The following is a 49,364-nucleotide window of genomic DNA, read 5'->3' on the forward strand; positions in this document are numbered from 1 at the left end:
AGAGTCGGCTCCTGTAGAAGCGCCAGCTGATAGTTCAACAGCAAGTTCAGCACCAAGCACTAAAGAAGTTAATGTGCCTGATATTGGTGGCGATGAAGTTGAAGTAACTGAAATTATGGTTGCCGTTGGCGACGAGGTTTCAGAAGATCAATCAATCTTAAACGTTGAAGGCGACAAAGCTGCAATGGAAGTGCCAGCTCCATTTGCAGGTACAGTTAAAGAAATTAAAGTAGCCGCTGGCGATAAAGTATCGACTGGTTCATTAATTTTTGTATTTGAAGTTGCAGGCAGTGCGCCAGCGGCATCTGCACCAGCTGAAAAATCAGCACCTGCAGCAGCGGCTAAAACTGAGTCAGCACCGGCTCAAGCGGCACCTGCAAAAGCAAGTAATGAAAGCTTCACAGAAAACAGCGCGTATGCTCATGCATCACCCGTTGTTCGCCGTTTAGCGCGTGAGTTTGGTATTAACCTAGCTAACGTTAAGGGCACTGGTCGCAAAGCCCGTATAGTTAAAGAAGACGTGCAAAACTACGTTAAAAACCTAGTTAAGCAAGTTGAATCTGGTCAATTATCTGCAGGCAGTAGCGCAGGTGGTAGTGAGCTTGGTCTTATTCCATGGCCTAAAGTAGATTTTGCTAAATTTGGCGAAATTGAAGAGAAAAAACTGTCTCGCATTCAAAAGCTATCAGGTAAAAACTTACACCGTAACTGGGTACAAATCCCACATGTTACACAGTTTGATGAAGCTGATATCACAAGTCTTGAAGTATTCCGTAAAGAGCAAAATGCACTTAGCGAGAAGAAAAAGCTTGGCGTTAAAATCACACCACTTGTGTTTGTGATGAAAGCAGCGGCTAAAGCACTTGCAGACTTCCCAACATTTAACTCTTCATTGTCTAGCGACGGTGAAAGTTTAATTCTTAAGAAGTACATTAACATCGGTGTTGCTGTTGATACGCCAAATGGTTTAGTAGTGCCAGTGTTTAAAGATGTTGATAAAAAAGGCATTATTGAATTATCACGTGAACTAATGGAAGTATCTGTTAAAGCACGTGACGGTAAGCTTACATCGTCTGATATGCAAGGTGGCTGTTTTACTATCTCTAGCCTTGGCGGTATCGGCGGTACGGCATTTACGCCGATTGTTAATGCGCCAGAAGTTGCTATTTTAGGTGTATCTAAATCTGAAATGAAACCTAAATGGAATGGCAAAGAGTTTGAACCAAAACTAATGGTTCCGCTGTCTATGTCATACGACCATAGGGTTATTGACGGAGCATTAGCTGCACGCTTTACTGTGACTCTTGCAAGTTACATGAGCGATATTCGCCAGTTGGTGATGTAACCAGTTTAGTAAAATTGGTATACGCAATAAAATAAATAGAATCAAATCCCAGCCAGTTGTTTTTAGCTGGGATTTTTACCATTTGCAATGATACAATCTTTGTACGAATTGCATCACTTTGTGCGCTGCTCACTCTTTCTGCCTTGCAGAAACATGGCAGTTAAATTTTAGGGCAGTGTCCCGTTCAAACAATTAAGGTAAAAGCATGAGCAACGAATTAAAAACTCAAGTTGTTGTACTAGGCGGTGGTCCTGGTGGTTATTCTGCGGCTTTCCGTGCTGCTGACTTGGGCTTAGAAGTTACATTAGTAGAATCTCGCGAAACATTAGGTGGCGTATGTCTTAATGTTGGTTGTATTCCTTCTAAAGCACTTTTACACGTAGCTAAAGTGATTGATGACGCAGCAGAAATGTCATCTCACGGTGTTACTTTTGGCGCCCCAAAAATCGATCTTGACCAAGTTCGTACTTGGAAAGATTCTGTAGTTGGCCAGTTAACTGGTGGACTAGAAGGCATGGCCAAAATGCGTAAAGTGAAAGTTGTATCTGGATACGGCAAATTCACTGGCAGCAATACTTTAGTAGTTGAAGGCGCAGACGGCGCTACAACTATCACGTTTGATAACGCGATTATTGCAGCAGGTTCTAAACCAGTTAACTTACCTTTCATCCCAGAAGATGACCGTGTAATTGATTCAACTGGCGCACTAGAACTTAAAGACGTACCAGAAAAGCTACTTGTACTTGGTGGTGGTATTATCGGTCTTGAAATGGGTACGGTTTACCGTGCGCTAGGTTCTGCAATTGATGTTGTAGAATTTGCTGATCAATTGGTACCAGCAGCTGATAAAGACATTATCAAAATTTACCAAAAATACGTAAGCAAAAAATTCAACGTAATGCTTTCAACTAAAGTTGTTGGTGTTGAAGCTAAAAAAGACGGCTTATACGTAACGTTTGAAGGTAAAAACGCACCAGCAGAGCCAGTACGTTACGACAAAGTACTTGTTGCAGTTGGCCGTACTCCAAACGGTAACTTACTTGATGCTGAAAAAGCGGGCGTAAACGTTGATGAGCGTGGCTTTATTAATGTTGATAAGCAATTACGTACTAACGTAAGCCATATTTTTGCAATTGGTGACTTAGTTGGACAGCCTATGCTTGCGCATAAAGCGGTTCATGAAGGTCATGTTGCTGCAGAAGTTATTTCTGGTCAGAAGCATTTCTTCGACCCTAAATGTATTCCTTCAATAGCGTACACAGACCCAGAAATCGCTTGGGTAGGTGTTACTGAGAAAGAAGCAAAAGAGCAAGGCTTAAAAGTTGAAACTGCGGTATTCCCGTGGGCAGCATCTGGTCGTGCAATTGCATCTGCTCGTACTGAAGGTTCTACTAAACTTATCTTTGATAAAGAAAGTGGCCGTATAATCGGTGGTGCTATGATCGGTATTAACGCGGGCGAAATGCTTGGCGAAATCGGTTTAGGTATTGAAATGGGTGCTGATGGTGAAGACTTAGCGCTTACAATTCATGCTCACCCAACATTGAACGAATCAATCGGCCTTGCAGCTGAAATTTTTGAAGGTTCAATCACTGATTTACCAAACAAAAAAGCAGCTAAAAAGAAGTAATTTAACTTTTTAGTATTTGCTTGAAAAACCCAACTTCGGTTGGGTTTTTTTATGTCTATTTTTAACTTAGATAAATATAAGATTAAATAACAAGAAGTCGTTACAATGCGCGCTTAATTAATTGAAGGTAAATACAGTGAAAAACTCAGTTCTAGCATTACGCGCTCAACAAATAAGTGAATCTCGTCGTGAGTTTAATGCTCGAGGCGGTAAATTAGATCGCTGTGAACAATGCCTGATTGCTAAGCACTACTGTATTTGTAAAGGTGTTGAGCATGCAGATTGTAAGGCCGCTGTATGCTTACTGATGTATCATAATGAAAGCTTTAAACCTTCTAATACAGGGCGTTTAATTGCTGAAATAGTGCCAGATAACCACGCCTTTAGATGGGATAGAACAGATCCTAACCCCGCTCTTTTAGCTTTAATAAATGATTCGCAGTATCAGCCTATGGTCGTCTTTCCCGCAGAAGATGTAGAAGAGGGCAGAGCCATTACAGAAGTGAGTATTGAATCAGATAAAAAGCCGCTATTTATATTCTTAGATGGTACGTGGCGCGAAGCTAAGAAAATGATTCGTAAAAGCCCTTATTTAGATAACTTGCCTGTACTTTCTGTTACTGCTGATAAACTATCTGATTACCGATTACGTGTAGCCCCTCATGCGCATCAACTAGGCACTGCTGAAGTGGCTATTATGGTATTAGCACTTGCGGGCGAAATGGATGCATCGACAAAATTAGAGCAGCATTTTATTAAGTTTCGTGATGCGTATTTATTGGGTAAGCGCAATAAAGGCCGACCGCTAGAAGGTTAATTTTACGAAGTTAAGCAAATGCTTGTTGATTTTTTAAGTGAGCAAGTGCTTTATTTTGAATTGCTCTGAAGCCTTCTTCAGATGTTAATTGTAAAACAGTATTATACAATTGACTTATACTATTATGCACTTGAATAAACGAGATACAGTCTTCACCAATCATTTCTTTTGCTTCTTCAACTCGTTTTAAAAAGTAGCAGTTAATGTCTATTTTGCCATTAAATTGAGTCGTTGCAATTGCGTCTGCTATTCTATTAAGTTGATAACTAAACTCATCAGGTCGAGCACCTTCACCCCACTTGCTAATACGAATGTCGCGTTCTAACTGAATAATTTCGTTAAGTATATTTTTAAACTCACTCATTGGCATATTTAAAAAGTTATAACCTTTGGGGTTAAATAAAGCTTTATAGGGATTTTCGCTGGGGGTTTGGGCACTAAATACACCAATTGGTTTTGCTGTACTTGCGTCTGATACTTTACATAAAAAGGTATTACTTTGAGATGTTTTAAAATTCATATCCATTGAGTATTTATGATCCTTGCGTTATTTAGTTATCGGCGCAATTAATAAAAAACTTAGCGAAATTTAAAATATTAATAAAGTATTTTAAGGTCTTAGCATTGATTTGCTGTGACGCGATATTACTCAGTAAAGATTAGTGATAGTTGCTCAGTGCTTTACTCACCCAAATTTTAGGCAAAGAAAAGCGCGCTCTATCTCTAGGCGCGCTTGCGGAATCTTCTAATTTTCTGCATCCTGCAATTGAACTTAATCAACTCCAATTTTCACTAATCCATGTTTATTACTATATTACTTTTTAGTTCTATGTAATGTAGACCGTCCGGGCCTGTATCCTTTAATTCCTAAACATCCTGTAGGGTAAATACTATTACCAAATCCTTAATTACACTTCCTAGTGTATCCTTGTTTTAACCAATCCCTTGTGTTGCCTTAAAGGCCTGTCCATTTATTCCTTCAACATCCTGTTGAACAACTTAGCCTTGTTGTTATCCTTTTCGCATCTTCCTGACGCTGTCCTTTTTACAACATTGCGTTGTGATACTCATCCTGAGCCTGTCCTAAAATCCGTGTTGTCCTGATAACCTAATCATTGGTTGGTTGAGTAAGCAGTCCATTTCCTTTTACTCAATAAGCGTCATTGCTTGGTTGATGCGTAAATTATAGTGCAATAGAGCAACTAAAATAGAGATAAAACTACATTCAATTAGTGTTTTTGCAATAGTAATAAAAATAAATCTCATATAATTCATGTGTTTAACTGTTTTTAGGTTGTTTTTTATCTTGTTTTTTACTCATTAGCTGTCACATCCGTAAGACATCTCTTACACCGTATTTCCTTTTTGGGCGTTATTTACATATTTACATTTATTTAAAGTGTGCACTTTTAGAATGAGCACGGTAGAATTCGTTGATAATAACAGTTATTTAGGTGGAATAATGAAGAAAGTATTTGCACTTGTTTTAGGGGTAGTTGCATCGGCACCAGTCTTTGCAAACGATGTTGTTAACATCTACTCTTTTCGTCAACCGTTTTTAATTCAGCCAATTTTAGAAGACTTTACAAAGCAAACAGGCATAAAAACCAATGTTGTTTTTGCTAAAAAAGGGCTAATTGAGCGTGTTAAACGCGAAGGCAAGCACAGTAAAGCTGATTTAGTATTAACCTCTAACTTTAGCGCGCTTATTCAATTAGAAGATTTAAAATTAACACAAACTATAAAAAGTGACAGTGTAAATAATAATGTTCCAGCCGCCTTTCGTGACGGTGATGGCCAATGGGTTGCGCTTACTAAGCGAGTGCGTAATGTGTATTCATCAAAAGAGCGAGTTGGTGAGTTACCTAAGCTCACTTATGAAGATTTAGCAGACTCTAAATACAAAGGACAAATTTGTACGCGCTCAGGCAAACATCCATATAATTTAGGTTTAGTAGCTTCTATGATTGCACACCATGGTGAAGCGCAAACTAAAGAGTGGCTTGAAGGTGTGAAGGCTAATTTAGCACGTAAACCTCAAGGTAACGATCGTGCTCAAGTTAAAGCTGTTAAAGAAGGTTTATGTAACTTGGCATTAGGTAATAGTTACTACCTTGGCAAAATGCTAGAAGATAAAGAACAAAAAGGTTGGGCAGAGGCCGTAAATATTAACTTTCCGAATCAAGTTAATCGTGGCTCACATATAAATGTATCGGGTGCGGTTATTACCAAATACGCTAAAAACCCTGAAAATGCATTAAAGCTCATAGAGTATATGACCGACAGCAAAGCACAAAACATGTATGCCTCATTAAATATGGAGTATCCAGTTAAGTCGGGTGTTGAATTATCAACTTTGGTTGCCTCTTGGGGTAGCTTTAAAGAAGACGGCTTGCCACTTGATGAGATTAGTAAATATCGTCCGTTAGCACTTAAGCTAATTGATGAGGTGAAGTTCGATCTTTAATGACTAATAAATTTAAGCTGTCTAAATGGCAGCTCTTTGCGTGGTCGACTGGCTTAATACTATCGGCCCCGTTGTTTTTTCTTCTTTTTGAATCTCTACAAGGTAGCTCTGAGGTGTTTTCTCACCTGTGGGATACCGTGCTTTGGGATTACATAACCAATACCGTATTGTTAGTTTTAGGTGTTTGCGTCCTTAGCTGCGCCATAGCTTTGCCACTTGGGTGGCTAACGGCTTACTGTAGTTTCCCGGGTAAAAAACAGTTTGAATGGGCACTTATGCTACCCCTTGCTATGCCCACCTATATTATTGCCTATGTATACACTGATTTATTAGATTATGCGGGCCCGGTGCAAATAGCGCTGAGAGAATGGTTTGGCTGGCAATCGCCTAATGACTATTGGTTTTTTGATATACGTACATTACCCGGCGCCATCGTTATGATTGCCTTGGTGCTTTACCCGTATTTATTTTTAATTTTTAAAACGGCCCTTCGCGAGCAGTCATTCAAATTAGTACAAGCTAGCCAGTTAATGGGGCTATCTCCTTGGCAAAGCTTTTTTAAAGTTAGTTTAGTGCTCTCTCGTGGGGCAATTGTGGCGGCTCTTGCACTTATTAGTATGGAAACCATGGCCGACTTTGCAACAGTGAGTTATTTTGCCGTAAGTACATTAACAACCGCCGTATACGATACGTGGTTTGGTTATTACTCACTTACAGCGGCCGCTAAAATATCGGGTGTGATGTTACTGCTGTTATTTTTAGCATTAATGGCAGAGCGTTTTAGTCGTCGTAATCAAGCGGTATTTGAGCGCCAATCAAGTGTAAATAGCGAATCGCTCTATGTATTAAAAGGAAAGTCTGCTTGGCTCGCAACGGCATTTTGTAGCTTTATTTTACTTATCGCTTTTGTAATTCCTATTGCAGTACTTATAAATTACGCCATTACCTACTTTGATAAAGCATGGGATGTAGAGTTTTTTAGTTACGCTTGGCAAAGTTTAAAAGTGGCAGGGGTTGTAAGTGTTATAACCATTACATTGAGTGTTTTTGTGGTTTTTTATCAGCGTGTGGCAAAGCAAACGTATCCGCTTATTCCTGGGCGTTTAGCAAGCACAGGTTATGCGTTGCCAGGAACTGTACTCGCTATTGCGGTTTTGTTACCTCTTACATTGTTAGAGAACACCATTAACACAGCGCTCGAGCCGTATAATTTAGATATTGGCTTACTGCTTACAGGTAGCATTCTTACTATTATTATTGCTTATATTGTTAGGTTTTACGCCATTGCACACGGAGCAATTGAGTCGAGTTTTTTACGTATTAGTCCATCACTTGATATGGCAAGCCAATCAATGGGTAAAAGCCAAGGGCAAACGCTGCGTTTAGTGCATCTACCTTTACTGCGAAGAGGATTGCTCACTGCTGCCTTATTGGTATTTATTGAGTGTATGAAAGAGTTGCCGGCTGCGCTATTGCTCAGACCGTTTAATTTTGAAAGCTTAGCTACTCATGTATTTCAGTATGTAAGTGACGAGCAATTAGAGCTTGCTTCAATATCGGCTTTATTTATTGTTATTGTTGGGTTTATTCCTTTGTATTTTATTAATCGTTCTATGGAGCAGCGTAGTTAAATGAGTAGTTTAATTTTACAAGGCGTGAGCTATCACTATAACGGCACAAAGGTTATTCACGATTTAGATTTAACGGTGGGTAAAGATGAAATTGTTTGTCTACTCGGGGCGAGTGGATGCGGAAAAACAACCACATTAAAAGCGATTGCAGGTTTAATTGAAGCCAAGCAAGGGTCTATTTTTATAGACGGTAAATTAGTGAGTGATGAGCAATCGTTTGTCTCACCTGAGCATCGTAACATCGGCATGATGTTTCAAGACTATGCGTTGTTTCCGCATTTAACGGTGGCAAATAATATCGCATTTGGGCTTAGTAATATGAGCAAAGCTCAAAAGCAGCAACGCGTTGATGAAATGCTTAAGCTTGTACATTTAATTGGCTGTGCTGACAGGTTTCCACACCAGTTATCGGGTGGCCAACAGCAACGCGTCGCTATCGCTCGTGCATTAGCTTATAAACCTAGTTTATTACTCCTTGATGAGCCCTTTTCAAACATCGACACACAAGTACGCTTTGAATTAATTGCCGATATACGTCGAATTATTAAGGCAACTCAAGTATCTGCTGTATTTGTTACACACTCAAAAGAAGAGGCGTTTGCGTTTTCAGATACACTTGCCATTATGCATCGCGGTAAAATTGAGCAACAAGGCACGCCTGAGCAGCTTTTTGCAGCTCCATGTTCAAAGGAGGTTGCAGAGTTTCTGGGTCAGGGCATATACTTAAGCGCAGAAGTGTTAACCGCAACTGAATATAAAACACCATTTGGTTTAGTCGAATCTTATGTTGAGAGTAAGCATAATGTAAGTGCAGGGCTTATATATGTGCGCCCTCATCAAATAGAATTAGTGGCAGATAACCAAAGTGACAAATTCAGCAAGCGAGCTACAATCATAAGTCGTCGCTTTATTGGTTCGGCGTATGTTTATTCGCTTGTTATTGATGAACAAGAAATTGAAGTTGCTGCACAATATGGCCAGTCATTTGAAAATAATGATCAGGTTATAATAAAAATAAAACCTCACACGGTGAATTTTTTCGAATCGTAATTAATTTGTTATTCGCTGTGTTTTTATCTGTAAAACTAAGGAATAACAATGGCGCAAGCGCAATCAGGGATTTGTGCTGAAGCAAACTTACACGGTTTGCACTTATTTTTTAATGTGTTTGATGGTCAAGACGAATCACTTCGCGCAAAGTTAAAACAAGTAAGCGCTATAGAAGAAGAGTTTAGCGATCAATTTTCAGAATCAATGCTCTCTTGTATGGTTGCTATTGGTGCGCAATACTGGCCGCATATCCTCCCTGAATACATTCCAAGCGAATTACAGAGCTTTCCCAATATAACCCATAGCGATCACCAAATGAGCGTACAACCGTGTGATTTATTTGTACAAATTCGCTCTGACCGTGAAGATGTTAACCATTTATTTGCGCTGCAAATTTTAAAATTATTTGCCCCCGATGTAGAGCTGGTGGAGCAAATTCGGAATTTTCGCTTTTTAGATGGTCGTGATTTTAACGGTTTTATTTATGGTGGCGACACCGCACATGGAAGAAAAAAGCGCGCTACGGCTTTAATCAGCAACCCTGGTAGCTTTGAAGATCAGGGGAGTTATATTCATGTTCAGCGTTATAAACATGATTTAACTATGTGGCAGCATTTATCATTGAGTGAGCAAGAGCAAATAATGGGACGTACGCGTCTTGATAACACGCTAATTACCCCAGCGATCGAAACCAGCCATGCTTCGCGAAGTGAGCTAAAAGACGAAGAGGGACAACCGCTACTATTAAATCAAAGCATGCCTTATGGCGACGTGTATGAGCAGGGAATGTTATCAATTACATGCGCTTGTACGGGCACCGCATTTGAAAAAGTACTTAATAGTCGTTTAGGGGAAGGGGATTGCTACGACCACTGGCTTGATTTTACTCAAGCCGATATGGGCTCTGCTTTCTTTGCACCTTCAATAGGGTTTTTAAAACAAATTTAATTTGCTATTAAACCGTATCAAATAAAATGCGAACACGTTCAAGTGTTACATCTATTTCAGATATTTTAGCAGGAGCGATAAAAATAGTGTCATCGCCGGCAATAGTTCCTAGTACGCCATCTGCTTTACCTAATGAATCTAATAAACGTGCAATAAGCTGAGCAGCACCTGGGCTGGTACGAATGATGATCATCATTTCGTTGTGCATAATGTCGATTACTAATTGGCGTAATGGGCTTTTAGCCGTAGGTACACCCATTTCAGCAGGTAAGCAGTAAACCATTTCTTGTTTGGCATTGCGTGTGCGTACAGCGCCAAATTTACTTAACATGCGTGAAACTTTACTCTGACTTATATTGTCAAAACCTTGATCTTTCAACGCATCAACTATTTCGCCTTGAGAGCCAAAATTTTCTTCTTTTAATAGTGATTTAAATGCTTTTACCAGTGCTTCTTGTTTATCTTGTGGTTGCATAGTCTTTATTCGTTTTTGTTATTTATGCCGCAAATTCTACACAAAAATGAATAATTATGCAGCAGTTGTTTAGTTAACTTGCCAGTTTGATGCGTTAAATCACATAAGTTTACGACTATGGTCGAAAATATACTTGAAATAGACAGGATAAATTTGTTTTTAGTCGCTAATTTCATTATCTTAAGAGCCACAAATGTTTCCTACCTCAAATTACGGAGAATTCCAATGAAAGTTGCTGTATTAGGTGCTGCAGGCGGTATCGGCCAAGCGTTGTCTTTATTATTAAAAACAGGCTTACCAGCTGGCTCTGAATTATCACTTTATGATGTTGCACCAGTGGTACCAGGTGTTGCGGTTGACCTTTCTCACATCCCAACAGATGTTAAAGTTGCAGGCTTTGGCGCAGACGATTTAAATAAAGCGCTTGAAGGTTCTGACATCGTTCTTATCCCAGCGGGTATGCCACGTAAACCAGGTATGGATCGTGCTGATTTATTCAATGTAAATGCTGGCATCATTAAAACTTTAGCAGAAGGCATTGTTGCCAGCTGCCCTAAAGCGTTAGTAGGTATTATTACTAACCCAGTAAACGGCACAGTACCAATTGTTGCTGAAGTATTCAAAAAAGCAGGTACTTACGACGCTAAGCGCGTATTCGGTATTACTACGCTTGACGTTATTCGTTCAGAAGCATTTGTTGCTGAACTTAAAGGCGTAGACGTAGCAACTGTAAAAGTACCAGTAATTGGTGGTCACTCAGGCACAACTATTCTGCCTCTACTTTCTCAAGTTGAAGGTGTTTCTTTCACAGATGAAGAAGTTGCTGCACTTACTCCACGTATCCAAAATGCGGGTACTGAAGTTGTAAATGCTAAAGCAGGCGGTGGTTCAGCTACGCTATCTATGGGTGCTGCTGCAGCTCGTTTTTGTATGTCTTTAGTTAAAGGCCTACAAGGTGAAGAAGTTGTAGATTACGCTTACGTTGCTGTTGAAAATGGCGATGCAGAGTACTTTGCACATCCAGTACGTTTAGGTAAAAACGGCGTAGAAGAAATTCTTTCTTACGGCGAACTAAGCGCATTTGAAACAAAAGCAAAAAATGACATGCTTGAAACTCTGAAAAAAGACATCAAAGAAGGTGTTGATTTCATGGCGTAATAGCCAGTTTGAGCGATACCAATTGCATTAAATAAATGAGCAGTTATTACGATGGATAAATAGCTCGTTAGCAAGGCAAATATTACGATGTATAGTTGTTCTATATAAATAATATTTAACGCAGCTAATGAGTTATTTAGCCCGAAAGAATGCTTAATGTTTTGATAAAATTGGTATATAAAAAAGCCTGCATTTGCAGGCTTTTTTATTGCTCAGAATTAATGTCACACTGTGTAACTAGTTAAAACTAGTGGTCGCGGTCAACCGCAATACGGGCAAGGCTTATAAGTGCTTGCTTATAGTCAGACTCAGCTAAAAAGTCTAAACAGGCAATGGCTTTTTCGGCCTCAAGCTCTGCTTTTTGCATTGTAAACTCAAGCGCATTAGTTTGTTTTAGTGCAGTTAAAATTTCTTCTAAATGCTCCATACCATTACTGTGCTCTATTGCATCACGAATGAGCTGCGTTTGCTGCTCGCTACCATGTTGCATAGCATAAATAAGCGGAAGGGTTGGTTTGCCTTCAGCTAAATCATCGCCAATGTTTTTACCTAGCTGCTCAGCATCTGCATTGTAATCGAGTACGTCATCTACTAGTTGAAACGCAGTACCTAAATGCATACCGTATAGGTTTAGTGCATCAAGTGTCGCTTGGTCTTGCTCTGTGATAATGGCAGCAAGGCCTGTAGCTGCTTCAAATAATTTAGCTGTTTTAGAGTAAATAACCTGCATATAGCTGGCTTCAGTCGTATCTGGGTCATTGCAGTTCATCAGCTGCAATACTTCACCTTCAGCAATAATGTTTGTTGCATCGGCAAGTACTTGCATAATCTGCATTTTTCCAAGGCCAACCATAAGCTGAAATGAGCGAGTGTAAATAAAGTCACCAACCAATACGCTAGCAGCATTACCAAATTCAGCATTTGCTGTAGGCGTGCCACGTCGTAAGTTTGATTCATCTACAACATCATCATGCAATAGCGTTGCTGTATGGATAAACTCAACAATTGTTGCAAGTGTTATGTGATCTTTACCCTGATAACCGAGCGCTTTGGCTGCTAAAATAGCCAGCATTGGACGAACGCGTTTGCCGCCACTGCTAACTATATATAAACCAAGCTGATTAACTAACGCCACATCTGAGCGCATTTGCGCATGTATAAGTTGATTGACGTCATTCATATCGCTTTCGATTAACGCCTGGATAGCTTTTATATCCATTGATCTCCGAGCCAATTTTTATGTGTGAACGGCGCAGATTGTACAACAAAAAATGCACTAGCTCGATATTTTGTGACGATTGATTGAAAAAACACTATTAAAGTACTTAATTTAGACTGAATTAGCCAAGATAACTGATTAATTGATAATCAATATACAGTTTATGGTGTGCTTAGATATTGAGCTGTGAGGGTCATATTTGAGTACATTAATTTATTTCGGCTAAGAGTTAAAAAGCGCTTGGCAAAAGGGCCAATTAATATAAAATGGGGTAAATATTGAATTGCTCTCAAAACAGCTACTTTTTATTCATTTTAATTACAAAATAGGCTTGCTAGTTATTTCGCGTTAGCGTAAACTTCGCGCCCTATCGAAGAATATTTTAGTTGCGCCGATTTGAGGGTGCACAGACGGAGTTAATTATGTACGCGGTTTTCCAAAGTGGTGGTAAACAGCATCGTGTGACTGAAGGTCAAACGATTCGTCTTGAAAAATTAGACGTTGAAACTGGTGCGGCAGTAGAATTTGATTCAGTACTTTTAGTTGCTGATGGTGAGAAAATCGAGATCGGTGTACCGTTCGTAAACGGTGGCAAGATAACAGCTGAGGTTGTTTCACATGGTCGCGGTGAGAAGATTAAGGTTGTTAAATTTAGACGCCGTAAGCATTCTCGTAAGCAAATGGGCCATCGTCAATGGTTCACTGAAGTTAAAATCACTAGCATTAGCGCTTAATTAGAGGTACTTAGAAATGGCACATAAAAAAGCAGCTGGTAGTACTCGTAACGGTCGCGATTCAGAAAGCAAACGCCTAGGTGTTAAGCGTTTTGGTGGCGAATCAGTTCTAGCGGGTAGCATCATTGTTCGTCAGCGTGGAACTCGTTTCCACCCTGGTACTAACGTAGGTATCGGTAAAGACCACACTATCTTCGCAAAAGCAGATGGTAAAGTTCAGTTTGAACAAAAAGGTCCTTTAAACCGTAAATACGTAACTATCGTAACTGAGTAATCAGTAAGGTAGTTAAAAACCCCGCCTTTGCGGGGTTTTTTGTTTTGTAGTCAGCCAATATATACCCAAGCCTGCATTTGTGCTGGCTTGGGTATATAATAGAGTTATTAAACAAGCCAATCCCTAAAGTGAGTAATCATGAAGTTTGTAGATGAAGTAGAAATTCGCGCAGAAGCTGGAGACGGTGGCAGCGGCATCGTGTCTTTCCGTCGTGAAAAATATGTTCCAGATGGTGGACCAGACGGCGGTGACGGTGGAGACGGTGGTAGTGTTTATCTACAAGCTGATGAAAACTTAAATACCTTAATTGATTATCAGTTTGAGCGCTTCCATAGAGCTGAACGTGGTACTAACGGTCGTAGCCGTAACTGTACAGGCCGAAAAGCTGATGACTTGTTTGTTATGGTGCCTGTAGGCACGCGCATCATGGATGTTGATACCCAAGAGGGACTTGGCGATTTAACGCAACATGGTCAACGAATTTTGGTTGCAAAAGGTGGTTTCCACGGCTTGGGGAATGCGCGTTTTAAATCAAGTACTAACCGAGCACCTCGTCAAAAAACATTAGGCACACCAGGTGAAGTACGTAACTTAAAATTAGAGTTACTATTATTAGCTGATGTTGGTTTACTTGGATTACCAAATGCCGGTAAATCTACGTTTATCCGCAGTGTATCTGCAGCAAGACCAAAAGTAGCTGATTACCCATTCACGACGCTTATTCCTAATTTAGGTGTAGTACGTCCTGAAGCAAATAAATCATTTGTTATAGCCGATATTCCGGGTCTAATTGAAGGTGCATCTGATGGCGCAGGCCTAGGTATTCGCTTTTTGAAACATTTAGAGCGTTGTCGTGTGTTATTACACATCATTGATGTAATGCCGGTAGATGGTTCAAACCCTGTTGATAATGCGTTTTCGATTATTAACGAACTGCACCAATACAGCCCTAAATTAGCTGAGAAGCCACGCTGGTTAGTATTTAATAAAATAGATTTATTACCAGAGGATGAAGCAAAAGCGTTATGCGAATCGATTGCAGAAGAGCTGGGCGAAACTGAAAATATCTATCACATTTCAGCAATTAATAAACTTAACACTCAACCATTAATCCACAACATAATGACACTACTTGATAGCATGCCTAAAGAGAAGTTTGTACAAGTGGAAGATGAAGAAGTTGAATTTAAGTGGGATACCTATCATGAAAAAGCCACTAAAGGTAAGGGCAATGATGATGATTGGGATGACTGGGATGAAGATGATTACGACGTAGAAGTTGTCTACGAGCGTTAATTAAATAGAATTTACTAAAAAGGAGCTTATGCTCCTTTTTCTTTGTTTAAGAATAAAGTACTAGGTGTTTATTATGATAATTTCAATGATAGCAGCAATGGCAAATAACCGTGTAATTGGTCTAGATAATAAAATGCCATGGCATTTACCTGCAGATCTTCAGCATTTTAAAAAGGTCACTACGGGTAAGCCTGTGATCATGGGTCGTAAAACTTTTGAGTCTATAGGCCGTCCATTACCTGGGCGCCGTAATATTATTATTACTCGAAACAGCGAATATACTGCACAGGGTATTGAAGTAGTAACTACGCCAGATGCCGCATTAGAACTCGTTGCTACTGCTGAAGAAGTAATGATTATTGGTGGTGGTAATATCTATGAGCAATTTTTACCAAAAGCAGAGCGCCTGTATCTAACTTTTATTGATTTAGATGTTAAAGGCGATACACAGTTTCCTGATTACAATAAAGTTGCTAATTGGTACGTGAAAGAAGAGCAAGAAAACCATCCGGATGACAAGAGTTTATCTAGTTATAAATTCGTAACTTTATATAAAGAACGTTAACATTATTGCGTAAATTTTGATAGATTGATATAATATTCGATAGTCTATATAAGAACAAAGTATTATAAAGGGTTTGTCATGTTTAAATTACCAAAGCTAGTTGCACTTACTGCCGTTGTAGCTGTTAGTTCGTTTTCGTATACAGCACCTGTAAATGCTGAAGATCAATTAGAGGTATCTATTTGTGAATATATTGCGGCAGACGATAAAAACCGATTACGCAGCAAGCTTAAAAGCTCTCGTGTAAAAATTCGTAATATTTATGATGCAGTACAATGTAATGGTAATAACTTATTACGTCATGCTGTTGCTAGTAATGCAGTAGATACTGGTGAGTATATAGTTAAAAACTTATCAAAAAGTGCGTTAACAGATGGTGCTGATATTGCTTGGGCTGAAGGGAATTTTGCCAGCTCACCACTTATTGCAGTAATTAAAGAGCGTGCAGGTCTTTAATTATAAAAAGGTTTTGCAACGCTACCTTTAGTTAGAAATTTATTGGTCTGGGTTTGTTATTTATAGCAAACCCAAGCTTTTTTCATTTAGCTAATGTAATCTCACCCCACAACAAAATCATTAATAAACTTCATAACTTACCTGCTCATTTTAAATAACCAAAAATGTAGAGTCTTTATTTAATAAACAGCTTCAAATTTACTTCTTCAAAAGAGGTAACTTTATTCAGCTGGTATCTATTTTGTATCTGCTAGTTTGTACCAATACGCAATAATACTTAATTATTTTGCGGGGCTAAACGTGTCGCACCTGTGTTAAAAATTCTGATTTAGAACAACTAAGTAGCGAATTTTTTGCCTAGCTATCAACACGTTTTTCCATCCTAAAAATAGATCACTTAATTAAGCGAATTGATATTATTTACAAACTTAATCACTAAGGACAGATATGAAAGCTGTAATTCCAGTAGCTGGCTTAGGGACGAGAATGCTCCCTATGACAAAAGCTATCCCAAAAGAAATGCTCCCAATAGTCGATAAGCCTCTAATTCAATATATTGTCAGCGAATGTGTGTCCGCTGGTATTAAAGATATTGTGTTAGTTACGCATAGCTCTAAAAATGCAATCGAAAACCACTTTGATACAAGTTATGAACTAGAAGCGACTCTTGAGAAGCGTGTTAAACGAGCTTTATTAGATGAAATTCGCTCTATTTGTCCAAATGATGTAACTATTATGAGTGTACGCCAAGGTGAAGCTAAAGGGCTTGGACATGCTATTTTATGCGCTAAACCAATAGTTGGTGATAACAACTTTGTTGTGCTCCTGCCTGATGTGATACTTGATGCCTATACTGCGGATCAAGAAACTGAAAACTTAGCGGCCATGATTAAACGCTTTAAAGAAACTCAAGCAAGCCAAATAATGCTTGAGCCAGTAGCTAAAGAAGACGTTAGTAAATATGGTATTGCGGATATTAATGGGGTTGAGTTAATGCCAGGTAAAAGTGCTGCAATAAAAGCAATGGTTGAAAAACCTGATGCAGATTTAGCGCCTTCTAATCTAGCTGTTGTAGGGCGATATGTACTGAGTAAGAATATTTGGCCTCTACTTGCAAAAACGTCTGTAGGTGCTGGCGGTGAAATACAACTTACAGATTCTATTGACGCATTAATGGCACAAGAAACCGTTGAAGCATTTCATATGAGTGGTCGCTCTCACGATTGTGGAGACAAGTTAGGCTACTTAAAAGCAATTGTTGAGTACAGTCTGCGAGATGAAAAACTAGGTAATGATTTTTCAAGTTTTATAAATGATTTGAATTTACCTTAATACAGAGCGTATTCTTCGTTCTATGGTAGGCTATTTTGAGCTACTAAGTTAGCCGTACTTTTTATACCTAGTAGTGTAGGCTACGTAGTACGATTGTTACTTATTCTGTATTAATCTTTTCAAGGAATTACCATGATTGAGCAAGGCCAAGAATTACCAGCAGTGACGTTAACGCAATTAACTGACGACGGTATGCAATCTCTTACAAATAAAGAATTGTTTGAAGGTAAAAAAGTCGTGTTATTTGCAGTACCTGGTGCGTTTACACCAACGTGTTCAAATGCCCATTTACCTGAATTTATTACCCTTGCTGATAAAATTAAAGCAAAAGGTGTTGATGCTATTTACTGTGTATCTGTTAATGATGCATTTGTTATGAAAGCATGGGGTGACTCACAAAACGCGCAAGAAATTACAATGCTTGGGGATGGCGATGGAAGTTTCACTAAATCTTTAGGGCTTGATAAAGATACTGCTAGTTTTGGTGGTATACGTTCAACGCGTTACGCTATGATTATTGAAAATGCGCTAGTAACAGGTTTATTTGTAGAACAAGACAAAGAGTTTGTTGTAAGCCGCGCAGAATCAGTACTAGAGAAGCTATAACAGTAATAAAGTGTAGATTTTAGTTTTAACTAATCTGCTAGTTATTATTGAAAAACCGATGTTGGCAGCAACATCGGTTTTTTTATTAAAGGCCCAAACTTTAAATTACGGTTGGTATTGCCCGCTAAGCGTTAAACCAGAGAAAGTGCTATAAGCGTTAACGCTTAAGTGCCAAGTACCTGCTTGTGGATTAGTAAATGTACATGTTTCTGCATTGCCATTTTTATAAGGGCGGCAATCGTATGAGCTTGCTGTTGGTTGGCTACCGTATTTTACAAATAAATCAGCATCGCCACTGCCACCCGATGTTGTTACTGTAAACGTACTCATTCCAGCTGGTACATCTAACGTGTAATGTTTCCACTGCCCAGTATTGGCTGACACATCGCTTATAGTGCCGCCACCTGCTTGTGGAGTACCTGAACCGCCACCCGATGATGAACCACCAGTAATATTACCTACCAAGGTAACAGCTGAATACGCAGAGTAGCCGTTAAGCATTACGTGGTAAGTTCCCGCAGTAGGGTTATCAATAGAACACTCTTCGCTATTACCGCCTTTATATGGACGACAATCATAGGTAGTAGTTGTAGGTTTACTGCCTGCACGTACGTATAAATCAGCATCACCAGTACCACCACTCATAGTGAATGTTACGTTAGTTGCACCGCTTGGTACTGTCATCGTGTAAAATGCTTGTGCATTTGCAGCCCCACTTAAACCTGTTTTAGCTTCACCATTAATAAGCTCGCTATCGCCACCGGTAGGTGGAGTAGTGCCGCCACTTGCTGCTGCAACAGCTGCGGCAGCATCAACAATACCCGTACCACAGCTAGTACATGTTGCAGGGAACGAACGGGTAGTTGATTTTAAAATACTTTCTATTTCGTCAGGCGTTGCATCTGGCTTTGCTTGCTTAATAAGTGCCGCAACACCTGCTACGTGGGGCGCAGCCATTGATGTACCTTGTGAAAAGCCATAGCTGTCGCTTGAAGGTGTAGACGAACCTGAATTGTAAGTTGATAGAACGCCTTCAGAGTCGTTTGCAAAGCTTTGTGCGCCACCTGGTGCTGCAACATCAATATTGCTACCGTAGTTTGAGTAATAAGCTCTGCCGCCATTACGGCCCACTGAGGCTACGTTTACTACACCGTTACAGTTACCTGGGTTGTAGTTTGCTGAGTTATCGTTATCGTTACCTGCAGCAATAACTACCACAGTGCCGTTACTACGTGCTGTGTTAATTGCATTTTGAGTTGTAGAGCTACATGAACCGCTCCCACCTAAACTCATATTAATTACATCAGCAGGGTTTGAGTTAGCAGGAATACCTGAAACACTTCCACCAGATGCCCAAATAATACCGTCTGCAATATCAGAGGTTAAACCACCACACTTACCTAGTACACGAACAGGCACTACTTTTGCGTTATAAGCTACGCCTGCAACACCTTCACCGTTATTGGTTACCGCAGCAACTGTGCCGGCTACGTGCGTGCCATGCCAGCTAGAGTTTTGTGCACCGTTAGTACCACATTCATTCGCAGCAACTGCATCACCAGGATCACGTGCATCGCTATCGCGACCACCACCGTCATTAGCTACCGAAAGGTTAGAGATCATATCGTAACCCGGTAAAATATTAGCGTTTAAATCAGCATGAGGGCGGTAGCCCGTATCTAGTACAGCTACAACTACACCGCTACCCGTTGCGGTATCCCATGCGGTCGGTAAGTTTAAACCACCGGCTTGCTCGTAGTAGTGCCATTGGTCATCAAAACGTGGATCGTTAGGAGTTGAAAACGGCTTTAGCATTTGATCCACTTCAATGTATTCAACATTGCCAGAATCAACCATTTCTTGCATAAACTCTTGGGCCTCAGCCGCACTTAATTTTTTATCAGCACGCATTACGTGATGATTATTAAGTGCCATTGCACGAACGTATTTTGCTTTTACTTTGCCTTTTTTAGAAGCGAAGTTTTTAACAAAGCTTTGTGCGCGCTTTTTCATGCTAGCTGGGCTTGCGTCTGCAGTTGAGAGGCTCGCCATTTCGTTATTATTTTTATATTTAATAATGAACTGAGTTTCGAAACCGCCTTGGCTTTGTAGTTTAGCCGATGTTTCAGCCATTGAACTTGAAACTGATTGAGCCATGCCAGATGTTGCAGCAAAAAGCGTACTAACTGTAATTGCAATTGCGCATCTTTTAAAAGTTTTACTTGTTGTCATAATTATCCCTAGATTTTTATTTATTATTTCGTGATGTAGGATCACGATGCGGGAACAAAAGTAAACGATCTGTTAATTAGGTTAAAATATCAATTTATTATGTACCTCTTTCATTTAGTTATAACTCAGGTTTTTAGCGGTTTACTCGTTGTTTAGTATTTGTCATATAAATTAAAAATAAGTATAAAGGGTTGGTTTGTTGTGCGGGTAATTATTCCCGACTTATTACTGATGCGTTTTTGTTGTGTTATTGCTAATAATTTAAATGCTACGTTGTTAGCTATCAAACTTTGCTATAATCGGAAAAATTTTTTAGTAGGGTAAAATAATGAGTCAAGTAGATGTAATTGTAATAGGTGCGGGAGCTGCAGGATTAATGTGTGCAGCGCAAGCTGGATACCGTGGCCGAAGCGTTACAGTACTTGATATGGGGAAAAAACCAGGTCGTAAAATTTTAATAAGTGGTGGTGGGCGTTGTAATTTTACAAATGAAAACGCAACCCCTGATAACTACTTATGCGCAAATGCTCATTTTGTTAAATCATGTTTAAGTCGCTATACACAGCATGACTTTATTGAGCTGGTAGACAGACATGGCTTGGCGTATCACCATAAAACACTAGGTCAGCTTTTTTGCGATAACAATGCACAAGACATTGTTGATATTTTACTGACCGAATGTGAGTGGGCCGGGGTAAATATAAAACTACGCAGTGAAGTGATCAGCGTATCAAAAACCGAAACCGGCTATAGCGTTACCACAGAGCAAGAAACCTTAAGCTGTGAGTCGTTAGTTATAGCATCAGGTGGCTTAACTATGCCAAAACTAGGGGCTACACCAATAGGTTATAAAATTGCAGAGCAGTTTGGCTTAAGCGTGTTACCAACTATGGCTGCACTTGTACCATTTACTTTGCATCAGCATGATAAAGAGCGTTTTGAAGGGCTCTCGGGAATTAGCATTCCCTGTGAAGTTTCAAGCGAAGACGGCACCGTATTTAAAGAAAACATCCTCTTTACTCACCGAGGGTTATCGGGCCCAGCAATATTGCAAATAAGCTCATTTTGGCGAGCAGGGCAGGCTGTAATTATAAACCTATTACCTGAAATTGATTTAAGGCAGCAACTTGCTGATTGGCGAGAAACGCAAGCCCAAAAGTCTTTAAAAAATAGCCTTGCGACTATTTTACCTAAACGCTTTATAGAAATACTGCACGAAAGCAAAGCGATACCAGATTGTAATATTAATCAGCTTACCCATGCTCAAATAGATGAGCTGGTAAATTACATTCACGCTTGGCAAATTAAACCCAATGGCACAGAAGGTTATAGAACAGCAGAAGTAACATTGGGCGGTGTAGATACCGACGAGTTGAGCTCAAAAACCTTTGAAGCTAAAAAAGCTAAAGGCCTATACTTTATAGGCGAAGTAACTGACGTAACAGGGTGGCTTGGAGGCTACAACTTCCAATATGCGTGGAGCTGTGGATTTGCTTGTGGGCAGCACGCTTAAGTTTAGGCTATAAACCCATCTAAGTAAGTTGATTGAGCGATAACGGTTGAATCGTTATCGCTAACACATACTTTATTGCGTCCATTATTTTTAGCCTTATATAGCGCTGTATCAGCCCGCTCCAGTAGTTTTAGCACTGTATCGTCTTTTTGTATCGTTGCTAATCCAATACTTATAGTAAATGCTACATTTGTAACTGTGTTTTCGGCAATATACTTTATCAGGTCATCGGCTTTTTTAGCGCTATCATTTAAAGAGGTGTTGGATAAAATAATAGTGAATTCTTCTCCACCCCATCGCGCAATAAGTGCGTCATTTCCCATACGGCTTTTTAATATTTTTGCAAATTCAGTTAGCACGTTATCACCAACCAAATGCCCGTAGGTATCGTTTATATTTTTGAAGTGATCTATATCGCAAATAAGTAAGCAATGTGGGGTTTTAAAAACGTCATTTTTAGCAATTAACTGTGATAATTCAAAATCAAATTTTTGCCTGTTATAAAGCCCCGTTAACTTATCGGTTTCTGCTAAGTGTTGAATTTCTAAGTTACGGATAGATAATCGAGTGTATGCCAAAAACCGTGTTTTTTCGTAAAACCTAAAAATTAAAATATGAGCAAGGCTTACCTCTATAAGATTAAATAAAGAGCCTAAGCCAATTGTTACAGTTTGCTGTTGTTGTAAATACACAAGATACGCACAAATAGCAAAAGCGACTATACTAAATAGGCTTCCCCAGTTCCTTCCAACTAAAAAAAAGCTAAAAGGCGGGATCAACGTTGCCCAAAATAAAGAATGCGCATGTCCGCCTACAGAAATCACAAACAGCATTATTAAGCTAACAACCATAAGGGCAACGGCCCATGCTGCTGCATTTACGTTGGCTGTTTTATTAAACCAAGTATAGATACCTAGTGATATAGTCAGCCCTAGGGCATCAATTAAAGCAATGTCATAGCTTTTAAAATAAAAAAGATTGAGGAGTGTTAAAACTAAAAAGTAACATGTAGTTATTAGTAAAGAGTGGGCTATTAAACGAGTACGCCAAAAGTCTTTATGATCTTTAGGGTATTGCGGAAACTCCTTATACCAAAAACCTAGCATACCAAATAATCCTTGAGTCCATTAATTTAAAGATTATTACCTATATAAGATTTTTATTATAGCTTTTTAACTTTGATTAAAAGAGTATTACAGGTTGGAAGTGAGTTATTTATATAAAAGCTTAACGGGTTAAACGCTAACCACGCTAAGCTTTATAATAATTCAGGTTAGAGCTGAATAGTTAACTATTTATAGCAGGGCGATAATCACTCTTAACGCCTGCGTAATTAGGGCCAAATATAGAAAGTCCTTTTGGTGTTGTAAACTCAACAGGTGCTGGCAAAATAATAACGGATACAGGCATACCTATTTCATAATTTGGGTTGGTGATTGGCGTACCCGCTTGTGTGTTTAGGCAACAAATTAAATCAGGGATGGTAACGTGTACTTCTTTATTTAAAAACGCAGCCATATTTTCGTTTTTAACCGTAATTTTATAACTGTTACCAGCAAACTCGCCAGTGCCAGCAAGCATAACTTCGCCTATGGTAAAGCCTTCAAGTGTTTTAAATTCAAACTCACTAACAATTCCTTCAAACGCGACAAATCCATTACCTTGCTCGGCAACTACATTAATAGTGTTTTCATTTGAGTTGTTGGCTTCACGCATGGCTCTTCCAAGCTTTAATGCTTTACTTATCGTGCCGTGAATAACCGCATCTTTCATCTGGTCAATAGGAAGAATATGATCAATGGCCGCGATGTCGTTACGGCTTATTTTGGCAAGGGCACGGACTACAGTTTCAGCGCGTAAGTCATCCATAACGTTTTCACAAATAAAGCATTCGCCAAATTCGTTTGCGGTAATAATTGGTGCTGCGGGTAAATTATTTAAATAATAGGTTGAGTGGGTAATTTCAGGAACTGCTCGTCCAGCAGGGTCGGCATCAATGATGTAGCCGTCAAACATAGCCGCTAAATAAAACGATACCGCAGTGTTAGCGCCACCTAGTTCGCAACAAATCGTTCCGTAAATAGATTCTTTACCCATGTACTCAAGGGCGCGATCGTAGGCCGCTAAAATAGAATGCTTACCTGTACGTGGGAGATTAGCGTAAGCGCGCTCTTCCGTATCTGTTAGTGGCGAGATTGCCCCTAAAATATAAGGTGTGCATACAAGCTCGCCTGCGGGTACTTCATCTGCGCTAATAAGTTTAAACGTTTTACCTAGTGCAAGGGCTTCGTCAATGTAATTTATGCCTTCACTTAGCTCACCGCCACCACCGGTACCTAAAATGGCGCAGCCGTATAAAATATCAATTAGTTGTTCACGATTAAGAATTTGCATGTGTGTATCGCTATTGGTTATCTAAAAAAAGAGGCTGCCTTAAGATTGTTTAAAGCAGCTATTTGAGAGTTGAAATTAAAAGTCGTAGCTTAGCTCTACGCCGTAACTACGTGGTTTATTAGGTTGGCGCGCAAGTTCAGTAATCCCGTCGCCATATAAAAAAATATCTTCAATGGCACGCTCATCAGTGAGGTTGTCTACGTAAACTTGCACTGTCCATTGCTCAGATTTAATGCCAATCCCGGCATTGAGGTAGGTGTAGCGTGATGACTCTACATCTGGAATATCAATGCTGAAGGTTTTAGGCCCTTCTATTAATACCTCAGCGCGGGAAAACAGTGACCACTGACCATTTAATTGCGTATTATGATTGGCCGATATGCTGTAGTTGTATTCAGGAACCCAAAACTGTGGTCTGCCAGTAAGCTCAGGGCGCAGTGCAAAGCTTTTTATTTCTGAATCAATAATACCGGCGCTTAGGTTTATGCTTAAATTGCTGGTGGCTGCATAGGCGGCTTCTAGCTCTAAGCCTTTGGTTTGTACTTCATCAATTGATAGATTTTCGAGGGTGAAGGTATCTACATTAAACTGCGTAAACTGAGCATCGTCTTGGTCAATAATAAACGCAGCTCCATTAAGGGTTACTTTGCTATCAAACAAAGATGTTTTAAAACCCATTTCGTAGCTATCAGACACTTCTTGATCAAAGGTACGGCTAATTCCTTCTGCAGGCTCATTAAAGCCGCCACTTCTAAATCCGTGCGAATAACCCGTATAAAGTAAAAAGTCATCCGTAACTTGGTATCCTAAAGTTACTTTTGGCTGTAGTTGGCTAAACGACTTTTTAGCGTAAGTATCTGTTTTATTAGTTGGGTCGAACGATTCACGGGTATCGTGATCGTAACGTAGTGCGCCGGTTAGCTCTAACTGCGAGGTAATATCGTAGTTAAATTGCCCCGCAAGAGCCCACGCATCACTGCTGTTATTATCGATAATAGATAAGTAAGGTTCATCGTTTGCAAAGTCTTTACGGGTGAGTATTTGTGCATCCGTAAAGTCATTATAAAAAAGTACCGCAGTGTCGCGGTCGCGCTGTTGATAAAATGCCGACACAGACCATCTAAACTCCTGATCTGACTGGGATATAAATCGAGATTCAACAGTTAACGATTCAATGTCGTATAACCCTTCAGTTCCAAATGGGGCTCTAAACAAGCCATCTTCATCTATAAAAGTTGCATCAGCTGAGTAGTCCCCATCGTAAAAATGTTCATTTTCAGAATTGCTGTAAGCGGTAACAAATTCAAATTTACCTAAATCGTAATGTTGCGTCAGCTTAGCGCTTAGCTCATATACATCACGCTCATCTTCGTTAATAATATTTTGTGAGGTATTAATAGAGAAGTCTTCAATGGTGTCATCGTTTACGCTTTGATAGTAAGCAAAACCTGCTTCGCTTGACGTGTATTTACCTCTAAGGTTTATTGATGTGTCTTCAGTCAATTCAAATTCTAATTGCGAAAATACAGATTGTTCTTTTAATGGATCGGCTTTATCACCCGTGTAAGTATTTTTAATAAGGCCATCGGTATCTTTTATATAACCACCGGCTCTAAAATAAGCCGTGTTTTCATCATTTAACGACCCTGACACAACTGCATTTAGGTTATAAGTATTACCATTACCAATTGAGCCTTTAACTTTACCTTCAAAGTCTTCAATAGGTTTTTTTGTCGTAACAATAACCGCGCCACCAATAGCGCCTCTGCCGTATAACGCGCCCTGCGCGCCACGCATAACTTCAATGCGCTCAATATCTACTAAGTCTTGGTTAATAAACTCTAAATCGGGGGCGGTTACACCATCAACAACAAACGCCAGTGGCGGATCGCCTACTTGCGGTGTAATTAACCCTCGAATAGTTATGCGCGCAAGGCCGGGTCTAAAGTTATCAAGTTGCGATAGATTAGGCGTTAAATTAGCAACATCACGAAAGCTGGTAATACGAGATTTTTCAATCGTATCGGCGCTAAAGGCGGTAACAGAGTCTGGCACGTTTTGAATTGACTCAACACGTCCTCGAGAGATAACAGAAATTTTTTCGATAGTGTTGGCTGTATTATTTTGTTCTTGTGCATTAACGTGTGACAAGCACGATAAACTCACCGCCGATGCTAAAAGCGTTTTATGGAATTTTGTTCTATTGTATCTGCTCATGTTATATGTCCTAATGTCACGACTAAGGTAATGTTTTTAACGTACAAACATTGTCGCTTTTTCAGACAAAATAATATTTTGTAAAACCTCAAATGAGGACAAACATATTGTGAAAATATCTAGCAGGCGCTAAGTTTTATGTACATTTTGACAATAGGTTTACAAAATTAATTATTTTTCAATGTGAAACCAGTTATGAAAAAAACGATAAAAATAGACAGATATAACCAAAAAATATTAGCAATAGTGCATCTTACTGCCGATCTCACTAATGTAGAGTTAGCAGAGCGAGTAAACCTTTCTCCCAGCGCTTGTTTTCAACGCGTTAAAGCATTAAAAGAAGCTGGGTATTTTCGTACATTTCATGCCGATATTAATCTTGAACAAATATGTGAGCATGTGTTTGCTTATATGGAATTTACGCTTGAGGACAATAATTTAGCTGCTAGGCGTAAGTTTTTAGCTGAAATACACGATATCCCTGAAATAATGGATTGCATGCAGTTAAGTGGTGATATTGATTATATTTCGTTTTGTTGTTTTGCAGATATTCAGGCGCTTAACGCAATGTGCGATAAGTTAACGGGCAGTAGTAATTATACGATTAAAAAATTAACCACACGTATCGTGCTTGAGCGAGCCAAGTTCTTTTTAGGCTACCCGCTTGAAAAGCTAAGATGGCGAGACGAAATGAAAATAGAAGAAGACGAACAAGGCGCTGATTAGCGCCTTGATTAGTTATAAGTGCTTATTAACTGGTTTTGGTTTAATTACCTTTACAAAAAAAGTATAAATAATTGCGGTTAAAATAATGGCATCAATAACGGTAATGCCACTCAATGACACGTTAAATATCGCCCCATTACACACTGCAAATGCCGCACCTACAAACCAAGCCGTAAATGCAGGTACAGAAAAGCGCGCGTTATTGGTAAGCGTACTGGCGTTGTACGCATCAGGCTTTATAAATAATGCATCAACAATAATAACGCCTGCAACGGGCACAAAAATATCTGACAAAAATGCTAAAAAGCTAATAAACATATCTAAAATATTTATAAATGCCGCGCCAATTCCTACTAGCCCTAATAAAACAATAACCCACTTTTTATGCCAATGCGGAAAAGTTGCCTCTACACTGAGTGCGGTACTGTATAAGTTTAGTGAATTTAAAATCCAACTTCCTGCAATCACAATAAAAAAAGCCGAAAATCCTAGGTTGAGCGCAAGCATTAAACTGAGTATTTCGGTTTCTTGCATGGCGGCTGCTGCAAATACAGCTACAAAAATAACGAGCAGTTCAATAATCATATAAGCAATAAAAGAGGTGTATATGCCGCCACGTTTTTGTTTAGAAAAACGGGTTATATCGGGCAAGATAATTGCGCCAATAATAACGCCACCAACAATGGCGGCTACACCATCTTCAAGTGATAAGTCTGCTGACTTTTCTAAATTAATAAAATCAATAAATGGCATGTTATCTAATGCGCCAAATAGCATCATTGCGGTCACAACAGCTAAAATGGGGATCATAATAGAGGCCAGTACATTAATAGCTTTAAATCCGTATAATGTGGTTATGAGCATGGCGCAGCCAGCAGCTATATCAATTGGCCACTCAGGCATAATAATATTAAATTCAGCGCTCAGTAGGCGTACTACTGCATTCGAAAACAAGTCAATATTTACTCCAAACCAGCCAATTAATGACAAAGCAAAAGCTATATTTACAATGCCAGCACCTGCATTACCAAAGGCTATTTTTACTAACAGATAAGAGCTTAAGCGACTTTTTACACCTATTGTGCCCATGGCACCGCCAATTACGGTTAAAATGATAGATCCAATAACTAATGCCCAAAGTGTATTACTCACACTTGAACTTTGATGAATTTCTAAGCCGGTTATAAATGTGGGTAATGAAAAGCTTAGCATTGCAGCAATTGCGGCAATACGTGGCCAAGCAACTTGTTCGCTTGTGCATATGGCGTGGGGATCTTTCTCGTTGGGCATTACCTGTTCTCTTATTTTTATATCTTTAATATTACTATACGCTGCTGGCGTGCAAAATTTTCTATTATTGGTGTGGTATTCAAAAGATTAGGTTTAAAAAAATGGCTGTAAAAAAATATTATTTTGTTAAGTTGATAACCCTTTTTGAGGTGAATTAAATCCAGCGCAAAAAAAACCGCCAAGCTGGCGGTTAAAAGGTCTACACAACACTGTAAAAGTTATAACTACATAGTTACTTTAATAGTTCGAGCACATCAAAACAGGCACCCATTGTATGGTAATCAGTTTTACCTATTGGGCTTTTCATCGTGTCTATTTTTTTATTGTCAGCGGTTAAAATTCTAAACCAGGCTCCGTATTTATGATCAACTAAATGCTGCCACGAATACTGCCAAATTTTGTCATACCATTGCTGATATTTTTCATCCCCTGTTGCTTGATAAAGATACGCTGCACAACACAGAGTTTCGGCTTGAACCCAAAAGTATTTATCGTCATCGCAAATAGTTTTATCAGGGGCAAAGCCGTAGCAAATACCGCCGTGCTTTTTATCCCATGCTACATTTATTGAGTTATCAAATAAGGCTTGAGCGCGTTCAATAAGCCATTTTTGTGGCTTATGCTTATTTAAAAACATAAGCAGTTTTGACCACTCTGTTTGATGGCCAGGTTGAAAGCCCCACGGACGAAATAAATTTTTAGGATCGTCTTTGTTGTACTCTAAATCGACCTGCCAATTTATATCGTAATGCTCCCAAATAAGCCCACCCATTAAACTAGCTTGGCGGTTAACCATGTTGTCGGCAAGTGTGAGCGCACGGTTTAAAAATATTTCGTCTCTTGTGGCTTCATAAGCTGCAATAAGTGCTTCACAAGTATGCATATTGGCATTTTGGCCGCGGTATGAATCACATTTTGTGAAGTCGCTGTTATGCTGATCTTTATATAAACCGGCTTTTGCATCCCAAAAATGTGTTTCCATTGTTTGAAATGTATCGTTGAGGTATTCGCGCGCCTCTGTAACACCTGCGCGATATGCCCAGCTGTACGCTAAAATAACAAATGCAAAGCCATAACAATGATTGGTGTTATCAAGCACGGTAGCTTGAGCGTTTTCAACTTTTAATAACCAGTTATAGCCGCCTGTTTGCTCAACAAGGTGATGCTTACGAATAAACTCAATTCCCGATTTAACACGGTTTAGGTACTTTTCGTCATTAAAGGTTTGGTACGCACGCGCATAGTTAAATACAAAACGAGTAGAGCTTACTAAATGGCGCGTGTGTTTATCAAATACCTCACCGTTATCAGAAAAGTTTTGGTAAAAACCACCGTGTTCATCGTCAATATTTGGCTCATAAAACGCTAACGTGTCGCTAATGTGCTGCGTTAAAAATTCACGGCTTTTAAAGTTATCAGGTGTGCTTTTCATAGTTCGCTCCTAAAATCGTGTAGAGACTTTTGGTTAGGTAGGGAGTTAAATGCCCCTTTGTAAGATGCGGCATGGGCACCACATAACGAAGCAAATTCAAAAATAGTTGTTAGTGTTTCGGGCGTGTTGCAAAGCTCGCTAAAAGAGCTGGGTGTTAGGTTTTGTAAGCCTAGTTGATACAGCAGTCCACCTACAAACGCATCTCCTGCAGCGGTGGCATCAACCATAGTAACCTTTTTAGGGTGAAGCGTTTGCTTGGCATTTTTTGTATACCAATGCATAGGGTTGCCTGCATCGGTAACTACAAATAGCTCACAACCGTTATTAAGTGTTTGGGCAATAAACTCATCGCTCGATTGCTCACCCGCTAAGTATTCAAGCTCTTCTTTTGAGGCTTTAATAATTGAGCAGTCTTTTAATAACGGTAAAATATGCTCGCGAGGGTTGGCATCGCTTGGCCATAAATTGAGGCGCAAGTTAATATCAAAGCTCACAATTGAGTTATTTTGTTTTGCAAATTTAACACCGTAAGCGGTGGTGTTTCTGATGTTTTTGTCGGTTAATGTGTTTGAGCAAATATGAAAAATATCGCATTGCTCAAACCATTCGCGACTAAAGTCATCGTTACTAAAGTGCAAATCGGCGGTGTTATCACGGTAAAACTCAAACGTGCGATCGCCATCGTTATCGAGTGATACAAACGCGAGAGCTGTTTTTGCTTGGTTGGTAAAACGCATAAAGTCGGTTTTTACACCTTGCTCTTTTAATGCATTATGTAAAAAGTCGCCAAAGCTATCAGTGCTTAGCATTCCTGCAAAGTAGGCATTACCGCCTAGCTTTGCAATAGCAACGCTTACGTTTGCAGGCGCACCGCCTGCAAACTTTGTAAACGCTTCGTGTTCGTTGCTGTTTTGGCTCAATTTATTTGAAAGTAAATCAACCAGTACTTCACCAAAGCATATTGTGTGTTTCATGATCTTGCCTTAGTTATTAGTCAAGTAGCCAATGTAATGCAATTGCAGCTGTCCACGAGAAATCTTTACCACCACATCCTGCACCTGTTTCTGGGTTAAAATATTCGTAGTAGCCTGACTTAACAACTAGGTTGCGAGTGTCATCTTGAATTTTGTCAGCCGTTGTTGCAAAGCCTGCTTCTTTAAGGCCTATGGCTATCATCCAGTTGATGTGTAACCAAATCGGGCCACGCCAGTAGCGTTGTGGCTCGTATTTTTCCTCTTTAGGGTGAGTAGAAGCCACACTAAACTGGCTTGACTCAATAAAATCTTCGGTGGCTGTATTAATTATTTTAGTTTGCTCATCGCTTGTTAAACCTGCATATACAGTTAATAGCGCGGCTGATGTTTTAACTTTAGCCAAGCTGTTAGTTAATACATCTCTGCAGTAAAAGTACTGGCTTTGTTCACACCATAAAGTATTTATGGCTTGCTCTGTTATTTGTAAACGCTGTGCTAAGTAATCAGTGCGAGCATCGTTTAAGCCAAGCTGTTCACCCATTTTGAGTAAATCTTTGGTTGCACGGTGCAAAATAGCAATAATACCTAGGTCATTCATTTTGTACGGACAGGTTTCGTAGATTACTTTGCTGTCAAAGTTGTTACGTTTGAAAAAGTCTACAAGGTATAAAAATCGGTCGTATTCACTTTTATGTGGACGCTGAGAAGAATCTACATGACTTGTATCACGGCGCGTATATTCCCAATCTACACATGGCACAGCATGAAGAGCGTCATCCCACGATGGGCTGTTATCCATGCCCGATTCCCACGGGTGATAAGTGACCACTAAGCCTGTGTTTTCAGGATCGCGGTCGTTGTACCACCATAAATGGTAATCAACAACTTGAGAAAATAATGCTTTAACTTTTTGCTTTGCAAGTGCTTTATCTTTCGCGCTGGCAAGCATTTCTTTCATTACTGTTGCCACAACGGGTGGCTGTGAAATAGATGTACTTTTAATTTTTTTATCCGAACCCCATACGTCAGGACCAGGAAAATAAGTATTAGAATCTTTATGAAACAAGATGTGCGGCACCATGCCATCATCCCATTGGCCTGAAAATAACACATCAATTTCTTGCCATGCGCGGCTTTCGTCTGATTTCATCCAGCCTAGCGCTGTAATGGCTGAATCCCAGTTCCACTGAAACGGGTATAGGCCATGTGTTGGTACTGTATAGCCACCTAAGTCGTTTGCTATAAGTGTTTTAGTAGCAAGGTCTGCAAGCGATGAAGCCGTTGCTGAGTCAATTTTACCGCTTTTTATAGTAGTCATATTGGGTGCTCTTTGTGTGTTATTTCCGATTTGGATAATATTAAAGCACTCATTATGGGTTGTAAATGTTTTTTTTCTGTGCTTAAATCCTGTTCGAAGTAACAAAAAACTAACATATTTACTTGATTATTTCGGCTTTGCTTAGCCACACTCTAAGTAAATACACACAGACAACTAGCACAATTGGAGAATACCCGTGAATAAAACAACGATCGCCTCTATTGTATCTTTATGCCTCGCACAGGGCGCTTATGCAGCAGAAGAAGCTGCACCAGATACAGCAAAAAAAGCTAACAACGTTGAGCGTATTATCGTCTCTGGTACCAGTAAAGGGCGTGTTATTTCAGACACTCCACAATCAGTAACATCTATTAGTGAAGACGAGCTGGTAAAGCTGTCTTCAAGTAGCCAAGCGGATGTGCTTCGCTATATTCCGGGTATTAAAGTAGAAGGCGGTGGCGGTGAAGTCGCTACTAACCTACAAGTAAGAGGCTTACCTTCATCGGGTCAGTTTCAGTTTACGCCACTGTCGTACGACGGTTCACCTAGTTTGAGTGTTTTTGGTTTAAACTCATCGGCGTTTGATGTGTATTACCGTAATGATTTGGGTATTGAGCGCGTAGAGTTTGTGCGTGGTGGTGTATCTAATTTATTTGGCCAAGGTTCTGTGGCCGGCATTATTAACTATATTTCTAAAACGGGCAGTGATGATCCGCAAAGTACCGTACAAATGGAGCTTTCTGACCAAGGGCGTACTCGCTTAGATTTTGCAACGAGCGGTCCACTTAACGAAGACGGCTTATATTATGCGCTTTCTGGTTTTTACCGTTACGACGAGGGCCCTTTAGATACAGGCCTTGAGACTAAAGGTACACAGTTGCGTGGTAATATTCGTAAAGAATTTAATGATGGCTCTGGCTCATTTACTGTTTACGGACAGTACATTGACGACCAAGCTCAGTTTTACTTACCTATTCCACTTGATGGCGACAGCCGCGAGCGCTTAATTGGTAACGATGGTCGTGAAGTCGAATCACTGCAAACGGCGCAAGTATCTAACTTAACGTACGATACAGCAAATGGTCGTTATGAATCGCCAATCAGCGATGGTGTAGTTACTAAAGGTGGCTCTATTTCAGTAGTGTTTGAAAAAGAACTCGCTAACGATTTTGCCATTAATATGCGCAGTAAATACGCTAAATACCAACACGAATTTAATTTATTTTTAGACGGCGACGGTATTATTAATGTACCTGAAAGCCAAGACGACTTCTTAGCTAACAGAGGGCTAGGTGATGCAAGCGGTGCTGAGTTTTCTTATGTTAATTCAGGTGTCGCACTTGCAAGTGATGACTTACTATTTGCTAACCGTATTTTAGACCGCGACCGCCCAGCTGAAGATTTTTCTGCAGAATTTAATATCATCAAAAGTATTTTTGTAGGTGATTTTAGCCATGATATTACAGTCGGTACATTTTTCTCGCACAGTGAAGCCGACGACGATAACGTTATTACAACTTACTTAGGTGAGTTTAATAACAACCCTCGCTTAATCGACTTAACGTATACCGATGTTAATGGCGATGAGGTTCAGTACACTCAAAATGGTATTAGTGGCCCAGGCATTTCTTATACTAACCAAACCATTAGCGCTACCCGCAGAGCATTGTACGTAGCGGATCAAATGGAAAGTGACGATTGGATTTTTGACTTTGGTGTTCGCTACGAAGAAATTGAAGGAAAAATTAGTCGTGAAGGCAGCCAAGTAGTTCAGATTTCAGATGATCCAACGCTTGCACCTAACTTACAAGTTAACACTACGGGCAGTGGTGTAATGACTTACGGCGAAGTCGACACGTCTGAATTTGCTGTATCAGGGGCGGCGTTATATCGCTTAACTGATAATTTAAATGTATATGCCAATGCATCTCGCGGGTTTTTCTTCCCAGAAATTAGAGGTATTCAGTTTAATGATTTAGGCGAGCCTGCCAGCTACGAAGCCGAAATTGTTGAGCAAGGCGAGCTAGGTGTTAAGTTTTTTGATAACGATTTTAGCGGTAGCATTGCGTTATTTAGAACTGACTTAAAAGACAGACGCAGCGTAGACTTTGTAAATGATGGTAATGGGGGCGTATTAGAGCTGCCAGTTATGCAATCAACTAAAGCAACGGGTGTTGAGCTTACCGGTCGTTACGATATTACCGATGAGTGGGCTGTTGATGCCAACATGACCTATACCGATCACGAATTTACTGAATTTGACTCAGACCCTTCTATTATTGGTAACGAATTACGTCGTAAACCAAAAATATTATTTAACTCATCTATTAGCTACACCGCAGATAACTGGGATGCATCGATTTACCATAACTTTACCGGTAAAAACTTTGCAAATGACTCAAACTCGGTAGAACTTGATTCATTCCACTTATTTAGATTTGATGCAGGCTATAACTGGCAAGTTGCACCAGAGCAAACAGTACGCTTAAGCGTTGGGGTATTTAACCTGTTTGATTCTGACGGTGTTACTGAAGGTTCGCCTCGTCTAGGTAACAGCCAAACGGCAGATAACCCATACTTTGTAGGTCGCCCAATTCTCCCACGACGCGTTACTTTAAGAGTTAAATACGACTTTTAAATAAATGCTTTATGCCTATTAACTCACTTTGGGGTTAATAGGCTTTTTGCATTGTGATGCATTTTTCAGCTAAGTTAGCTACAGGTTTATCTTTTTGACTAGGCTCGTTTATTCAAAAAGGTAAGGGCAGGTAGCCGTTTGGTATTTTAATTTTGAAAAGGCGCAGTGTTTTCATATTGTGAATACGCGAATAAATTATGAATATATTAGATTTTTCAATAGTTGCTCTTTATCTTGGTGCCTTATTGGTAATGGGATTTATGCTACGCGAACAAACCAATAAAAGTGATTACTTTTTAGGGGGTAAAAGCTTAGGTTGGAAACCTTTGGCTTTGTCGGTAATGGCCACTCAGCTTTCGGCTATTAGCTTTATTTCGGCTCCTGCATTTGTTGGTTTGCGTGAAGGCGGTGGTATGCAATGGCTCTCGTATGAGTTGGGTGTTCCGCTGGCGATGATTTTAATTTTAGCGACTATTTTACCCAAGCTTTATAAAAGCGGCATTGTTAGTATTTACGACTATCTAGAGATGCGCTTTGGCCGCTCAACCCGTGTGCTTATTAGTGTGGTGTTTCAATTTAGCCGTGCGTTTGCCACCGGCATTATGATCTACGCGGTATCGCTTATTTTACAAGGCACCATGGGAATAGAAGCATGGCAAGCTATTGTATTAACGGGTGTTATAACCGTTTTGTATTCACTGCAAGGTGGGATGAAAGCTGTAGTGTACGGTGATGCAATTCAAATGATCATCATTGTACTGGGTACTATTGCTTGTATTGGATTTGGACTATATCACTTAGGTGGGGTTGATACCTTTATTGCCAATGTTGATTCGAGCCGATTAGAAGCGATTAAGTTTGATTCATTTGGTTTTAGTGGTGATGGCTTTGGCTTTTTACCGATGATTTTTGGTGGTGTGGTACTTTACGCTTCTTACTATGGGTGTGACCAAACACAAGCGCAACGTGCGCTCAGTGCAAAAGATCCTAAAAACCTACGCTACATGATTTTAGCAAATGGTGTAGTGCGCTTCCCTATTACTATTTTATATTGCGTGTCGGGTTTAATTGTTGGCACTCTGGCAATGAGTAACCCTGAATTTTTAGCAAAAATTCCAGCAGATAACCCTGATTGGATGATGCCTATATTTATTTTAGATTACCTACCACATGGCTTAATTGGTTTATTGGTTGTCGCTATTTTGTCGGCAGCGATGTCGTCACTTAGCTCTGCAATTAATTCACTTTCGGCGGTAAGTATTGAAGATTACAGCCGTATATCTAATAAAGAGCTAGACCAACCATCTTACTTAAAGTTAGCTAAATACTTAGGTTTAGCATGGGGCGCAATTACCTTAGTACTATCACTTTTTGCCGGTGACATTGCGCCGACCATTATTGAAGCTATTAACAAAGTCGGCTCGTTATTTTATGGCCCAATACTGGCGGTATTTTTAGTTGCTGTATTAAGTAAACGCAGTGCTGCATTGCATGCCAATATTGGCTTAATTAGTGGTGTATTAATTAATTTGTTGGTGTCGGTATTTGCGCCAGATGTTTTTTGGTTTTGGTGGAACTTTATTGGTTTTGTAAGCGCTGCGGTGATTATTTATGTTACGAGTCGTTTAATTCCAAGAGAGGTAAACGAAGTCACAAAAGTACAAAATGCCGAGACCGTATCAAACTCAATTTTAACTGGCAAAGATATCGTTATGCTACTTAGCATGTTTGTTGTGATGATATTAATTTGTTTAGCTATTCCTTCAATATTTTCGTGAGCTGTGACTAATGGATTCTAAAAAGTCGTTTTTAATTGATTTATTTACCACTGCGGTAAATGCCTGTAAACCAAGTGCTTGCATGAGTAAGTATTTAGAAAATATAGATGCAAGCAAAGGTTTGTGTGTAGTAGGGGCGGGTAAAGCCGCCGCTGAAATGGCCGCCGAAGTTAATCGCTTTTATGGTGATAAATGTTTTGGCGCAGTGGTAACGCGTTATGGCTACGAAAGTAGCGGTGATACTGGGCGAATTAAAGTACTTAGTGCAAACCACCCAACACCAGACGATAACAGCTTAGCTGCTGGCAAAGAGTTATTGGAGCTTGTAAAAAATAATCCGGCTGATATTCCTATTTTGTTTATTATTTCGGGGGGCGGTTCGTCGTTGATGTGCCTACCTGTTGATGATGTGCCTTTTTCACAAAAGCAAAAGCTTAATCAGTTTTTACTTAGAAGTGGTGCAAGCGTTGATGAAATAAATGTAGTGCGTAAGCAGTTGTCACTTGTTAAAGGCGGTAAGTTAGCGCAGGCCGCTAAGTCGGATTATGTTACGCTCATTATTTCAGATGTAGTAGGGGACAAACCAAGTGATATAGCATCAGGCCCTACTATTAGCGATGGCAGTACTAAAGCCGATGCACTGGCTATTTTACAAAAGTACAATTGGCCGGTAATAGCAGAGGTTGAAGCGCATTTATTAAAACCAGAGCAAGAACGAGTTGCTGACACAGTGGGGGAGTACTTTATTGTTGCAAATGCGCAGCATGCTATTGATAGCGCAATAGGTGTTGCACAGCATCAAGGCTGGGAAACCCAGGTACTAGGGTATGATATTCAAGGCGAGGCTAAAGAGGTTGCAAAGCAACATGCGGCTATCGCTCTTGATCAAAAAGCCCAAGGCAAGCGCGTTATGTTGTTCTCTGGTGGCGAGCTTACCGTAACCGTTGCTGATGTTTATGGCGATGGCGGGCCGAATCAAGAATACTTAATGGCGTTGGCTGAGGCACTTAATGGCGAAGCGGGTATTTACGCACTTGCTTGTGATACCGATGGTGTAGATGGTAGTAAAGATGTAGCGGGTGCGTATATAAATAGCAGTACGATTGCTCGCGCACAAGATGCTGGCGAAAACTTACACGCACAGTTAGAGGGTCATAATAGCCATCAGTTTTTTAAAGCCATTGATGATTTAATTATTACTGGGCCAACTAACACAAATGTGAATGATTTTAGAGTGATAGTGATTGAGTAGACGCAGTTTGCCCACTTGTTCTTTATAATGGTTTCACGTAATCTTGTGCTCCAATTTTGTTAGGGTTAATACCTATGTTTTCGTTAAACAACAGTAACTTATTACGCTCTGGTTTTGAGCTTGGAAAAGGCGAAAAGCTATTTCAAGATATTGAGCGCGATATTATAAAAGTGGTGTTTTGGGAAAAGTGCGTAACCCAAAGTCATATTGTGAGCGCAACTCGTATTCCACAGCAAACTGTGTCGCGTTTACTTAAGTCGTTAACCCAACACGGTGTAATTGTACAAACTGATACGCTAATTCCTAATAAAAAAGGTAAGCCTGGGTTTGGCATTGCCCTTAATCCCGATTACGGATTTACCTTTGGCTTAGCTATTTTGCTTGATGCTATTTCGCTTGCTGTAATGGATTTTACGGGAAAGGTGGTTTACACCCATATGCAGCTAATGTCGGATATGAGCATTAATAATGTGCTTAAATGTGCACAAAAGCTGGTAGAAGATATAAGCGCTGAGCGTGAAATTCCAAGTGAAAAAGTACTGGGAATGGGCGTGGGTATCTCTGGCTTTTTTAGCTCAATGGATGGGAAAATGAATACCCACCATATGCTAGAAGAGTGGTCGCAGGTTGATATTATCGATATTGTGTCGCAGCATTTTCAACTCCCTACTTGGGTTGTTAACGATGCTACAGGCGCAGCCGCAGGTGAAGGTGTTGCTGGTATTGGACGCGAGTATAAAAACTTTGTTTATATGTTTGTGTCGGCCGCATTTGGTGGTGGTATTGTAAATAATGGCGACGTACTGCGCGGTACATACGGAAACGCAGGTGAGCTTGGCGACATGCTACCGCCAAAATTATATGCCCACCCCAATCTTGAATTACTAAAACGTATTTTGAAAAAAAATGGCGTAGCGGTTACTTCTATTTACGACCTGCATGACAACTTTGACCCCGATTGGCCAGGTGTTGAAGAGTGGCTGTTTAAAGTTCAAGACTCATTTGATTTAGTGGCAACCTGTTGCTCTGCATTATTAGATGCTGAAGCGATTATTATTGGTGGCCATATTCCAAAAGAGTTGGCTGAAAAAGTTATTGCACGAACTGAGGTTTATGCACAATTTAGACGTGGCGCTAAACGCCCTATGCCAAAGCTGGTGGTATCTAATATTGATAATTTTCCGGTATCAATTGGCGCAGCCACATTGCCATTTAGAGAGTTGTGTTTGTAGCTTAATACCAATCCGCAATAATACTTAATCATTTTGCGGGGCTAAACGTGTCGCTACTTGCGTTAAAAAATTCTCATTTACGACTGCATGGATGCAGAAGGTAGAGCAATGCAGGAGCAATTGCCGAGAACAACTAAATAGCGAATTTTTTGCCTAGCTATCAACACGTTTTTCCAGCCTCAGAATAGCTTATTTAATTAAGCGAATTGGTATAAGAAATACACATTTTAAAAACGAAAAAGCCGATATTGTTTTATGTAATATCGGCTTTTTTGTGTGGGTTATTTACTCTTCAACGAATGCTTCGCCTTGTGTCATCCACTTAGCAGCAGGTTTGCCTTTTAAGTAATGATCAAAGTACTGCATCATACGTACTGAAAAATCGACCTGATTAGGAAACTTTTTCAAGTGGTGTGGTTCACCTTCGTATTGTAAAAAGGTTGCATCTTTACCTGCGCGACGAAGCGCTAAGTAGTACTGCACGCCTTCGTGCCAAGGCACTGCATCGTCTTTATCGCCAAACATAATTAAAATAGGGGTATTTACTTTATCTGCAAAAAACACCGGTGAGTTTTCTATGTACAGCTCTGGTGCTTCAAATAAGTTTTTACCTATACGGCTTTGCCCTGTTTCGTATTGAAACTGACGAGCAAGACCTGATTTTAAACGTATGCCACTGTAAGCACTGGTCATGTTTGATACTGGCGCGCCAGATACAACCGCTTTAAACATATCTGTTTGGGTTATCATAAACGCACTTTGATAGCCTGCCCAAGAGTGACCTTGTAAGCCTATTTTATCTGGGTCGGCTATGCCTAAATCTATTAATTTTTGGGTGGCGTTGATCATGGTTTGCGTTGACGATTTACCCGGGTGACCTATTTCAAAACGAATGTCAGGTAAAAATACCGCATAACCGTTTGAGGTAAACATAGGGAAATTAGGGCGATGGTTTAATTCCATTTTAGGAAAATCAAACATACGCTGGCTCATGTAACGATAAAAATACACAACCACCGGTACTTTATCGCCTTTTTTATATCCCGCTGGCTTTATTAGTACGCCTTGTAAATCTTCGCCATCAAAGCCTTTATAGCTTATCAGCTCTGGCTTTTCGCCCCAGGCAAAATTACTAATTTGTGGATTTAGCGTGGTCACTTGTTTTGGTGCGCTAAAGCTAAAATCTGTTTGGTAGTAATCAGGAAATTGGCTATAAGTTTGCGAGGTAAATAAGTACTTGTCAGCCTTTTTGGCTTTTTTAACCATATCAAAGCGTTTATTACCGCTAAGCACCTTAGTTAGTGTGTTAGTGGTTAAGTCGAGCTTTGCAACTTCGCTTTGTTTAGTTTGTAAATTAATAGCAGAGACAAGTAATGTATCGTCTTTTTTAAAGCCTACTTGGGTTTTATCAAGCTTAATAACACGGTACTGCGTATTACTTTGTTTGCCATTAGTTAAGCGTTTAGCTTGCTTAGTTTTTACGTCAAATGCCCAAATATCGTATTTACTATAAGCAAGCACTTGGCTGCTATCGGTCATCCAACCAGCAAAACCATAACCAGGTTGAGTAGATGGGTAGTCGTGTTTATCATCAGCAAAGGTTGCCTGAATCGCTTTTGTAAGCGGTGTTACTTTATTATTTTTTAAATCTTTTAACTGTATTTGGCTATCGCTAAAATAAGCTGCAAACTCACCATTAGGGGCAAGGCTCGGTCTAAACGGGTAATTACTTATAATTGGAGTTTGTTTACCGGTATTTATATTCACTGCAAAGTAATCAGCAAAAAAACCGCCGTACATTATTTTTTCTAGGTAGGGGATGTTAGATGAGCCAAGTAAAGACACTTCTCGCTGAGGGTTTAGTGCAACCTCAGGCATGTTTGGTGTACTAAGTTGCGCAACTTTTTGCGAGTTAACGTGATACACCGCACTGTAATGGCGATTTTTATTAACTTCGTTCCATTGCTGCTCTTCACGTGGTTTTATTTGCGCATCGTTGTTGTGCCATACATTAAGACCTTTATGCTCACGTATGGTATCAAAGTCGTACAATGAAGCTTCGTCGGTATACTCTTTAGCTTTTACTTTAGCTGCTAATTTAGGATGGTTTTCAAAATATAAGCGCTCGCCATTTTCTGACCATTCAAGGGTGGCTGTTTTCCCTAACGTCCATGCTTTATTAGGTGAATCTATAGTTGAGAGCTTCTCGTTTTTATATAGCTGTAAAGTGTAGCTTCGGCGGCGCGTGTCATCATTTACATAGTTACCCAATGTAAACGCTGCAATATTGTCAGTGGGGTGCCACGCTATTTTATTTGCGATTACGCCCGGTTCATCAATTAATACGCTGCTATTAAAGTCACTGAGCTCAATTAACGCTATTTGGTTGTTATTACCATCGCTGTAACTTTGACTCACTAATAGCTGGCTGTTAGCTGAGTTAATAGCGTAGCTAAATACGTTTTCTATTGTATGAGTGCGTTTATCAGATAAATTTACGATAACAAGCGCATAGCTCTTATCTTTTTTATCGGGCGTGATAGCGTTGTCTTCTTCGTTTTTAGTGCTATCGGTTTTATCTTCTACTTTTGCGTCATCGTCTTTTTTATTTAAACGATAAGCAAGCCACATACCGTCATTAGATAACGTGTAATCTTTTACATCAGCAAAGCTTTGTTGGGCACCTGATTGTGTGTTTACGAGTACCAGATTGTTTTTAAGTGTGTCTTTTTTTTTGGTTGTTTCTTTTTCAAGTAAGGTAGGTACTTGTGTAAAGGCGACCCAGTTAGCGGCTTTATTAATATGAGGCTTAGTGCCGCGTTCTACTTCTGCGATGAGTGTATTGCTTTGTAGTGAGTAAACTTGACCAGTTGCATTTCCACGATACGGCGTTGCACTAAAAGTGAGTACTTGACCATTGTCAGATAGTTGTGTGCTTTTAGCTGATTTAAAACTAAATACGTCTTTAAATTGTAGCGATTCTTTGGCGTGTATGCCGGTGCTAGTTAAGCTGGCAACGAGTGCCGTGCTTAATAAGGTGAGTTTTGTTTTCATTATTGATTCTCGTATTATGACATTGTTTCATTGTAACGAGTTTGGTTCATAATTCGAGCGGATCAGATAAATGGCAGCTACATACGACAAAACGACCCGCAGGTCGTTTTTTAGTATTCAATTTATTAATTTAGCAAACATTACAGCCAAATTTTTTGTAGCTCAAGCCATTGTTTTTCAAATTGAACACTAGGTTTTGCTTTAAAGTCGCTACGTACAAACTGATTCATTTTGCCTTCAACGTAGGCAAGTAAAAAGTTTGCAAGTGTAAGCTCATCACTTTGAAAGTTTTTACCTTCACGTAATTTGCGCTCACGAAGCACTTGTTTAAACTGAGTTTCTAGTTTTTCAAACAAGGTTTGTACACGTTCGCGTAAACGTTCTTGCTCACCTTGCAGAGCATCGCCCGTTAAAATACGAGTAATACCTGGGTTTTTTTCAGCAAAGGTTAGAAGTAATAATAGAATGTTATAAATGCGCGTTTGGCTTTCTTTTTCGTTTTCAATAATAATATTTATACGAGATAAAAGGGTATCTTCAATAAACTCAATTAAGCCCTCAAACATACGCGCCTTGCTCGGAAAATGACGGTATAGCGCGGCTTCAGACACACCCACCTCAGCAGCTAGTTTTGCTGTGGTGATGCGTTGTCCTAAATTAGTTTCTAACATTTGTGCGAGTGCTTGCAGTATTTGCTCTTTGCGATTACTTCTTTTTGTCGCAGGCATGAACATTCCTTTTTATTAGTTATTCTTAGTGGCGCAGTTAAGAACCCTAGTCATTTTTTGTTCAAATGATTGGCGTATGTTAATGTTTTATTCAGTTTGTTTCCAGCCTTTTTATAGATGTTTAGCCAGCTGTTCGATCACCTTGCGAGCTATTTCTACTTTACTTGTTGTTGGTAATTCTAGTTGTTCATTGTGCCAGTACAGTGTTAAAGCATTATGATCGGAATTAAACCCTAAGCCACTTTTTGATACGTCATTAGCGCAAATCATATCTAGATTTTTATTTTGTAGTTTACCTTTAGCATAGCTTTCTACATTTTGAGTTTCGGCGGCAAATCCAACCGTATAGGGGCGGTTTTGTGTAAGGTTTGCAATAGCTGCAATTACGTCAGGGTTTTTAGTTAAAGTAAGGGTGAGTTCGTCGCCTTGCTTTTTCATTTTTTGAGTCGCAATGTTTGCAGCTCGATAATCCGCAACAGCAGCGCAACCTATAAAAGCATCAGATTGTGATGCATAGGTAAGTGACTCAGTTAATAGCTCCTCAGCGCTTTCTATATTAATAAGGTTTACGCCAGTAGGGGCTTGTATAGTGACAGGGCCCGAAATTAAATTAACTTTAGCACCGAATTGCAAAGCGGCTTCTGCCAGTGCATAACCCATTTTTCCAGAACTGTGATTTGATATAAAACGTACCGGATCGAGAGGCTCACGCGTTGGGCCTGCCGTTATTGTAATTGTTTTTCCTGCAAGTAATTGCGGTTGCTCTTTTGCTGTACATAGTGCAACTAGCTCATGTGGCTCTAACATGCGCCCAGCGCCGATATCGCCACAGGCTTGTTCACCTTTACCTGGGCCCCAAATAAGTACGTTACGTGCTTTTAATGTGGCTAAATTTGCTTGTGTAGCTGCGTGTCCATACATTTGCTGGTTCATGGCTGGTGCTACAGCTACTTTTGCAGGCGTTGCTAGCAGTAACGTTGTTAGTAGGTCGTCAGCAATGCCGGCTGCCATTTTAGCAATAATATTGCAGGTAGCTGGGGCAACTAAAATTAAGTCAGCCCATTTTGCAAATTCAATATGCCCCATTGAAGCTTCAGCAGAAGGGTCTAGTAATGAGTCAGAGACTGTTTCTCCACTAACGGCTTGCATGGTCAGTGGTGTAATAAAGTGTTTAGCTGATTCAGTCATAACTACTTTTACTTCACAACCAGCGTCTTTTAATCGCCTAACGAGTTCTGCGCATTTATAAGCTGCAATACCGCCGGTAATACCTAGTACAATTTTTTTGTTTGTTAAGTTAGTCATGAATGTTCATCAGTTTTTATTAAATATTGGGCTTAAAATAACAAATCTTTACCCGTACAGCGAAGTTTTTTAATTCGAAATAACAGGCTAAATTTTAAATTTGCATTACATTTATAAGACACTTTCGCCTCTCAAGGATGAACAATGCAACTTACTTCACTTCCAAACTCACTTCGACCTCGTGAAAAACTCATCTCCAAAGGAGCTAAAGCGCTTACTGATGCTGAGCTCCTTGCCATATTTTTACGAACAGGGTTACCAGGAATGAATGTAATTGAGTTGGCTCAGCATCTATTAAATGAAAATAAAACCCTACATAATTTGTTTAATGCCAGTATTGAGGAGTTTTGCTCTCAAAAGGGGTTAGGGACCGCTAAGTATGTGCAACTACAAGCTGTATTAGAGCTAAGCCAACGTTATATGCAGGAGCGTTGCCAACGAGATGCAGTGTTTAATTCGCCTAACTCAGTTTATGACTATCTGACAATTCAAATGCGAGGCTTGCAACAAGAAGTATTTATGGTGTTATACCTAGATAGCCAAAATAGATTAGTAAAAGACGAAATACTTTTTTATGGCACAATTAATTCTGCCAGTGTTTATCCGCGTGAAGTGGTAAAGGCTGCCCTTAAAAATAATGCAGCCGCTGTTATTTTTGCGCATAATCACCCAAGTGGTATTGCAGAACCGAGCCAAGCAGACAAACTTATTACTAATAAATTGCAGCAAGCACTGCAATTGGTCGACATAAGTGTGCTCGATCACATCATTGTTGGTGGAGAAACCTGTGTTTCGTTTGCTGAGCGAGGCCTGATTTAGCTTTGTTAGACACATAAGTGTGTTAAAAATGAGCTGTTTAACGTGTTTTGGCAAATTAGTTTAATTTAAATGCAGTTTTTACTTTCCCTAAGGGCATTCGATCTTTATAATTAGCCGCTATCAAATTTACATATATGAGCTGATTGGATAGATCAGTGTTTGATCTTTGCCTGTAAAAGCTGTATAAAGAGCGCCCTTCGATTTATCTCTAGGGCGGAAATACACGGCCTTAGATTAAATTAAGCTCGAGCGAAGTTATTGGAGATATATAGACATGTCTAAAGTATGTCAAGTTACAGGTAAGCGTCCAGCGGTTGGTAATCACCGTTCACACGCGAGAAACGCGACTAGACGTCGTTTCCTACCTAACCTACAAACACACCGTTTTTGGGTTGAAAGTGAAAAACGTTTTGTAACATTACGCACTACTACTAAAGGTATGCGTATTATCGATAAAAAAGGCATCGACACGGTTCTTACAGAAATCCGTGCTCGCGGCGTTAAAGTTTAAGGATCTGAATCATGCGCGATAAAATCCGTTTAGTTTCAACTGCCGGTACTGGTTTTTTCTACACTACTGACAAAAACAAACGTAACATGCCTGAGAAGATGGAAATCAAAAAGTTTGATCCAAAGATTCGTAAACATGTTCTTTTTAAAGAAGCTAAAATTAAGTAATTTTAGTTCTTCTTTTAGAATTTAAAAACCCAGCTTAGGCTGGGTTTTTTGTTTTTAAACTATGATTAGCGAATTGACATAAAAAAACCTCGTTGGCATAACCAACAAGGCTTTTAAATCAAAAAACGTTATACCAATAGCATTAAATTAGTGATTTATTTAATGCGATAAAATAATCATGTTTTTAATAAAATTGGTATCATTAGATTTTTGTGAATGCATCTTGTAGTGGTGGTACTACTTGCTTTTTACGGCTCAGTACACCATCTAACCATACTTTATCATTCTCTGGTTTTACACCGTAAGCCTGCTCAACTAAGTTTGCATCGTCAGATACAATTAGCATTTCTGAGCCTTCTTTCATTATATCGGTAAGCAGTAAAAATACAGAGTGGCGGTTGCCCTCAACTTTTAGCTTAGCAATATCGGCTGCAAGGTCTGCTTTAATATCGTCAAAAACAGCAAGGTCGATTACTTCTAGCTGGCCAATGCCTACTAGGTTACCGTTCATGTTGAAATCTTTAAAGTCACGCATTACTAAATCACGTGCTGGTGTGTCTTCTACCGCAGATTTAACGCGGAACATATCCATACCAAGTTCTTTAAAGTCTTCGATGCCTGCAATTTCAGCTAGCGCTTCAACACATTTAATATCGGCTGTGGTACATGTTGGCGATTTAAATATAACTGTGTCGCTTAAAATTGCACACATCATGATACCAGCGATGTCTTTAGGGATTTCTACGTTGTAGAAGTCATACATCATTTTAATAATGGTGTTTGAACAACCAACAGGACGAATCCAACATTCAAGCGGAGTCGATGATGTTAAGTCACCTAATTTATGGTGATCTACCACACCAACAACGCGAGCTTGGTCGATATCATCAGGTGCTTGTGTTTTTTCTGTGTGATCTACAATATACACATCTTCACCAGCGTAGCTTAACTTAAGCTCTGGTGCTTCAAAACCAAATCTATCAAGGATAAATTGAGTTTCAGGTGAAACTTCACCAAGACGAGTTGGAATTGCTGGCTCATCAATTTGGTTTTTTAAATAAGCCAGTGCAATTGCACCACAAATGGAATCTGAATCTGGGATTTTATGGCCCACTACATACATAGACATTGACGGAACTCCTTTAAATTTGCCGATATTCTAACAAAGTCTGCGGCCTTTAACATATAGACAGTGCAATTAAGTTTTAGTTACACTTTAAAATCTTGAATTTATTAGGTGTATTTATATGCGACTGGGCCGTAAAGGTTGGAACAACGTTATAATATTTTCGATGTTGATTATGATCTTCTTTTTAAATGGCTGGCATAAGCAATTTTTAGGAGGGGAGGATAAACCAGCGTTACAAGCTGTACTCCCCCAGCAAAGTTTTGTACTTACACTGCAATTTGTTGATCAAAAAATTGAGCGAATAGGAACAAGTTGGCGTACAACACCACTACAAAAAGATATACCGCTCGTGTGGAAAGCTTCTGAGCAGCAGCTTAGTGATTTAGTTAACCAATGGCAAAGCGCGGCGCTAATGGGGGTTAATGAGTCTGTTGTTTTTAATCCTAATGCACCTTTATACGTTGCTACATTTGAGTTGGCTGGCGAAAGTATGCCGTGGGTTTATTTGCTCTACAAAGGCGATGGACAATATTATTTACTCGAAAAGAGAAGCCAGCGAATACTCGCACTCGATTTAAAAACTGCTCAGCAGTTATTTCCTAGTTTTGATTTTTCACAAAGTGAGTCTAATTAATGCCTGAATTACCAGAGGTAGAAGTGAGCCGAATGGGTATCACTCCCCACGTACAAAACCAAGTTGTTACAAAGATAAATATTTACAATGCCAGTATGCGCTGGCCAGTGCCCGATGATGTGTATCAACTTGAAGGGCTAATTGTTACAAGTATTGAGCGACGAGCTAAATATTTACTTTTACATTGTGAGCTTGGGAGCACTATTTTACATTTGGGTATGTCAGGTAATTTGCGTGTAGTAGATAAAAGTGAGCCGCTTAAAAAGCATGACCATGTAGAGTTTATTTTTGGCAACGGTAAAGCGCTGCGCTTAAACGATCCTCGTCGTTTTGGTTGTTGCTTATGGCAAGAGCCCGGTGAAGTGCATAAGCTACTCTCTAAGCTTGGTCCTGAGCCGCTTACCGATGATTTTTTTGCTAAACGCGTGTACGAACAATCGCGCAATAAAAAAGTACCCGTAAAGCAATTTATTATGGATAACGCAGTGGTGGTTGGTGTTGGTAATATTTACGCGAATGAATCGTTATTTAAAGCGGGTATACATCCAAAGCGAGAAGCGGGAAAAGTATCGCTCAAACGTTATCAAGCACTTATCCCTATTATAAAAGACACGCTTGCGGCGGCTATTACACAAGGTGGTACAACGCTTAAAGACTTTGCACAAAGTGATGGTAAGCCTGGCTATTTTGCCCAAGAGTTATTAGTATATGGGCGCAAAGGTAAGCCATGTATGACGTGCGAAAACGAATTAGAAGAAATTAGATTAGGGCAACGCAGTACTATTTTTTGCTCAAATTGCCAAAAGTAGTTATTTGAATTTTACTGACTCTAAATTTAATGAGATTTAAGGGCCAGCTTTAAAAGCGGGCCCTTTATTTTAAAGCTCAAACGGTGCTACACCGACTGCCTTCATTTTATATCCTACCTGCGCGATTTCGCCCGACCATGTTTCTGTGCTTATTATTCCGGTTACAACGATTGCGTCGTACAGACTATCTATAGGCACACCACCTTTAATCGTTACATGGACTATTTGATTTGGCGGTGGTGGTGGTACGTGTATACAGGCGCCAAAATAAGGCACGAGTAAAAACTCAGTAATGACTTCGCTATCGCCCTCAAGTGGCACAACAAAACCTGGCAAACTTACCGATTGACCATCAAGCGCTTTTACCACTGGAGCATCTAAATCGGGTTGCACCCAGTTTTGATCGCTGCCTTCGTGATTAGCTTGTGCTTGAGTGTCTATTTGCATATGACCTTTGGGAATTAAGTCTTCCCAAAAAATTTCTTTTGGTGGATTGGCATAGCTCGCTACGCTTATAAATAATAAGCTAATAGCAGCAATGTATTGAAAAGCTGTTTTAAAAAATGTCATAAAATACCTAAAAATTATGCTTTTATACTCATGCCATCGCTGAGTGAATAAAAATAAGCGCGAGTAGCGGGTATTAAGCCAATAACAAAACCTGCGGCCATAATAACCCCGATTAAGCCCAGTTCATAGTAAGAGAGCATTGTGATATTTACGCTTATACCGGCATGGCTTTGTAAGTAACCGCTGGCTGAAAAAATAACTAAATAGTAAAGCGCACTACCCACTAGGCAACCAAGTAAAGTTGTCAGTAATGACTCAATACTTATAAGTGTAAATAAATGCCAAGGGCGAGCGCCTACTGAGCGCAATATAGCAAGTTCGCGACGTCGCTGGCTCAGATTTGCAAGCAATATCGTTAACATACCAAGTAAGCTAACTAACACGACAACAGCTGAGAATAGTAATAGTATTTTTTCTACTATGGCGAGCATTTCCCATAACTCTTTAAGTGTTACGGTTGGCATAATGCCAAGCAGGGCTTCTGGCTTATATTGATTTATATTGCGCCTAATTTGTAATGTGTACAAAGGCGAATTAAATCCCATTAAAAATGCTGTAATTTGCTTAGGGTGACCAACTAGGTTGTTATGTTCGTCATGCTCATGCTCATGCTCATGCTCATGCTCATGCTCATGCTCA

The 49,364-nt window shown here is 39.7% G+C and carries 43 protein-coding genes (1 of these 43 cut by a window edge); 26 read left to right on the forward strand and 17 right to left on the reverse strand.

Annotation, left to right across the window (positions count from 1 at the left end; translation table 11 throughout):
- The 3 genes from aceF to H5089_RS09385 all read left to right on the forward strand — a co-directional run.
- Positions 1–1,345, forward strand: the 3' portion of a protein-coding gene (aceF, locus tag H5089_RS09375) for a pyruvate dehydrogenase complex dihydrolipoyllysine-residue acetyltransferase (protein WP_182712064.1). It extends 572 nt beyond the left edge of the window; 1,345 of the gene's 1,917 nt are visible here — the last part of the coding sequence; its start codon lies off the left edge, out of view; the stop codon is at positions 1,343–1,345.
- Between the two features lie 205 nt (positions 1,346–1,550).
- Complete coding sequence (gene lpdA / locus H5089_RS09380) at positions 1,551–2,975, forward strand: dihydrolipoyl dehydrogenase (protein WP_182193963.1); 1,425 nt, start codon at positions 1,551–1,553, stop codon at positions 2,973–2,975.
- Between the two features lie 136 nt (positions 2,976–3,111).
- The gene (locus H5089_RS09385; protein ID WP_182712065.1) at positions 3,112–3,792 is read left to right on the forward strand and encodes a tRNA-uridine aminocarboxypropyltransferase; all 681 of its coding nucleotides are present in this window, start codon (positions 3,112–3,114) and stop codon (positions 3,790–3,792) included.
- Between the two features lie 10 nt (positions 3,793–3,802).
- Here the strand turns inward: H5089_RS09385 and H5089_RS09390 are convergent, their stop codons facing one another.
- Positions 3,803–4,318, reverse strand: coding sequence for a hypothetical protein (locus H5089_RS09390; RefSeq protein WP_024604547.1), 516 nt, complete (start codon positions 4,316–4,318; stop codon positions 3,803–3,805).
- A 936-nt stretch (positions 4,319–5,254) separates the two neighbouring features.
- Here H5089_RS09390 and H5089_RS09395 point away from each other — a divergent pair.
- The 4 genes from H5089_RS09395 to H5089_RS09410 are packed head-to-tail and all read left to right on the forward strand — an operon-like array spanning position 5,255 to position 9,888.
- Entirely contained in the window at positions 5,255–6,259 is a 1,005-nt protein-coding gene (locus H5089_RS09395) for a Fe(3+) ABC transporter substrate-binding protein (RefSeq protein ID WP_182712066.1), read from the forward strand.
- A complete protein-coding gene (locus H5089_RS09400; RefSeq protein ID WP_182712067.1) occupies positions 6,259–7,890 on the forward strand; it encodes an iron ABC transporter permease in 1,632 nt (543 codons plus the stop codon). The genes H5089_RS09395 and H5089_RS09400 overlap by 1 nt, the downstream gene beginning before the upstream one ends.
- Positions 7,891–8,940, forward strand: coding sequence for an ABC transporter ATP-binding protein (locus H5089_RS09405; protein ID WP_024604545.1), 1,050 nt, complete (start codon positions 7,891–7,893; stop codon positions 8,938–8,940). It begins immediately after the preceding gene.
- A 48-nt stretch (positions 8,941–8,988) separates the two neighbouring features.
- The gene (locus H5089_RS09410; RefSeq protein ID WP_182693601.1) at positions 8,989–9,888 is read left to right on the forward strand and encodes a Dyp-type peroxidase; all 900 of its coding nucleotides are present in this window, start codon (positions 8,989–8,991) and stop codon (positions 9,886–9,888) included.
- A 7-nt stretch (positions 9,889–9,895) separates the two neighbouring features.
- On the opposite strand, the gene argR is transcribed toward H5089_RS09410, so the two are convergent.
- On the reverse strand, positions 9,896–10,363 hold the full coding sequence (argR, locus tag H5089_RS09415) for a transcriptional regulator ArgR (protein ID WP_002957753.1): 468 nt from the start codon (positions 10,361–10,363) through the stop codon (positions 9,896–9,898).
- 225 nt (positions 10,364–10,588) lie between these two features.
- Here argR and mdh point away from each other — a divergent pair, with 225 nt between their 5' ends.
- Positions 10,589–11,521 (forward strand): malate dehydrogenase, encoded by a 933-nt coding sequence (mdh, locus tag H5089_RS09420; protein ID WP_002957751.1) that lies wholly within the window; start codon positions 10,589–10,591, stop codon positions 11,519–11,521.
- Between the two features lie 247 nt (positions 11,522–11,768).
- Here mdh and ispB read toward each other — a convergent pair whose 3' ends face one another.
- Positions 11,769–12,740 carry an octaprenyl diphosphate synthase gene (gene ispB / locus H5089_RS09425; RefSeq protein WP_024596483.1) on the reverse strand — a complete coding sequence of 324 codons (972 nt, stop codon included), beginning with the start codon at positions 12,738–12,740 and terminating at the stop codon, positions 11,769–11,771.
- 422 nt (positions 12,741–13,162) lie between these two features.
- Here ispB and rplU point away from each other — a divergent pair, with 422 nt between their 5' ends.
- The 7 genes from rplU to H5089_RS09460 all read left to right on the forward strand — a co-directional run bounded on the left by rplU (position 13,163) and on the right by H5089_RS09460 (position 18,003).
- Positions 13,163–13,474 (forward strand): 50S ribosomal protein L21, encoded by a 312-nt coding sequence (gene rplU / locus H5089_RS09430; protein ID WP_002957748.1) that lies wholly within the window; start codon positions 13,163–13,165, stop codon positions 13,472–13,474.
- Between the two features lie 16 nt (positions 13,475–13,490).
- The gene (rpmA, locus tag H5089_RS09435; protein WP_002957747.1) at positions 13,491–13,748 is read left to right on the forward strand and encodes a 50S ribosomal protein L27; all 258 of its coding nucleotides are present in this window, start codon (positions 13,491–13,493) and stop codon (positions 13,746–13,748) included.
- 138 nt (positions 13,749–13,886) lie between these two features.
- Entirely contained in the window at positions 13,887–15,044 is a 1,158-nt protein-coding gene (cgtA, locus tag H5089_RS09440; protein ID WP_002957746.1) for an Obg family GTPase CgtA, read from the forward strand.
- A gap of 73 nt (positions 15,045–15,117) precedes the next feature.
- Positions 15,118–15,609: a type 3 dihydrofolate reductase gene (folA, locus tag H5089_RS09445; protein ID WP_182712068.1), complete on the forward strand. Its 492-nt coding sequence runs from the start codon at positions 15,118–15,120 to the stop codon at positions 15,607–15,609.
- Positions 15,610–15,687: 78 nt separating this feature from the next.
- Positions 15,688–16,065 carry a DUF3718 domain-containing protein gene (locus H5089_RS09450; RefSeq protein ID WP_182712069.1) on the forward strand — a complete coding sequence of 126 codons (378 nt, stop codon included), beginning with the start codon at positions 15,688–15,690 and terminating at the stop codon, positions 16,063–16,065.
- A 447-nt stretch (positions 16,066–16,512) separates the two neighbouring features.
- Positions 16,513–17,397 carry a UTP--glucose-1-phosphate uridylyltransferase GalU gene (gene galU, locus H5089_RS09455; RefSeq protein WP_024594811.1) on the forward strand — a complete coding sequence of 295 codons (885 nt, stop codon included), beginning with the start codon at positions 16,513–16,515 and terminating at the stop codon, positions 17,395–17,397.
- Between the two features lie 132 nt (positions 17,398–17,529).
- Positions 17,530–18,003, forward strand: coding sequence for a peroxiredoxin (locus H5089_RS09460; protein WP_024594812.1), 474 nt, complete (start codon positions 17,530–17,532; stop codon positions 18,001–18,003).
- 105 nt (positions 18,004–18,108) lie between these two features.
- On the opposite strand, the gene H5089_RS09465 is transcribed toward H5089_RS09460, so the two are convergent.
- Entirely contained in the window at positions 18,109–20,235 is a 2,127-nt protein-coding gene (locus tag H5089_RS09465; protein WP_182712070.1) for a S8 family peptidase, read from the reverse strand.
- Positions 20,236–20,563: 328 nt separating this feature from the next.
- Between H5089_RS09465 and H5089_RS09470 the strand changes: the two genes are divergently transcribed.
- Entirely contained in the window at positions 20,564–21,748 is a 1,185-nt protein-coding gene (locus H5089_RS09470) for an NAD(P)/FAD-dependent oxidoreductase (protein WP_182712071.1), read from the forward strand.
- Positions 21,749–21,750: 2 nt separating this feature from the next.
- On the opposite strand, the gene H5089_RS09475 is transcribed toward H5089_RS09470, so the two are convergent.
- From H5089_RS09475 to H5089_RS09485, 3 genes are all read right to left on the reverse strand, one after another.
- Positions 21,751–22,854 (reverse strand): GGDEF domain-containing protein, encoded by a 1,104-nt coding sequence (locus H5089_RS09475; RefSeq protein WP_182712072.1) that lies wholly within the window; start codon positions 22,852–22,854, stop codon positions 21,751–21,753.
- 181 nt (positions 22,855–23,035) lie between these two features.
- Positions 23,036–24,142: a DUF917 domain-containing protein gene (locus H5089_RS09480; protein WP_182712073.1), complete on the reverse strand. Its 1,107-nt coding sequence runs from the start codon at positions 24,140–24,142 to the stop codon at positions 23,036–23,038.
- Between the two features lie 75 nt (positions 24,143–24,217).
- Positions 24,218–26,359 carry a TonB-dependent receptor gene (locus H5089_RS09485; RefSeq protein ID WP_182712074.1) on the reverse strand — a complete coding sequence of 714 codons (2,142 nt, stop codon included), beginning with the start codon at positions 26,357–26,359 and terminating at the stop codon, positions 24,218–24,220.
- 195 nt (positions 26,360–26,554) lie between these two features.
- Here H5089_RS09485 and H5089_RS09490 point away from each other — a divergent pair, with 195 nt between their 5' ends.
- Entirely contained in the window at positions 26,555–27,085 is a 531-nt protein-coding gene (locus H5089_RS09490; protein WP_002957736.1) for an Lrp/AsnC family transcriptional regulator, read from the forward strand.
- 12 nt (positions 27,086–27,097) lie between these two features.
- On the opposite strand, the gene H5089_RS09495 is transcribed toward H5089_RS09490, so the two are convergent.
- The 4 genes from H5089_RS09495 to H5089_RS09510 form a co-directional block, all read right to left on the reverse strand.
- On the reverse strand, positions 27,098–28,375 hold the full coding sequence (locus H5089_RS09495; RefSeq protein ID WP_182712075.1) for a cytosine permease: 1,278 nt from the start codon (positions 28,373–28,375) through the stop codon (positions 27,098–27,100).
- Between the two features lie 232 nt (positions 28,376–28,607).
- Complete coding sequence (locus H5089_RS09500; RefSeq protein ID WP_182712076.1) at positions 28,608–29,807, reverse strand: AGE family epimerase/isomerase; 1,200 nt, start codon at positions 29,805–29,807, stop codon at positions 28,608–28,610.
- Complete coding sequence (locus tag H5089_RS09505; protein WP_024604532.1) at positions 29,804–30,781, reverse strand: carbohydrate kinase; 978 nt, start codon at positions 30,779–30,781, stop codon at positions 29,804–29,806. Before H5089_RS09505 ends, H5089_RS09500 begins: the two co-directional genes overlap by 4 nt.
- A 16-nt stretch (positions 30,782–30,797) precedes the next feature.
- Positions 30,798–32,099 carry an MGH1-like glycoside hydrolase domain-containing protein gene (locus tag H5089_RS09510; RefSeq protein ID WP_182712077.1) on the reverse strand — a complete coding sequence of 434 codons (1,302 nt, stop codon included), beginning with the start codon at positions 32,097–32,099 and terminating at the stop codon, positions 30,798–30,800.
- Between the two features lie 196 nt (positions 32,100–32,295).
- Between H5089_RS09510 and H5089_RS20420 the strand changes: the two genes are divergently transcribed.
- The 4 genes from H5089_RS20420 to H5089_RS09530 all read left to right on the forward strand — a co-directional run bounded on the left by H5089_RS20420 (position 32,296) and on the right by H5089_RS09530 (position 38,999).
- Positions 32,296–34,737, forward strand: coding sequence for a TonB-dependent receptor domain-containing protein (locus H5089_RS20420; protein WP_182695562.1), 2,442 nt, complete (start codon positions 32,296–32,298; stop codon positions 34,735–34,737).
- Between the two features lie 197 nt (positions 34,738–34,934).
- Positions 34,935–36,515: a sodium:solute symporter gene (locus tag H5089_RS09520; protein WP_182692782.1), complete on the forward strand. Its 1,581-nt coding sequence runs from the start codon at positions 34,935–34,937 to the stop codon at positions 36,513–36,515.
- Positions 36,516–36,525: 10 nt separating this feature from the next.
- Positions 36,526–37,767, forward strand: coding sequence for a glycerate kinase (locus tag H5089_RS09525; RefSeq protein ID WP_182712078.1), 1,242 nt, complete (start codon positions 36,526–36,528; stop codon positions 37,765–37,767).
- A 74-nt stretch (positions 37,768–37,841) separates the two neighbouring features.
- Positions 37,842–38,999, forward strand: coding sequence for an ROK family transcriptional regulator (locus tag H5089_RS09530; RefSeq protein ID WP_182712079.1), 1,158 nt, complete (start codon positions 37,842–37,844; stop codon positions 38,997–38,999).
- A 285-nt stretch (positions 39,000–39,284) separates the two neighbouring features.
- Here H5089_RS09530 and H5089_RS09535 read toward each other — a convergent pair whose 3' ends face one another.
- The 3 genes from H5089_RS09535 to coaBC all read right to left on the reverse strand — a co-directional run bounded on the left by H5089_RS09535 (position 39,285) and on the right by coaBC (position 44,086).
- A complete protein-coding gene (locus tag H5089_RS09535) occupies positions 39,285–42,053 on the reverse strand; it encodes a prolyl oligopeptidase family serine peptidase (RefSeq protein WP_182712080.1) in 2,769 nt (922 codons plus the stop codon).
- Between the two features lie 140 nt (positions 42,054–42,193).
- Complete coding sequence (slmA, locus tag H5089_RS09540) at positions 42,194–42,781, reverse strand: nucleoid occlusion factor SlmA (protein ID WP_004335558.1); 588 nt, start codon at positions 42,779–42,781, stop codon at positions 42,194–42,196.
- Positions 42,782–42,892: 111 nt separating this feature from the next.
- Complete coding sequence (gene coaBC, locus H5089_RS09545; RefSeq protein ID WP_182712081.1) at positions 42,893–44,086, reverse strand: bifunctional phosphopantothenoylcysteine decarboxylase/phosphopantothenate--cysteine ligase CoaBC; 1,194 nt, start codon at positions 44,084–44,086, stop codon at positions 42,893–42,895.
- Between the two features lie 144 nt (positions 44,087–44,230).
- Here coaBC and radC point away from each other — a divergent pair, with 144 nt between their 5' ends.
- From radC to rpmG, 3 genes are all read left to right on the forward strand, one after another.
- Entirely contained in the window at positions 44,231–44,905 is a 675-nt protein-coding gene (gene radC, locus H5089_RS09550) for a DNA repair protein RadC (protein WP_024590645.1), read from the forward strand.
- A 274-nt stretch (positions 44,906–45,179) separates the two neighbouring features.
- Complete coding sequence (rpmB, locus tag H5089_RS09555) at positions 45,180–45,416, forward strand: 50S ribosomal protein L28 (RefSeq protein ID WP_004335549.1); 237 nt, start codon at positions 45,180–45,182, stop codon at positions 45,414–45,416.
- Positions 45,417–45,427: 11 nt separating this feature from the next.
- Positions 45,428–45,583: a 50S ribosomal protein L33 gene (rpmG, locus tag H5089_RS09560; RefSeq protein ID WP_004335545.1), complete on the forward strand. Its 156-nt coding sequence runs from the start codon at positions 45,428–45,430 to the stop codon at positions 45,581–45,583.
- A 202-nt stretch (positions 45,584–45,785) separates the two neighbouring features.
- Here rpmG and H5089_RS09565 read toward each other — a convergent pair whose 3' ends face one another.
- Complete coding sequence (locus H5089_RS09565) at positions 45,786–46,712, reverse strand: manganese-dependent inorganic pyrophosphatase (RefSeq protein WP_004335532.1); 927 nt, start codon at positions 46,710–46,712, stop codon at positions 45,786–45,788.
- Positions 46,713–46,830: 118 nt separating this feature from the next.
- On the opposite strand from H5089_RS09565, the gene H5089_RS09570 reads away from it, so the two are divergent.
- Entirely contained in the window at positions 46,831–47,346 is a 516-nt protein-coding gene (locus H5089_RS09570) for a hypothetical protein (RefSeq protein ID WP_004335529.1), read from the forward strand.
- Entirely contained in the window at positions 47,346–48,155 is an 810-nt protein-coding gene (mutM, locus tag H5089_RS09575) for a bifunctional DNA-formamidopyrimidine glycosylase/DNA-(apurinic or apyrimidinic site) lyase (protein WP_182712082.1), read from the forward strand. The genes H5089_RS09570 and mutM overlap by 1 nt, the downstream gene beginning before the upstream one ends.
- Before the next feature lie 69 nt (positions 48,156–48,224).
- On the opposite strand, the gene H5089_RS09580 is transcribed toward mutM, so the two are convergent.
- Together H5089_RS09580 and H5089_RS09585 are read right to left on the reverse strand one after the other, a co-directional pair.
- Positions 48,225–48,725, reverse strand: coding sequence for a DUF3299 domain-containing protein (locus H5089_RS09580; protein WP_004335523.1), 501 nt, complete (start codon positions 48,723–48,725; stop codon positions 48,225–48,227).
- A gap of 14 nt (positions 48,726–48,739) precedes the next feature.
- The coding region (locus H5089_RS09585; RefSeq protein ID WP_182712083.1) for an ABC transporter permease at positions 48,740–49,364 on the reverse strand (625 nt) is incomplete at its 5' end.

Source organism: Pseudoalteromonas sp. SR45-1, from assembly GCF_014163655.1.
Lineage (GTDB): Bacteria > Pseudomonadota > Gammaproteobacteria > Enterobacterales > Alteromonadaceae > Pseudoalteromonas > Pseudoalteromonas distincta.

Excerpts from the sequence above, each read along its gene's own strand:
- H5089_RS09500 (WP_182712076.1), bottom strand. The coding sequence starts at position 29,807 with ATGAAAAGCACACCTGATAACTTTAAAAGCCGTGAATTTTTAACGCAG.
- H5089_RS09470 (WP_182712071.1), top strand. The coding sequence starts at position 20,564 with ATGAGTCAAGTAGATGTAATTGTAATAGGTGCGGGAGCTGCAGGATTA.
- H5089_RS09400 (WP_182712067.1), top strand. The coding sequence starts at position 6,259 with ATGACTAATAAATTTAAGCTGTCTAAATGGCAGCTCTTTGCGTGGTCG.
- H5089_RS09465 (WP_182712070.1), bottom strand. The coding sequence starts at position 20,235 with ATGACAACAAGTAAAACTTTTAAAAGATGCGCAATTGCAATTACAGTT.
- radC (WP_024590645.1), top strand. The coding sequence starts at position 44,231 with ATGCAACTTACTTCACTTCCAAACTCACTTCGACCTCGTGAAAAACTC.
- H5089_RS09580 (WP_004335523.1), bottom strand. The coding sequence starts at position 48,725 with ATGACATTTTTTAAAACAGCTTTTCAATACATTGCTGCTATTAGCTTA.
- cgtA (WP_002957746.1), top strand. The coding sequence starts at position 13,887 with ATGAAGTTTGTAGATGAAGTAGAAATTCGCGCAGAAGCTGGAGACGGT.
- H5089_RS09485 (WP_182712074.1), bottom strand. The coding sequence starts at position 26,359 with ATGAGCAGATACAATAGAACAAAATTCCATAAAACGCTTTTAGCATCG.
- H5089_RS09405 (WP_024604545.1), top strand. The coding sequence starts at position 7,891 with ATGAGTAGTTTAATTTTACAAGGCGTGAGCTATCACTATAACGGCACA.
- H5089_RS09460 (WP_024594812.1), top strand. The coding sequence starts at position 17,530 with ATGATTGAGCAAGGCCAAGAATTACCAGCAGTGACGTTAACGCAATTA.
- rpmG (WP_004335545.1), top strand. The coding sequence starts at position 45,428 with ATGCGCGATAAAATCCGTTTAGTTTCAACTGCCGGTACTGGTTTTTTC.
- H5089_RS09495 (WP_182712075.1), bottom strand. The coding sequence starts at position 28,375 with ATGCCCAACGAGAAAGATCCCCACGCCATATGCACAAGCGAACAAGTT.
- rpmB (WP_004335549.1), top strand. The coding sequence starts at position 45,180 with ATGTCTAAAGTATGTCAAGTTACAGGTAAGCGTCCAGCGGTTGGTAAT.
- H5089_RS09535 (WP_182712080.1), bottom strand. The coding sequence starts at position 42,053 with ATGAAAACAAAACTCACCTTATTAAGCACGGCACTCGTTGCCAGCTTA.
- H5089_RS09525 (WP_182712078.1), top strand. The coding sequence starts at position 36,526 with ATGGATTCTAAAAAGTCGTTTTTAATTGATTTATTTACCACTGCGGTA.
- slmA (WP_004335558.1), bottom strand. The coding sequence starts at position 42,781 with ATGCCTGCGACAAAAAGAAGTAATCGCAAAGAGCAAATACTGCAAGCA.
- H5089_RS09505 (WP_024604532.1), bottom strand. The coding sequence starts at position 30,781 with ATGAAACACACAATATGCTTTGGTGAAGTACTGGTTGATTTACTTTCA.
- ispB (WP_024596483.1), bottom strand. The coding sequence starts at position 12,740 with ATGGATATAAAAGCTATCCAGGCGTTAATCGAAAGCGATATGAATGAC.
- H5089_RS09490 (WP_002957736.1), top strand. The coding sequence starts at position 26,555 with ATGAAAAAAACGATAAAAATAGACAGATATAACCAAAAAATATTAGCA.
- H5089_RS09480 (WP_182712073.1), bottom strand. The coding sequence starts at position 24,142 with ATGCAAATTCTTAATCGTGAACAACTAATTGATATTTTATACGGCTGC.
- coaBC (WP_182712081.1), bottom strand. The coding sequence starts at position 44,086 with ATGACTAACTTAACAAACAAAAAAATTGTACTAGGTATTACCGGCGGT.
- H5089_RS09530 (WP_182712079.1), top strand. The coding sequence starts at position 37,842 with ATGTTTTCGTTAAACAACAGTAACTTATTACGCTCTGGTTTTGAGCTT.
- H5089_RS09450 (WP_182712069.1), top strand. The coding sequence starts at position 15,688 with ATGTTTAAATTACCAAAGCTAGTTGCACTTACTGCCGTTGTAGCTGTT.
- galU (WP_024594811.1), top strand. The coding sequence starts at position 16,513 with ATGAAAGCTGTAATTCCAGTAGCTGGCTTAGGGACGAGAATGCTCCCT.
- H5089_RS09395 (WP_182712066.1), top strand. The coding sequence starts at position 5,255 with ATGAAGAAAGTATTTGCACTTGTTTTAGGGGTAGTTGCATCGGCACCA.
- mutM (WP_182712082.1), top strand. The coding sequence starts at position 47,346 with ATGCCTGAATTACCAGAGGTAGAAGTGAGCCGAATGGGTATCACTCCC.
- folA (WP_182712068.1), top strand. The coding sequence starts at position 15,118 with ATGATAATTTCAATGATAGCAGCAATGGCAAATAACCGTGTAATTGGT.
- argR (WP_002957753.1), bottom strand. The coding sequence starts at position 10,363 with ATGCAACCACAAGATAAACAAGAAGCACTGGTAAAAGCATTTAAATCA.
- H5089_RS09475 (WP_182712072.1), bottom strand. The coding sequence starts at position 22,854 with ATGCTAGGTTTTTGGTATAAGGAGTTTCCGCAATACCCTAAAGATCAT.
- H5089_RS09565 (WP_004335532.1), bottom strand. The coding sequence starts at position 46,712 with ATGTCTATGTATGTAGTGGGCCATAAAATCCCAGATTCAGATTCCATT.
- H5089_RS09510 (WP_182712077.1), bottom strand. The coding sequence starts at position 32,099 with ATGACTACTATAAAAAGCGGTAAAATTGACTCAGCAACGGCTTCATCG.
- H5089_RS09520 (WP_182692782.1), top strand. The coding sequence starts at position 34,935 with ATGAATATATTAGATTTTTCAATAGTTGCTCTTTATCTTGGTGCCTTA.
- H5089_RS09570 (WP_004335529.1), top strand. The coding sequence starts at position 46,831 with ATGCGACTGGGCCGTAAAGGTTGGAACAACGTTATAATATTTTCGATG.
- lpdA (WP_182193963.1), top strand. The coding sequence starts at position 1,551 with ATGAGCAACGAATTAAAAACTCAAGTTGTTGTACTAGGCGGTGGTCCT.
- mdh (WP_002957751.1), top strand. The coding sequence starts at position 10,589 with ATGAAAGTTGCTGTATTAGGTGCTGCAGGCGGTATCGGCCAAGCGTTG.
- rplU (WP_002957748.1), top strand. The coding sequence starts at position 13,163 with ATGTACGCGGTTTTCCAAAGTGGTGGTAAACAGCATCGTGTGACTGAA.
- H5089_RS09410 (WP_182693601.1), top strand. The coding sequence starts at position 8,989 with ATGGCGCAAGCGCAATCAGGGATTTGTGCTGAAGCAAACTTACACGGT.
- H5089_RS09390 (WP_024604547.1), bottom strand. The coding sequence starts at position 4,318 with ATGGATATGAATTTTAAAACATCTCAAAGTAATACCTTTTTATGTAAA.
- rpmA (WP_002957747.1), top strand. The coding sequence starts at position 13,491 with ATGGCACATAAAAAAGCAGCTGGTAGTACTCGTAACGGTCGCGATTCA.